The 57,671-nt window shown below is 48.9% G+C and carries 31 protein-coding genes; 14 read left to right on the forward strand and 17 right to left on the reverse strand.

What is annotated here, in order from left to right; translation table 11 throughout:
• Window positions 1-461 (reverse strand): hypothetical protein (locus tag AC2215_RS14705; RefSeq protein ID WP_486810766.1); only part of this gene is annotated, 461 nt, incomplete at its 3' end.
• A 192-nt stretch (window positions 462-653) separates the two neighbouring features.
• Here AC2215_RS14705 and AC2215_RS14710 point away from each other — a divergent pair.
• From AC2215_RS14710 to AC2215_RS14740, 7 genes are all read left to right on the forward strand, one after another.
• A complete protein-coding gene (locus AC2215_RS14710; RefSeq protein WP_486810767.1) occupies window positions 654-866 on the forward strand; it encodes a hypothetical protein in 213 nt (70 codons plus the stop codon).
• Between the two features lie 251 nt (window positions 867-1,117).
• Window positions 1,118-1,717, forward strand: coding sequence for a C39 family peptidase (locus tag AC2215_RS14715; protein ID WP_486810768.1), 600 nt, complete (start codon window positions 1,118-1,120; stop codon window positions 1,715-1,717).
• A gap of 323 nt (window positions 1,718-2,040) precedes the next feature.
• Window positions 2,041-3,474 carry a lipase/acyltransferase domain-containing protein gene (locus tag AC2215_RS14720; RefSeq protein ID WP_486810769.1) on the forward strand — a complete coding sequence of 478 codons (1,434 nt, stop codon included), beginning with the start codon at window positions 2,041-2,043 and terminating at the stop codon, window positions 3,472-3,474.
• 155 nt (window positions 3,475-3,629) lie between these two features.
• Window positions 3,630-8,153, forward strand: coding sequence for an nSTAND1 domain-containing NTPase (locus AC2215_RS14725; protein WP_486810770.1), 4,524 nt, complete (start codon window positions 3,630-3,632; stop codon window positions 8,151-8,153).
• A gap of 81 nt (window positions 8,154-8,234) precedes the next feature.
• Window positions 8,235-13,259, forward strand: coding sequence for an nSTAND1 domain-containing NTPase (locus AC2215_RS14730; RefSeq protein WP_486810771.1), 5,025 nt, complete (start codon window positions 8,235-8,237; stop codon window positions 13,257-13,259).
• Window positions 13,260-13,303: 44 nt separating this feature from the next.
• Window positions 13,304-15,433, forward strand: a complete 2,130-nt coding sequence (locus AC2215_RS14735; protein ID WP_486810772.1) for a caspase family protein — start codon at window positions 13,304-13,306, stop codon at window positions 15,431-15,433.
• A 221-nt stretch (window positions 15,434-15,654) separates the two neighbouring features.
• Window positions 15,655-19,530 (forward strand): WD40 repeat domain-containing protein, encoded by a 3,876-nt coding sequence (locus tag AC2215_RS14740; RefSeq protein ID WP_486810773.1) that lies wholly within the window; start codon window positions 15,655-15,657, stop codon window positions 19,528-19,530.
• Between the two features lie 58 nt (window positions 19,531-19,588).
• Here the strand turns inward: AC2215_RS14740 and AC2215_RS14745 are convergent, their stop codons facing one another.
• The gene (locus tag AC2215_RS14745; protein ID WP_486810774.1) at window positions 19,589-20,068 is read right to left on the reverse strand and encodes a hypothetical protein; all 480 of its coding nucleotides are present in this window, start codon (window positions 20,066-20,068) and stop codon (window positions 19,589-19,591) included.
• Window positions 20,069-20,781: 713 nt separating this feature from the next.
• Between AC2215_RS14745 and AC2215_RS14750 the strand changes: the two genes are divergently transcribed.
• From AC2215_RS14750 to AC2215_RS14760, 3 genes are all read left to right on the forward strand, one after another.
• A complete protein-coding gene (locus AC2215_RS14750; protein WP_486810775.1) occupies window positions 20,782-27,579 on the forward strand; it encodes a hypothetical protein in 6,798 nt (2,265 codons plus the stop codon).
• Between the two features lie 1,446 nt (window positions 27,580-29,025).
• Window positions 29,026-32,727 (forward strand): reprolysin-like metallopeptidase, encoded by a 3,702-nt coding sequence (locus AC2215_RS14755; RefSeq protein WP_486810776.1) that lies wholly within the window; start codon window positions 29,026-29,028, stop codon window positions 32,725-32,727.
• A gap of 179 nt (window positions 32,728-32,906) precedes the next feature.
• Window positions 32,907-33,578, forward strand: a complete 672-nt coding sequence (locus AC2215_RS14760) for a recombinase family protein (protein ID WP_486810777.1) — start codon at window positions 32,907-32,909, stop codon at window positions 33,576-33,578.
• 542 nt (window positions 33,579-34,120) lie between these two features.
• Here the strand turns inward: AC2215_RS14760 and AC2215_RS14765 are convergent.
• Window positions 34,121-35,095, reverse strand: a complete 975-nt coding sequence (locus AC2215_RS14765) for a tyrosine-type recombinase/integrase (RefSeq protein WP_486810778.1) — start codon at window positions 35,093-35,095, stop codon at window positions 34,121-34,123.
• A gap of 112 nt (window positions 35,096-35,207) precedes the next feature.
• Between AC2215_RS14765 and AC2215_RS14770 the strand changes: the two genes are divergently transcribed.
• Entirely contained in the window at window positions 35,208-35,633 is a 426-nt protein-coding gene (locus AC2215_RS14770; protein ID WP_486810779.1) for a hypothetical protein, read from the forward strand.
• A gap of 256 nt (window positions 35,634-35,889) precedes the next feature.
• On the opposite strand, the gene AC2215_RS14775 is transcribed toward AC2215_RS14770, so the two are convergent.
• The 14 genes from AC2215_RS14775 to AC2215_RS14840 all read right to left on the reverse strand — a co-directional run bounded on the left by AC2215_RS14775 (window position 35,890) and on the right by AC2215_RS14840 (window position 55,469).
• The gene (locus AC2215_RS14775) at window positions 35,890-36,261 is read right to left on the reverse strand and encodes a calcium-binding protein (RefSeq protein WP_486810780.1); all 372 of its coding nucleotides are present in this window, start codon (window positions 36,259-36,261) and stop codon (window positions 35,890-35,892) included.
• Window positions 36,262-36,569: 308 nt separating this feature from the next.
• Entirely contained in the window at window positions 36,570-38,201 is a 1,632-nt protein-coding gene (locus AC2215_RS14780) for an AAA family ATPase (protein WP_486810781.1), read from the reverse strand.
• Between the two features lie 18 nt (window positions 38,202-38,219).
• The gene (locus AC2215_RS14785; protein WP_486810782.1) at window positions 38,220-39,929 is read right to left on the reverse strand and encodes a hypothetical protein; all 1,710 of its coding nucleotides are present in this window, start codon (window positions 39,927-39,929) and stop codon (window positions 38,220-38,222) included.
• Window positions 39,930-39,946: 17 nt separating this feature from the next.
• Window positions 39,947-41,731, reverse strand: coding sequence for a type IV secretory system conjugative DNA transfer family protein (locus tag AC2215_RS14790; protein ID WP_486810783.1), 1,785 nt, complete (start codon window positions 41,729-41,731; stop codon window positions 39,947-39,949).
• A 489-nt stretch (window positions 41,732-42,220) separates the two neighbouring features.
• Window positions 42,221-42,763, reverse strand: a complete 543-nt coding sequence (locus tag AC2215_RS14795; RefSeq protein WP_486810784.1) for a hypothetical protein — start codon at window positions 42,761-42,763, stop codon at window positions 42,221-42,223.
• Between the two features lie 267 nt (window positions 42,764-43,030).
• Window positions 43,031-45,301: a hypothetical protein gene (locus AC2215_RS14800; RefSeq protein ID WP_486810785.1), complete on the reverse strand. Its 2,271-nt coding sequence runs from the start codon at window positions 45,299-45,301 to the stop codon at window positions 43,031-43,033.
• Window positions 45,302-45,570: 269 nt separating this feature from the next.
• A complete protein-coding gene (locus AC2215_RS14805) occupies window positions 45,571-46,263 on the reverse strand; it encodes a hypothetical protein (RefSeq protein ID WP_486810786.1) in 693 nt (230 codons plus the stop codon).
• A gap of 9 nt (window positions 46,264-46,272) precedes the next feature.
• The gene (locus tag AC2215_RS14810; RefSeq protein ID WP_486810787.1) at window positions 46,273-48,279 is read right to left on the reverse strand and encodes a hypothetical protein; all 2,007 of its coding nucleotides are present in this window, start codon (window positions 48,277-48,279) and stop codon (window positions 46,273-46,275) included.
• Window positions 48,276-49,070: a hypothetical protein gene (locus AC2215_RS14815; protein ID WP_486810788.1), complete on the reverse strand. Its 795-nt coding sequence runs from the start codon at window positions 49,068-49,070 to the stop codon at window positions 48,276-48,278. The genes AC2215_RS14810 and AC2215_RS14815 overlap by 4 nt, the downstream gene beginning before the upstream one ends.
• A gap of 27 nt (window positions 49,071-49,097) precedes the next feature.
• The gene (locus AC2215_RS14820) at window positions 49,098-50,264 is read right to left on the reverse strand and encodes a hypothetical protein (RefSeq protein ID WP_486810789.1); all 1,167 of its coding nucleotides are present in this window, start codon (window positions 50,262-50,264) and stop codon (window positions 49,098-49,100) included.
• Window positions 50,265-50,661: 397 nt separating this feature from the next.
• Complete coding sequence (locus AC2215_RS14825; protein ID WP_486810790.1) at window positions 50,662-51,408, reverse strand: hypothetical protein; 747 nt, start codon at window positions 51,406-51,408, stop codon at window positions 50,662-50,664.
• 375 nt (window positions 51,409-51,783) lie between these two features.
• Window positions 51,784-54,597, reverse strand: coding sequence for a hypothetical protein (locus tag AC2215_RS14830; protein ID WP_486810791.1), 2,814 nt, complete (start codon window positions 54,595-54,597; stop codon window positions 51,784-51,786).
• Window position 54,598: 1 nt separating this feature from the next.
• Window positions 54,599-54,895 carry a hypothetical protein gene (locus AC2215_RS14835; RefSeq protein ID WP_486810792.1) on the reverse strand — a complete coding sequence of 99 codons (297 nt, stop codon included), beginning with the start codon at window positions 54,893-54,895 and terminating at the stop codon, window positions 54,599-54,601.
• A 7-nt stretch (window positions 54,896-54,902) separates the two neighbouring features.
• Window positions 54,903-55,469: a hypothetical protein gene (locus AC2215_RS14840; RefSeq protein ID WP_486810793.1), complete on the reverse strand. Its 567-nt coding sequence runs from the start codon at window positions 55,467-55,469 to the stop codon at window positions 54,903-54,905.
• 335 nt (window positions 55,470-55,804) lie between these two features.
• Here AC2215_RS14840 and AC2215_RS14845 point away from each other — a divergent pair, with 335 nt between their 5' ends.
• The 3 genes from AC2215_RS14845 (at window position 55,805) to AC2215_RS14855 (ending at window position 57,655) form a co-directional block, all read left to right on the forward strand.
• Window positions 55,805-56,896, forward strand: coding sequence for a ParB/RepB/Spo0J family partition protein (locus tag AC2215_RS14845; protein WP_486810794.1), 1,092 nt, complete (start codon window positions 55,805-55,807; stop codon window positions 56,894-56,896).
• Between the two features lie 133 nt (window positions 56,897-57,029).
• Window positions 57,030-57,221: a hypothetical protein gene (locus AC2215_RS14850; protein ID WP_486810795.1), complete on the forward strand. Its 192-nt coding sequence runs from the start codon at window positions 57,030-57,032 to the stop codon at window positions 57,219-57,221.
• Window positions 57,222-57,409: 188 nt separating this feature from the next.
• Complete coding sequence (locus AC2215_RS14855) at window positions 57,410-57,655, forward strand: four helix bundle protein (RefSeq protein ID WP_486810796.1); 246 nt, start codon at window positions 57,410-57,412, stop codon at window positions 57,653-57,655.
• Window positions 57,656-57,671 lie beyond the last annotated feature (16 nt).

Consider the following 57,671-nt stretch of genomic DNA (forward strand, 5'->3'; position numbering starts at 1 on the left):
ATGGGGGTGCTGCTGAGTGCATCCAGGCTGTAGGCTTCGGCGAGGGTGTTGCCGGGGTCTTCTACGGTTGTCGGGGGTACGGTCGTTGCAGACAGATCTAGGGTGTAAACCGTGTTGTCATCGGAGTCGTAAGTCCATACATTCAACCAGTACGTACCCGCTCCCAGGGTTCGGATAATGCTACGGTCTGCTGTGGAGCTGGAACTATTCGAGATACCGTCGTCGGCAATCTCCTCACCGCTGTCCCATTCCCCGTCACCGTCGAAGTCGGCAATTAGAGAAAGCTGCGCTGCCTGTTCTAATCCCGACAGTCCTAGCGTTATGTGGTTAATTTCATCAAGAAAAAACGTGTAGTAATCATTACGGTCATCGGTTCCAACAAAATCAACAAACATTAAGCTATCGCTGCCTAAAGTCCCGAGCTCTAAGGCTGTTTCTAACGTATTGTTGTTGTCAGACATTGGGTTTATGGCTATTAACTATGAGGACTGAGAACAGATGCAACACGACATTGTATGCTCGAATTTAGATAAATTACCTATGCGTAACGAAATCTACCAAAATATATCTATATCCGTACAAGAGCACTATGATTTTGACAAAACGATCGTACTGCTCCAATCCCCGATGGCTGTATTCCGATCCAATGCTTGTTGCCATCTTTACAAAATCTTTATCGTTTCTTAAAAAAGAAAAAAAAGCGCGAGCAAACTTCTGCCAACCTCGCACGACGGCTGGGAGTGACCGCCGAAAGCCTCAAAGAAGCCCAAGGAAAAGGGGAAGACTATTTCAAAAACTGGACGAAACATCGCGACCCTGGTTCGAGAGCTTGGGTGGCGCGAGACGGACGTTTTCATCCCCTCTAAAATCACTTGAAACTCTACCGGTCGATCGCCCAACCCATTATGGATGCAAGACATTAAGGATTTTACCGATTTTAAGCGATCGACCCCTCGAAAAAACACCCGATTGAAAAAAGCTGTCACCCTTATCCGGAGAGGGTTTGAGCAGACTACTCAAAAAAAGGCTTAACTTCTTTCTAAACTTCCGCATTTTCGGTGGTGACTGAACTTTCAAATGCCCAGACTGGATGTAGTTGAATTTACATCACAGGACAATGATCGATCTCAACGTTCCCTACGAAAATCAGCGCAACAATTACCGCGATCCAGATGGAAGCTGCGGCGTGGCCTGCCCTTATATGCTATTGCTCTGGAATAAGATCTCTGTTCCAGGTCAGTACAAGCAGGGGTGTGATAATCTAGATGCTTATTTTTCTGCACGGGGTATCAGTCATCAAACTCCCGAGGGAATTAACCAAGCATTGAAAGATTTTGGGGTTGATGCAACTTACACCCGTAACGGAAAATTTGCCGATCTCAAAAAACACCTCGATCGCGAACAAGCTCTGATTGCACAAGGGCATTGGACGGCTCCCGGACATATCATTACAATCGCAGGATACAAGATCGTAAATGAAAAACTTTTCTACATCGTCAACGATCCCTGTGGTGAATGGTGGCCGGGCGGCAACTACGACTACAACAACACTTACTCAGAAGATACAAAGGGGCACGGTATCCTTTATTCCGATACATGCGTTCACGCTGCAATGGCTGCTTATAGCCTCGCACAAGCAACGGATTTTTATAAAAATCCCCACAAGCTCGCATGGGCAGATGGAACACTGTGGTTCAATGCTGTGAGTAAGAATTAGTAACTGGACTCTCACGCATTTTACTCGTTGCGTGTGGCCCGATCGAGTTTTGGTTGGTAACGGTCTGATGGGGGAGGGATATTTGAGAGGATTGCTCCTAACAATCTCTCCCTTTTTCCGATCGTCTTCTGAAAGCTGGAATCCGGTACTGGGTAAGATGTACGGTGACTGAACGACAGACCCGAAGCGGAGATCGAGCTAAAAATTTATCGAACAATTTGTTTAACTGTCCGGATTCCCAAGCTTTTCAATAGTATTGGGCGGATAGAATCCCGGCAAATCTTCTCAACAACAACAATAACCCACAATACAAGGAAATTGTCATGGCAAAAACTCGCATGGAAGATTTGGTAGTCATTCTTCCGGGTATTACCGGGAGCGTGCTGCAAAAGGACGGAAAAGATATTTGGGCCATCTCCGGACAGGCGGCGTGGCAGACGATAAGTACCTACGGGGAGTCGCTTCAATACTTAAAAGTCGAGCAAGATGACCCGGACGCAGAATACTTAGATGATGGCATCAGACCCGATCGCTTGGTTGCAGATGCCTCGCTCGTACCGGGATTGGTCAAAATCGACGGCTACACCACCCTGTCTCGGCTGATTACCAACAATTTTCAAGTCGTACCGGGTCAGATTCCCGATGACAAACCCGCCAACTTTTTCGAGTTTCCCTACGATTGGCGGCGCGACAACCGAGCGACAGCCAAAAGACTCAAGCGGTTCCTCGACGAGCGCCTCAAACGGTGGCGGGACTATACGGGACTCAAAGAGGCCAAAGTGATTCTCCTGGCTCACAGTATGGGGGGATTAGTCTCTCGCTACTACCTGGAAGTCTTAGAAGGTTGGCGAGATTGCAAGGCCTTGTTTACCTTTGGTACGCCCCACCGAGGGTCGGCGAATGCAGTCAATTTTGTGGCAAATGGGTACAAAAAGCTGTTTTTCGATTTGACGGAAGCGATGCGATCGATGAACTCGGTGTATCAACTGATGCCAATCTACAAGATGCTCGACGTAGGGGGCGAATATCGGCGAATTGCCGAAACCGACGGATTGCCCAATATCGTCAAAGCCAAGGCGGAAAAAGCCCTGGCATTCCATCGGGAAATTGAGAGTGCCGTCAAACGACACCAGAACGATGCCGACTATTTGAGGTCCTATAAAATCGTGCCGATGGTGGGGACGCAGCAACCGACGATGCAGTCGGCGAAGCTAGTCGATGGGGAGTTGAGGGTGAGTCGAGAACTCCCCCCATCGATCGATCCGCTTTTAGGCGATGGAGATGGAACGGTTCCTTATATTTCTGCTATTCCCATCGAGCTGTCGAACGAGTATCGAGAGACGTATATCGCCGAGCGCCACGGGTCGATTCAGAGCCACGCGCGGGTGTTGAAAGAGCTGCTCGGTCGCCTCAAAACGATGCAAGTGAAGGGCATGGCAGAGATTCGCGGCCCGGAGGTGAGTCCTAGAGGAGCAGCCATTAGTTTGAGCCTCGACGATCTGTATCTGGCGGACGAACCGGTAGAGATGCGCGCTCGATTGCTCAATACCCGCGATACTCTGGGGGGCTTGAAAGCTCAAATCCTACCAGTTGCTGGAGGACGGGCAATCGGAGTTGATTTTCGAGATGATGGTAGCGAATGGGTGCTGACGCTGCCAGACTTGGCTCCGGGTCTGTATCGGACGACGGTATGGGCTAGCAGTGGGGGAGTGCAGCCACCGAGTCCCGTCCGGGATTTGTTTGAAGTGGTAGGTTGAGTACCATTTAACGACTAATGCTTCGAGCTGTGCAGGTCAGAGCTCGAAGGCAAATGAGAATTTTTCGCTCGCCGTGTAGGTCCTGTTCGAGAATTGCCTTTCGATTTAGGGGTGCTTTTACAGAAATATCCATTGAAAGTAAAAACCTCATTGTAATGATTTCCAATAACAAAAACTTAGCGATTCTTGTTGGAATTAATGCCTATGGAAATGGGATTCCCTCTTTGAAAACACCGGTTAACGATGTGACCGGACTGGCGAAGGTTTTTCAAAGTTCGTACCAGTACGATGTCAAACTGCTCTTAGACTCTGAAGCCACCCTGGAAAGACTCAATACTTTACTTGACAATCTCAAAGATGGAATCTTGACCCTCTCAGATAATCGAGTAGTTCGGGTTGAGTCCTATAACCGAGTTCTGTTCTACTTTGCCGGACATGGTATTACTGAAGATGCCTTTGAAAATCAAGATGGTCCGACCGGTTATCTGATTCCTCAAGATGCGAAGAAGGATGATAAAAGAACCTTCTTACAAATGCAGCCGTTGCATGATGTGCTCGTCGAACTGAAGTGCCGTCATTTGTTAGTCATTTTAGACTGTTGCTTTGCTGGAGCTTTCCGGTTTTTGAGAAATTTAATTTCTGCTCAAAAACTGCTCTATCGGGAACAATATGACCGTTTCATGAAGGGAAAAGCTCAACAGATGATTGCCTCGGCTTCCTATGATGAGAAAGCATTGGATGTGGTTACTCGTTTTGGTCAGCGAGAAGGAGAAAATACGGGGAAAAACTCTCCTTTTGCAGAAGTCCTGCTTAAGGCTCTACAAATTGAGGTAGAGGAGACACATAATGGTGGGGCTAAAGCTCCGGCTGACATTATACCAGATGGTGTGATTACCGCTTCAGAACTCTACATCTATCTAGAAAAAGAGCTAGCTGGGATAACAGACAGACAAACTCCCGGTCTTTATCCACTCAAATATCATGAGAAAGGTGAATATATCTTTCAGGTTCCCAGTTTTGTCCCCGATCGTTTAGAGAAAGCTCCTCCGCTGAATAAAAAGAGCAATCCCTATCGAGGTTTGGAGTCTTTCAACGAGGAACACAAGAACTTATTCTTCGGCAGAGAGAGAGTTATTGATGAACTATATTTTCGCTTGCATGAGACTCGAATAAAGCAGCCATCACTGAAGATCGTGACGGGGGCTTCAGGTACGGGTAAATCTAGTTTAGTCAAGGCTGGATTGCTTCCCAGGTTACGAGAGGATGGATGGTATATTATTAATCCTTTACGTCCCGGTAAATCTCCTTTTAGTGCTTTGGCAGGAGCTATTTTCTTGACTATAGTAGCTAGAGAAGCAAGTCTGGTAAAAGCTAGTTTTTTTGAGAATATTAATAAAGCTAGTTATGGTTTTAATCTAGCCATACAAGCGTTTATGAAAATCGCGAATATTTTTGCTAAAATTGTAAGGAAATATAACAATCAAAGAATTATATATTCTCTAAGTATTTTTTTACAACAGAATCCCAAACTCTTAACTAAACTCGCCAGTTCGGGAAATAGTGATACTTCAGTTAAGTTATTATTGGTTATCGACCAATTTGAAGAATTAGTTACGGAGTGCCATGAAGAAGAAAAAGATAAATTTCTAGCATTTTTAGAGAAAGTTTTAAGAGAAAATTGTGACAATTTGCGAGTTATTATCACATTACGATCGGACTTTAAAGCGCAATTTTCCGATCGACTATTAGATGCAAAGCAATGGGGTATCGCACAATTCACCGTACCGATGATGACTCAGGATGAGTTTCGGGAAATCATAGAAAAACCAGCAACAGAAAAGGTGTTATATTTCGAGCCATCGGGATTAGTGGATGAGTTAATTAATGAAGTCGTGCAGATGCCGGGGGCGCTGCCTTTGTTATCGTTTACTTTGAGTCAGTTGTATTTTCGGTGTTGCGATCGCTGGCAGAGTGGAGAGAAAAATCGAGCGATGACTCTCGAAGATTACCAAGCATTAGGTGGAGTCATGGGTGCGCTGAAGAAAACAGCAACAGATGTTTTTGAGAAGTTAGTTCAGGAGAAACAAGTCACCGAACAAATGATTCGTCATGTGATGTTGCGAATGGTAGCAGTGAGTGGGGATGAGTTAGCACGCAGGCGAGTCCCACGATCGGAGTTGGAGTATCCAGAACCTCAGAATGGAGAGGTTGAGGAAATTATTAATGCTTTTATCGATGCTCGTTTGTTGGTGACGGGAACTTCTTCTGATGGAGAAGCTTATGTGGAACCTGCCCACGATGCCTTAGTAAATGGGTGGGATAGGATATTGGTTTGGAAAAATCAACAGCAGGATAGTTTGTTATTACAGAGGCGGTTGACTCCGGCGGCGATGGAGTGGAAGCAGAAGCGACAGGGGCGGTTTTTGTGGAATGCTAATCCTTATTTAGATGTGTTGAGGCAAGTGCTGAAGTCGAACGATCGTTGGTTTAATCAGCTAGAAACAGAATTTGTCAAAAGGAGTATTCGAGCAAGACAAATTAGCCGAGCAAAAGTGTTTGGAGGAATTTTTGCTTTTATTGCGATCGTCATGACCTTTGCCGGAGTGCAGTACGCTCAGAGGGTAGATGCCGAAATCCAATCGGAGATTGCGTCTTCTAATGCTCTACTCGCATCAAATTCTAGATTTGATGCCTTATTGGAGGCTATTAGGGCAGGGATAAAACAGAAAAAGGCGATTTGGAGCAGTGCGAATACTAAAACTCAAGTGGTACTGGCACTGCAACAAGCTATTTACGCAGTAAGAGAGCAAAACCGATTAGAAAAACATACGAAACCCGTCAATAGTGTTAGCATTAGCCCCGATGGCGAGACGATCGCTTCTGCTAGCGATGATGGAACGATTAAACTCTGGAGCCGTAAAGGCAGAGATATTGCCAGTTTTGAGGCTCATCGCTTGGGAGTTCAGAGTATTGAATTTGCTCCCAACGGTCAACTCCTGGTTGCTGCTAACGGTGATGGCACGATCGCGATTTGGAATCTGAAGGGTCAAAAAATTAGGAGTTTTGAGATAAAGGAACATTCCGCAGCTAAGGTGAGTTTTAGTCCTGACGGTAAACTGTTGGTATCTGCTGGAGGGGATGGAACTGTTAAACTCTGGAATTTGGAGGGTAAGGAACTAAAAACCTTCAAACATAGTTCTGATGGGGATTTCGTGTTTGATGTCAGTTTTAGCCCCGACGGACAAGTTATTGCTTCTGGAAGCGACGAAAGCGTTAAACTCTGGAGTCTCGACGGAGCGTTACTTCAAACCTTAGAACCTAGTATCATAACTGCGAGTGATATCAGTTTCAGTCCTGACGGCAAATTGCTTGCTGCTGTTGATGAAGGTAGCGGAGTCTTCATTTGGAGGGTTGAAGATGGCAAGCAACTTGATGAGATTGAGCACTTTGACATTGATTGTGCCATTTTTAGTCCTGATGGTAATACAATCGCATTGGCAGGCTGGGATGAGACGATCGAACTTTGGGATATACGATATAAAGAAATAACGCAAACTTTTGTGGGACATAGCTCTGCTATTTTCGATATGAGCTTCAGTCCGGATGGTAAAACTTTAGTTTCGGCGAGTAACGATAGCAATCTTAAAATATGGAGTCTTGACGGCATTAAGCCTGTAATTCTGGATAAAGTAAGGAATAGTTTTCCCATCAAAGACATCAGTTTCAGTCCGAATGGAAAAACGATCGCGACTGCTCATCCTGACAAAAGCATTAGATTTTGGAATGTTGATGACGGAACCCTCGAACGAATATTCAGCGATCTCGCGAGTTCTGTTCGAAAGATTGGCATTAGTTCTAATGGTCAAATGCTCGCCTATGCGAGCGGGCGAAATGTCCATCTCTTGAATGATAGTGGGGAGCTATTGGAATCTTTTGAGATGCCAGCTATTAAAGTGCATGGCAGAGAAATGCCTTATTTTGTCAAAGACTTTAGTTTAAGTCCAGATGATAACAAAGTAGCAGCTGTGGGTAGTGCTCCTATTGGAAATGATAGCATTGTTGTCGTTTGGAATATAGAAGACAATGAAAAATTGGCTACTTTTAAGGTAAGCTCTCCCGTTGTTAGTTTTAGTCCCGACAGTAAGATTCTTGCCTACTCTGGTAGCGATCGCCATGTCACGCTCTGGAGAGAAGATACCAACAAAACAGAGTCTCTCGCCAGCTCCAGTACTCTGATTAGCAGCATCAGTTTCAGTCAAGATAGTCGGGCTGTTGCGGCTGGCAACGGAAATGGAGATATTATTTTATGGCAGCTTAATAGTAAACAATCTAAACTCTTTAAAGGACATATAAAATCAATTACCAGTTTGAGTTTCCACCCAGATCGAAATATTCCGATAATTGCTTCTGGCAGCCGTGACAGTACTGTTAAAGTTTGGAGCTTGGATGGGAGCGAACTTCAAACTATTAAAACTAATAGCTCTACCATTACTGACGTTAGTTTTAGCCCGGATGGCAAGCTCCTTGCTGGGGTTGATGGCAATGTAGTCATGCTTTGGAATTTCGATCTTAATAATTTACTGGCGCAAGGTTGTGACTGGCTTCGTGGCTATCTCAACTATAATCCTAATCTTGATAAAAGCGATCGCTTCCTTTGCGACGATATCACGTTGCATTAATCAGAAGTTAAATAGGACGTTTTTCGAGTCAAGGGTGTTTTTACGGAGAGATACATTAATAGCAAAAGGGAGAGACCTTTTATGATTGCTAACAATCATAAAAACTTAGCGATTCTTGTTGGAATTAATGCCTATGGAAATGGGATTCCTTCTTTGAAAACACCCGTTAATGATGTGACCGGACTGGCGAAGGTTCTTCAAAGTTCGTATCAGTACGATGTCAAACTGCTATTAGACTCTGAAGCCACTTTGGAAGGAATCAATACTTTACTCGACAATCTCAAAGATGGAAGCTTGACACTCTCAGATAATCGAGTAGTTCGGGTTGAGTCCTATAACCGAGTTCTGTTTTACTTTGCCGGACATGGTATTACTGAAGACGCTTTTGAAAATCAAGATGGTCCGATCGGTTATCTGATTCCTCAAGATGCGAAGAAGGATGATAAAAGAACCTTCTTACCAATGCAGCCGTTGCATGATGTACTCGTCGAACTTGAGTGCCGTCATTTGTTAGTGATTTTAGACTGTTGCTTTGCTGGAGCTTTTCGTTTTTTGAGACATTTACTTCCCCCTCAAAAACTGCTCTATCGGGAACAATATGACCGTTTCATGAAGGGGAAGGCTCAACAGATGATTGCGTCGGCTTCCTATGATGAGAAAGCTTTGGATGTGGTCACTCGTTTTGGTCAGCGAGAAGGAGAAAATACAGGAAAAAACTCTCCTTTTGCAGAAGTCTTGCTTAAGGCTCTACAAATTGAGGTAGAGGAGGCACCTAATGGTGGGGCTAAAGCTCCGGCCGATATTATACCAGATGGTGTTATTACAGCATCAGAACTCTACATCTATCTGGAAAAAGAGCTAGCTGGGATAACAGATAGACAAACTCCCGGTCTTTATCCACTCAAACATCATGAGAAAGGCGAGTATGTCTTTCAGGTTCCCGGTTTTGTACCCGATCGTTTAGAGAAAGCTCCGCCACTGGATAAAAGTACGAATCCTTATCGGGGTTTAAAACCCTACGAAGCAGAAAATAGCGAACTATTTTTTGGTCGAGAACAAGTCATTCAGGATTTAGCCAAGCAGGTTTCCGATCCTAGCAAGCCACCCCTAACAGTTGTACTGGGTGTCTCGGGGAGTGGTAAGTCAAGTTTGGTGAAAGCGGGGTTGATTCCTCGCTTACTAAAGGAAGGATGGAAAATTTTTGAACCTATACGCCCAAAGGATTTTTTGGGAAAATCCATATTGCCTGAGAGTGAAGAGGTTAACGAACAGAATGAGGAAGTATTAAAAGTTAACCCGTCTTGGCTTCAGTCGTTAGAGAAAAACTTAAGTCGGGTTCCAGATGATTCTTCAGATAGTTCTAGCGGTGCTGCTTCAAAAAAGTTTTTGTTGGTAATTGACCAGTCCGAAGAGCTGGTTACTCAATCTTCTCAACAAGAGAAAGAGCAGTGTTTGCAATGGCTTCAGCAACTTTGGACTAACCGTTCAGAGAAAATACAGGTTGTTATTACCCTGCGCTCTGAGTTTGAGCTACAGTTTGCCAGTGAGCTTTTGAGTAGTGGCAAAGAAGTCGTCCTTGCTGCCATTCTTCTGATTGCTATCGAGAAGCTCTACAAATTTATACCCATCCTTTCTCAGATTTATCAAAATTGGGCGCAAAAGCAATGGATGGCAGCTCGATTTATGGTTCCGGCGATGACTCAGGATGAGTTTCGGCAAGTTATTGAGAAGCCAGCATTAGAGAAGGTGCTTTATTTTGAGCCTCCGGAGTTAGTCGATAAGTTGATTAATGAAGTTTTGGGGATGCCTGGTGCTTTGCCACTGTTGTCTTTTACTCTCAGTGAACTTTACCTAAAGTACTTAGATCGCCGCAGCGATAATCGTGCCATGACTCAGGAGGACTACGAGCTATTAGGTGGAGTGATGGGTTCTCTGAAAACAAGCGCCACACGAGTTTATGATGAACTCGTTCAAGAAGACAGTTCTTACGAGAAAACGATTCGCCATGTTATGTTGCGAATGGTAGCAGTAGGTGGAGGTCAATTAGCTCGTAGAGCAGTACCAGAATTTGAGTTGAAATATCCAGCTCCTGAAAAAAATGAGCGGGTAGAGAAGGTAGTTAATTGCTTTCGGGAAGCACGTCTGTTGGTGAGTGGAACAGATGCTCAAGGGAAGGTTTATTATGAGCCAGCTCATGATGCTTTGATACTGGGATGGGATAAGCTACTGGCATGGAAACAAGAAGAACAGGAAAACCTATTGCTACAAAGACGGCTAACACCTGCCGCCCAGGAGTGGAAAACGATAGAGCAATCCCCTAATAAAGCTGAACCTTTCATCAATTTACTAGATAAGGGAATTGACTTAATTTCTAATTCATTACACTTTATTACAATTCAGATCGATCGACTAGTGATACGGAAATCACAAAATCCGAAAAGTGATAAAAAATCCAAGTTTCTTTGGGATAGTAATCCTCGAATAAATTTATTAGAAAAAGTCCTGAAGTCTAGTGATAATTGGTTGAGTGATACGGAAGCTGATTTTGTTGAAAGTAGTATTAAGCAAAGTCGTAGGAATATAGCAAAAGTTCAGAGTATTACTTTTAGTGTAATTACAATCTTACTTGTGTTTTCTCTTATCGCTTTAATTGGTCAAAGAAATGCTTTGATTGGTCAGGTCAATGCTTTTAGAGATTCCTCAGAATCGTCTTGGACTTCAAATCAAGAATTAGAAGCATTAATAGCAGCTCTACAAGCAGTAAAAGGACTCAAGCACCCACTTTTAAAAGTCTTTAAACCAACAAATAAACTACAAATTAAAGTCAAAGAAAGTTTATACAAGGTTATTTATCAAACAAGTGAAGTTAATCGCTTAGAAGGACATGAACAATTAATTAATGAGGTAAAATTTAGTCCCAATGGTCAATATTTAGTTACTGCATCAGATGATAGGACAGCCCGCCTATGGGATTTAAAGGGTAAGCAACAAAAATCTAAGATAAACCATGAGTATCCAGTAAAATTGGTCAGAGTTAGCCCCGATGGTAAACTTCTTGCTACTGTCTCACAGATCCAGATCGTTCGTCTATGGGATTTACAGGGTAATGAGTTAGCAAAATTTCAGTCTCAGAGTGCTGTTTCTGATATTGAATTTCATCCCCAAGGGAAATTCCTTGCTATTGGTTCATACGAAGGCATTAGTCTATGGGATGTACAAAATGATTTGCAAGGTAAAAAAATAGTAAAACTACCGTATATAGGTAGTGATTTCTATAAAGAAGTAGAGTTTAGTCCAGATGGGAAATTTCTTGTTATTGACGATTGGGATAAAGGTATAGCTTTATGGGACTTACAGAATTCTCAAACACTAAAAATGATTGATGAAAAAAATGCAAGATTTAGTCCTAAAGAAAATCTCCTAGCTACTTCAAATGATAATATTGCTAGTCTATGGAATTTAAAGGGTAAAGAGTTAGCACAATTACCTCATAAAGAATTGGTTAAAGAAATAGAATTTAGCCATGATGGTGATTTTCTTGCCACAGTATCAGGTGATAGTTTGGTTGAATTATGGGATTTACGGGATCGAGGTAATTTAGCAACTCAAGAATCAACCCAATTACCTCATACCAGCGGGATTAACATGGCAGAGTTCAGCTCTAAAAGTCAACTTCTAGCTACTGTATCAAATGATGGGATAGTCCACTTGTGGAATTTACAAGGTGATAAATTAGGACAATTTGTACATCGAGATACTGTAGTGGACGTTGATTTTAGTCCGGATGATAAATTGCTTGCTACAGCTTTAGCTGATGGAACAGCACACCTATGGAATTTACAAGGTAAGGAATATAAGAAATTCGATCGTCAAGAGGGAAATGTAATATTTAGTCCTAAAATTAAGTATCTAGCTACTTGGAATTACGAGCGTTCGGCTCACCTGTGGAACTTGCAAAATGGAAAGTCAAAACCACTGAATCATTTAGATAAGGTAACTCAGGCAAAATTTAGTCCTAATGGAAATTTAATTGGCACAGTTTCAAATTATGAAGTAATTCACATTTGGAATTTGCAGGGTAACGAATTAGCTCAACTCAAGCATCAAGAAGGTGTTCAAAAGTTTAAATTTAGTCCTAATGAAAAGCTACTGGCTACTTCCTCATACGGGGAGAATATAGTTCGTGTATGGGATTTACAAGATAAGAACAGTTTAGAAAGTCAAAAGCCACTTCAATTAATCCATCCAGATAGTATTGATGATTTTAGTTTTAGCCCTAACAGCAAACTACTAGTTACTGCTTCAGAAGATCGAAAAATTCGAGTATGGAATTTACAAGAAGATCGGTCATTAAAATTAGAACTAGAGCATCAAAATGAGATATCGGAAATAAGATTTAGTCCTAATAGTCAGTTCATTGCTACAATGAGTGGTCTACCAGACAATGGAACAGCTCACCTGTGGGATTTGCAGAGTCAAGAAAAGAAGAAAGATTTATTAAATTTACATCTGGATTTTGTTGCATGGCTATATCCTAGGTTTAGTCCAGATTCTCAATTTTTAGCTATTGTTTCGAGTAACTCAAATGATGGTTATGTTCATTTATTTGATTTACGAGAACAAAAACTTTTACCGCAACCACTTAAACAATCTTTTGATGCAATTAAAGATGTTATATTTAGCCCTAAAGGAAATTCATTAGCTATGCTTAGTACTGGCAATGCTGCTCATTTATGGAATTTAGAAGGCAATAAACAAGCACATTTTCCCCATTCAGCTCTTATCAGAGATGCACAGTTTAGTCCAGATGGCGATTTTTTAGTTACTGCCTCAGAAGATGGTATAGTTCGCCTATGGAATTTACAGGGTCAGGAAATAACCAAACTAAAACATCAGACAGCAGTTGAACAACTAAGATTTAGCCAAAATGGGCAGTTTTTATTTACCGTTTCAGATGATGCTGTTTGGCAATGGCAAATGGGGGATGTAGATCAACTGCTGACTATAGGTTGTAAGCGAATAAGGGATTATCTGAAAAATAACATTAGAGTGAAAAATGGCGATCGTCATCTCTGCAAGAATTTTGAAAATGTTACTGAGCCATAACGCCAGGACTTAAACATAAACCCATCTCTAAAAGTAAGAAAAAAATGGCTGATCGAACCAATCCAAAACCAAACCTATACGCCCTACTAATAGGAATAGACTGCTACCTCCCCAACCAACTCCCCGACGGAAGCTCCTACTCAAACCTCAGTGGATGTGTCCGCGATATCAACCACGTCGCCGACTTCCTCAAACTAAAACTCAAAGTACCAGACGATCGAATCTTCACCCTCACAGCCTCCAACATCGGTCAACCCCAACCATCAGAACCACCAGAGAAGTGGCCAACCTATGAAAATATGGTTGCCATGTTCGCTCGTCTAACGGACATTGCCCAACCCGGCGACCAACTCTACATCCATTATTCCGGTCATGGAGGTCGTGCCAAAACCAACTACCCCCAACTTAAGGGAGAATACGGTATCGATGAAACCCTCGTTCCCACCGATATTGGCAACTCTACCGCACGCTATCTCCGGGACATTGAATTAGCCAAACTTCTCGAAAGAATGGTGGATAAAGGATTAATTGTTACCCTCGTCCTTGATAGTTGTCATTCCGGGGGAGCCACCCGAGGAGATGACTGCGATATTCGGGGATTAGACACCATCGATACCACAGTCAAACCGACAGAAAGCCTGGTTGCAACTGAGGCAGAATTAATCCAAACCTGGGAAGCTCTAACCACACCAGACACTCGCAATCTCACTCTCGGAAGTGGCTGGCTGCCTCAACCCAAAGGCTACGTTCTCTTAGCTGCCTGTCGCCCAAATGAGTCTGCCTATGAATATGCTTTCAACGGTCAAGAGAAAAATGGCGCTCTCACCTATTGGTTACTCGATGCCCTCTACTCCCTTGAACCTGGACTCACCTACAAAGTCCTCCACGATCGCATCTTTGCAAAGATAAATAGCCAGTTTGAAAGGCAAACTCCCCAACTGCAAGGAGAAGGCGATCGTATTGTCTTTGAAAGCGATATCACCTCTATTGAGTATACCGTCAATATTATTGAAATCGAAGCCGATCGAAAGCTTTTACTCAATGCCGGCCAAGCTCAAGGTCTTCGCCAAGGCGCGCAGTTTGCGATTTATCCTCATGGCACGACAGATTTTACCTCAGTTAAACAGCGATTGGCTTTAGCTGAAATCACCGAACTCGGAGCGACCCAATCTTGGTCCGAACTCAGAGAAATCTTTCGCAATGAACCCATCGAACAAGGCGATCGAGCACTCTTAATCAATCCTCGCTCTCTCAAATTAGTTCAAAAAATACGTCTATTTTCCCAAACCGAACAAGAATTACCACCAGACATTTATAAAATTCAGTCTCAAGCATTGGAAATCCTCTCGGAAGTAATGAGAACTTCTCAAGGTTGGCTCGAATTCGCCTCTGAAGATGAAGCTGCCAATTACCAAATTAGTTTGAACGCAAAAGGTGAGTACGAGATTGGCGACCCGAGCGGCACACCCATTAAAAACTTACGACCCGCTCTCAAGTTTAGTGACGTAGATGCGGCTGCGAGCGTCATGATGCGCTTAGTTCATTTGGCAAAATATCGTGCCGTCCAACAGCTTGACAATTACTATCACAAATCAAATTCACCCGGAGAAAAACTCGCTTTTACCGTAGAGTTAGCCGGAACGCAAACAGACTACGACCTCGTTGAAGCGCCAGAACCCCAACCATTTACCGACCCCGGCAATACACCAACCCTCAATGTGGGTGATTGGGTATTCGTGCGTATCCGCAATGATTCCTTTCAACCCCTCAATGTCACGATACTCGCCATACAACCCGATTGGAGTATCGAGCAAGTCTATCCCTATGGCGGAGGAAACTTTATCACCTTTGACCCAGGACAAGAAGAATTGCTACCCCTGCAAGCCAATTTACCGAATGGATACCAAGAAGGGCAAGACATCATTAAGGTATTTGCGACCGTGGGGGCAACTGATTTCCATTGGCTAGAATTACCATCCCTCGATCGACCGATTATCTTCAGTAGCCAGAAGGGACCAGAGAACCCCCTTGAAGAACTCCTAGGGGCGATCGCCGCAGAGCAACCCCCCACGAAAAACTTGGAACCGGCTAGATATGCAGCGGCCGAGTGGATTACAGAACAGGTCGCAGTCAGAACCCAACTCTGTGCGGTCAATGTTCGAGCTCGAAGCTAAATTCCGAAGCGCTTATCAGCTCGGCTCCGGGTAATTAACCATGACATGTAAATTCCACGAGTCACTTTCTCCCTAGTGCTTCCTCAGCTCCCCTCCTGGTACTCCCGACCCTGAATTATGGTGATTTAACCGGATTCGATCTCATTCGTGCTGTCGAGCGCTGGTTTCCATTAGAACTGACCTCCTTCTAGAATCAAGAGGAAAGTTCTCAATGCACGTCTATGGCATCTTCTCCCGGTCGGCGAAAACGAGGCGTTGTCCTCACCCCTCAAGGACAGGAAAAACTGCGAGAGGCGATCGCGCGAGTGGAAGAAGACGAAAACGACGGACAAAAACTATCGATCGAAACCCTGAGTTTTCGCACCGGACTCGATAAAGGAACCGTCACCAAAGTTCTCGAAGCCCAACATCGCGTAGACCGACGCACCCTCGACTATATTTTCCAGGCTTTCGACCTGGTTCTCGACAAGAAAGACTACAGCCGGGTGGAGAACCCGCAGAACAGTTCCCCCAAAATCCGCCCCAAAGTGCAAATCAATTGGGGAGAAGTCCCCGATGTCTTCAGTTTCTACGGTCGCACCCCAGAACTCGATACCCTGGAACGGTGGGTTTCGAGCGATGGCTGTCGTCTGGTGGCGTTCATCGGCATGGGGGGCATTGGCAAAACCACTCTAGCCGCCAAACTCGTCGATCGGATCGTGGAAAAACCCATCGTTGGAGAAAACCATCGGACGACCGCAGAAGCTACTGGGAAGTTGACCCAAGAATCCACCCCCTTACCTCACACCAGCGAGTTTGAATGCGTGGCGTGGCGTTCCCTGCGAAACGCGCCCCCCGTCGAAGACATTCTGACCGGGTTGATTCGTTCCCTCTCCCATCCCCAACCCCCCAATTTGCCGACCTCGTTAGAGGATTTAATCTCAACCCTGATTCAACATTTAACCCAAACTCGCGGCCTCATCGTCTTAGATAACGTCGAAACCATTTTGCAACCCCAAGCCGTAGGCGGACATTACCGAGACGGGTTTGCCGGATATGGGGCACTCTTCCAAGCCATCGGCGAGTTGCGCCATCGCAGTTGCCTGATTCTCACCAGTCGGGAAAAACCCCAAGAAATGACTCGCCTCGAAGGACGCGATCGACCCGTGAGGTCGCTGCAAATCACCGGACTCCCCACTGAAGAAGGTCTGAAAATCTTGCAAGCCGAGGGCATCTGCGATAGTGCGCCCACCCGATCGCTTCTCGATCGATACGGCGGTAATCCCTTAGCCTTAAAGCTAGTCGCCCATGGCATCGAATCCCTATTCCTCGGGGATGTCTCCCGCTTCCTAACCCAGGGGGCGGCCGTGTTTGGAGATATTCGCGATTTGCTCGACGGGCAATTCGAGCGTCTCTCCACCCTAGAACGAGATGTGGCAACTTGGCTAGCGATTTGGCGAGAACCCACCACCGTCGGAGAATTGCACGAAGCCATCGTGCCGACTGCAACAATTCCCACACTCCTGGGGGCGATCGAAGCCTTGGTGCGTCGCTCGATCGTCGAACGGGGACCGGCAGGATTCACCCTGCAAAACGTGGTAATGGAATACGCCATCGATCGCCTGGTGAAAGATACGATCTCCGAGTTGCGATCGGGAACCTTCCACCTATTCGATCGCTATCCCTTCATTCAAGCAACGGCGAGGGACTACGTGCGAGACGCGCAAACAAACCTAATTCTCAAGCCCATCTCCGACGGGGCAACCCTCTCAGACCAACAGTGGAAAACCGCCCTGCAAACCTGGCGCGGACAACCCCACCTCACCTCTGGCTACGCGGCGGGAAATTTGTTAAACCTGTTATGCGATCGGCATCAAACCGTCGAGGGATACGACTTTTCCGGCTTGACGATCCGACAGGCCTATCTCAAAGGGGTAACGCTGCATCGGGTGAATTTTGCCGGGGCGCATTTCGTCAACCCCACCTTTATCCAACGCTTTGCCGATGTCTTGTCGATCGCCTTGAGTCCCGATGGCACTGGGTTAGCCACCGGAGACAGCCACGGGGATATCCATCTGTGGCGAGTCGCCGACCGGCAACATATGGTCAGCTATCGCGGTCACACCAATTGGGTGCGCTCTTTGGCGTTCGGTCCCGATGGACGCACCCTGGTTAGTGGCAGTCTCGATCGAACCCTGCGCCTGTGGGATGTTGAAACCGGTCAATGCCGCCACTGTTGCCAAGGGCATCGAGACGAGGTTTGGTCGGTGGCTGTCTCTCCCGATGGGGACATTGCTGCCAGTGGTAGTGCCGATGGAAACATTCGCCTGTGGGATGTGGATGCGGGTCAATGCGTGCGGGAGTTGACCGGCCATACCGACCAAGTGCTATCGGTGGCATTTCGTCCCGTTAAGTCGCGCGACCTGGAAAACTTTTGTTCTGTTGAGTCGGGCGACCTGGAAAATGTTCGTCCTGTTGAGTCGCGCGACCTGGAAGATGGGAAATCCTCCCCAACAAACGTTCTCGCCAGCGGTAGTGCCGATGGAACTATTCGCCTGTGGGATGTTGAAACCGGACAATGCTTGCAGGTCTGGTCCGCACACGAGGGCTGGGTTTATTCGGTGACCTTTAGCCCCGATGGGAATACCCTCGCCAGCGGCAGTTTAGATCGTACCGTCCGCCTGTGGTCGATCGATTCGATCGACTTCGAGAGCGAAGATGTTGGGAAGAGTGAAGATGTCAGGGAGAACGAAAATGTCGCGGAGAGCGAAGATGTCGGGAAGAGCAAAAAGATCGGGAAGAGCGAGGATGTCGGGGAGAACGAAAATGTCGGGAACTGTTTGCAGGTATGTACCGGACACACCCATTGGGTTCAAGCCCTCGCCTTCAGCCCCGATGGAACGGTTCTTGCAAGTGGCAGTGCCGATCGCACCGTTCGCTTGTGGGAGGTGGCAACGGGAGAATGCCTGCATCTGTGTACCGGACATACTCATTGGGTTCAAGCCCTCGCGTTCCTACCGCAGCCAGATGGGAGTTCCCAGGAAGAATGTATCTTCGCAAGTGGCAGTTTAGATCGAACGATTCGCTTTTGGCAGGGGGAAACGGGGGACTGTTTGCAAGTGTGGCAGGGACACGTCCATCGAGTCTGGTCTGTGGCTTTCAGTCCCAGCGGCCGAACCCTCGCCAGCGGTCACGATGACCAAACCGTTCGTCTGTGGGACGCAGACACCGGGCAATGCCGACAGGAGTTGACCGGGCATTCTCATTGGGTGTTTGCCGTCGCCTTCGGTGGGGATGAAACCCAGCTTGCTAGTGGCAGCGACGATCGCACCGTGCGTCTTTGGCAGACCGAAACCGGGCAATGCCGACAAATTTTGCGCGGACATACCAATCAAGTCTGGGATGTGACCTTCAACCGGGACGGACGCACCCTCGCCAGTGGCGGCGAAGACTGCACGATTCGCCTTTGGGAAGTGGAGACGGGGAAATGCCAACAGGAGTTGGCGGGGCATACCAAACGGGTTTTTTCGTTATCCTTCAGCCCCGACGGAGGCACCTTAGCTAGTGGTAGTGGCGATAGTACGCTGCGGCTTTGGGACGTGGAGACGGGGAAATGCCGACAGGCGTTATCCGGGCATACCCGTTGGGTCTTTTCAGTATCTTTTAGCCCGGATGGAATCCTCTTTGCCAGTGGCAGCGACGATCGCACCGTGCGTTTGTGGCAGGTGGAAACGGGGGAGTGCGTTGGGGTTTGGGAGCAACCCGATCGGGTTTTTGGCGTGGCATTTAGTCCCGATGGCAAGATAGTCGCAGGTGGATGTGCCGACAATCGGGTTCGCCTTTGGGATGTGGCAACGGGGAAATGCTTGCAGGTGTTGACCGGACATACGGCTGGGGTGTTTTCGGTGGCATTTAGCCCGCAAGGAGGGACACTCGCCACTGGTAGTTTGGATGGAACGATTCGGGTTTGGTACCTGGAGAATGGGATGTGTACGGCAACATTGAGAGTTCCCAGACCCTATGAGGGGGTAAATCTTGCTGGTGCGACGGGGTTAACTGAGGCTCAGCGATCGTCGTTGCGGGAGTTGGGGGCGGTTTCCCTCGATGATGACCGCTGAGGTTTCACTCAGTTTGAGAGTTTTTGTGGCTGTAGACCCGTGCGAAAAGGAAGTGATTTTAGAGGGGATGAAAACGTCCATCTCGCGCCACCCAAGCTCTCGAACCGGGGTCGCGGTGTTTCGTCCAGTTTTTGAAATGCTCCTCCCCTTTCCCCAAGGCTTCTTTGAGACTTTCGGCGGTCACTCCCAGCCGTCGGGCGAGGTTGGCTGAAGTTTGCGAGCGTAGGGTAGGAGCCGGACGTGTCGATGCAGAATTTCGGGATTGAGAGTAACTTCTCGATCGTCCTTGAGTCGCCAGTGCTGCTTCGAGAACTCCCAGGCGCTGCTGCATCTGAGTCATTTCTTCTCTGAGGGATGCCAGTTCGCGCTCCAAGCGAGATTCCGAGTCGTCCGATGGAGCATCCGGCTCGAAAAACTGCTTGACGATGCGGACGAGGGCGGCACTTTCGCTGAGATCGTGAGTTTGGGTGTACTCGCGTAATTTCTGGTGGAAAGGGGGCGGTAAGTAACCGACGATGCGGATATTTTTAGTGACCATCAAGGGTAGGCTGCCAGTATGCTGCTCTGTGCTACCTATTCAGATTACTAGGTGTGGGGTGAGTTGGCCAAGAGTGTGCTGGAGTAGCACACGGTCGCCCGGCGAGAATTTCTGGCCGGGCGATCTTTTTAACCATCCGAAAATCACTTGAATACCGGACGGTCGAAAATCAGGTTGCTGGCTGCTGCATCTAGCATGAGCAGGTTGACTGACAAAAGTCAGAAACCGGCTTGAACCCCATATCGATGAGATCGAGCTTCATAGCAAAGATTAACAAAAGTTCAAACTTGTTGGCTTGCGAATTCTCAGTAAATGTACGGAATTGAATGAGCCAAGCCAAAGCGGATTCAGTGGAATTTCCGATTTAAATTGGTAATTTCTATTTCCCTTCATCATTTTTTAATAAAGCAATACTGATTGTTTATCTATTTTTTTAAAATCGATTAAACAAAAGCGTATGACTACGAGAGTATTTTCTTCAAAAAACTACGAACTTTACATAAAATAAATAAATAAAAAATTTATATTTTCTTTTAGTAAAGTTTACGGAAAAAGACTATTTAGATGGGATAAAGCGTGCGAATATTTCCTGAAATTCTCCGATTCATTAACCCCTTTTTAACCCAATTGGGAAAAGTTTGGTAAGAACGAAAAGTCCCAAGGGGTTGTAACAACCGGAATTCAAAGTATCTGTTATTTCAGGAGACCGCGCCATGCAAACTCATCAGATTTTCAATTCTAGCTCTAACTTCCTCTCCGCCTCTATTCTTGATACCGCAGTTTTGAAGGCACAGCAGCTTTTGACAGCATTTGCGGTTGATGAAGAGTTTGCAAGCAAAATGACACTGGCTTTTGGTGAGGGATTGAATGCCGAACGATTAGAAGAGTTGCGTCAGCAGTGGTGGGTAGGAGATTTTGCGGCGTTTCCACCGATTGAAGTTCGTTCTTCAGCAGAGTTGAATGGGGCAAATGGGGCATTTGCTGCGGCGACGAATACGATTTATTTGTCTGCGGAGTATTTGGAGGAGAATCAAGGAAATTTAGGGGCGATCGTAGATGTTTTTTTAGAAGAATATGGTCATTTTGTGGATGCTCAAGTTAATGAATTAGATGCACCTGGGGATGAAGGAGCAATTTTTTCAGCAGTAGTGAGTGGTGTAGGGTTACACGTAGGGGCAATTCAGAGGTTGAGGGGTGAGGATGATAGAACAACGATTACTTTGAATGGTCAAGTTATTCAGATCGAGAAAGCAGATATAATAGGAAATATTTATTGGACTGATAGTAAAAATAAAAAGCATCCTGTTAGGGGAGCAAGTGTTACGGCTGTTAATAAGAATGATTTGAAAACGATTGGTTCTGATTATACTGACTCTAAAGGAAAATACTCTATCCCTTCTTTAGGAAATCAACCATTTTTTATAGAGATCAAGGCTAATAGCAAATTACATCAGATAAGCCATGGATCTTTTTTTAATGATGATGATGCCGTTCCTCCATTGTTGGAATATCGTGGTCCAAATAATTTCAAGACTTTTACTATACCTCGTACTGAGGATGAACTAGCATTTTCAATTCATGATGCCCTCTACACGGCTGAACAGTATGCAGAAACAGAAAGTGTTCGAGGAACACCACCAGTTCCTAAGAAGCATCCTAAGTTGCGAGTGTTCTTTCCATTTGACAAAGAAGAAGTATCGTTTTATCAGTTTGGTGGAGCAGAAAGGATAGCTATCACTTCTAATGACCCAGATAATTGGGATTTGATTCATCATGAGTATGGTCATTTTTTAGCAGAGATAGATGGATTAATTAGCCACCCTACTGGAGAGTTCAATCACAATCCTGGAGAAAGCAATATCACCAAATATAGTAATAAGGATGTTGGCGCTCGCTTGGCATGGTCTGAAGGACTTGCTAGCTATTTAGGACAGGCTATTCAGCGTGTTACGGCTGAGGAGAGGAAGTTACCCAATGTTCCAGGAGTCAATGACTTAGTCGATACACAGGCAATAAATCGTCGGGTCAATATAGAAACGCATGAAGGTTCTGCCAACCTTGGTGAAGGTGATGAAACATCTGTACTACGGATTTTGTGGGATTTGGCAGATCCTGCAAATGAGCTACACGACCGCATCGCAATAAGTCATGAGAAATTATATCAAATTCTCAACAACAAGATTTCCTCTCTAGATCGACTCGATGATGTGTGGGATTACTTCTATAACAACCCTCATGAAATTGAGATCCCTGAATTCCCTATAACTACAAATGGCTCGGATAACGCTAGGCGAGCAAAATTAGGGTCTATTTTCGAGGAATATGGTGTTTCGCCACACTTAAAAAACATTGTTTTTAACAATCAAACTATTGCTCCAGACAAAAATAAGCAGTTAATAAACTTTCTGCCGAATGATAGTAGTAGCCCGCCAATTTTTACTTGGGAAAAAGGTAATGATAATGCCAACGAGGCTTTTCAAGTTCTTGTATTCAATAGTGATTTCTCTCAGTTTTTACGACAACTTCAACTGAGTAATGTTACACAGTGGCAACCAGACCAAGCGACCTGGAACAGTATTTTAAGCCAACCAGGAGAATATCACATCGTTATTGCTGGTGATGATTTTAGCCCTGCTGTTAACGATCAGTCCCAAGATACAGGTTCATACTGGAGTGGAGCTTACACCTTTACCGTAGCGAATGAGCCTCCAAAACAGACAATAGGTCTCAACACACTACAGAATATAAACAAACTAGCCGATTTCCAGTCGAAAACCAACCCAATTTTTGCCAAAATACCCTTTGTCAATTTACTTCAATCGAGTAGTGCTGCTAGTCCCACCCTTCAGGCAAGTCAAGCACTGACAGTTAATGAAGTTAGCGAAGCGAATGCAGTTGCTGAACTTCAATCGAGTAGTGCTGCTAGTCCCACTCTTCAGGCAAGTCAAGCACTGGCAGTTAATGAAGTTAGCGAAGCGAATGCAGTTGCTGAAGGTGGTGGGTTGCAATTCCTCGGAAATTTAAGCACTAAACTCAGCGAAACATTCGCGCAACTTGGAAATGGTACAGAAGCCACGGTTGATGAAATCCAGACTGCTCTGTTTGAATTACTGAGTCGTGAAGGAATACTCCAAGATTCCGATGATGCTGGAACTGATGTCTCGAAGGAGGATATCGCAATCCTCATAGATGGTTCTGTCGTTCAGTTTAACTTAACGCTAGGCAGTCAGACGGAACTCTTCAACATCCCGTGGCTCCCTGACATCGGTCTTCCCGGACTCGGACTTAACTTTAGCGACCCAACAGCATCAATTGACTTTGGCTATACCTTTAATTTGGGTTTTGGCGTTGACACTGCTGCGAATGAGTTTTTCTTTGATACCTCACCCACAGAAGACCTTAGCATCTCGCTGATTCCATCTTTTCCCCAAGCAACAGCAAATCTGGGACCTCTACAGCTTCAGGCAACAAATCAAGACAGCAAAATTGAATTCTCTGTTGATTTAGATGACGGAGAAGATGGAGATAATCAGTTAACACTAGATGAATTGAGTAATCTGCGCTTCACCCCCGATGGCTCCGCCGATCTAAACTTACATTTAGTGACTAGTATTGAGGGTTCTACCAAACTTCCCTCGATCGAATCAGATTTTAATGTGTCTTGGTCTTTTCTGGAAAGTGGCAGCACTCCAGATGTTTCATTTAACGATGTCGAACTCAATCTTGGCTCGTTTTTTAGCGATTTTGCCAAACCGATTCTAGGAAATGTTCAACAAATTACCCAACCCATTGAAAAGATAGCGAACTTCCTGAACAAAGAGATCGATCTAAAAGTTAAAAAATTTACACCAAAAGATATTCTTGAGGGTTTAGGTGTAATCGATGATGACGATAAAAAGTTCATTGAATCAGTCGGGCAGATTAGCAGCCTCATCAACGATATTCCTAAAAATAGCAGCTTGCCACCCATCAAATTCGGCAGCTTCGATCTGGGAGGCGAAAATATTCTCGACTCCAACTTGAAGCTGAGTAGTGTAACCCCAAACGTTACGGCAACAGCTCCTTCTGTTGAAGAGCAACTTCCAGATAATAGCAAGGAAGAAACATTTATTACGACAATTCCTGGAAAAGGATTGCAATTTCCTATTTTAACTGAACCCACAGCAGCTTTTGACTTTCTTTTAGGAAAAGATGTTAATCTTTTGACCTATGAAACACCAGGTTTATCGATCAACTTTGGGGGTGATGAAGAGGAAGAAAAACTTACATTGTTAAAATTTCCAATCATTCCACCTTTCTTATTTGGCGGACTCAAAGGAAAATTTGATGCAACAATTCAGCCCTTCGAGTTTGGATACGATACCTTTGGAATCCAGAACAACAATCTGGCTCAAGGTTTTTTCATCACCGATAAACCAGAGGACGAAGTTTCACTATCATTGGGTCTCGAAGCCTTCGGTGAGTTAGATGCAGTTCTTGCTAAAGCTAAGGTCGGTGGTGATATTACCGGAACGATTGGCTTCGACCTGAATGGTGGCGACGATAACAAAGTTCGTTTGAACGACTTCAACAATTTGGGCAGTGTTTTCGACATTTCAGGTCAGATAACCGCAGGTCTAAACGCTTCAGTCAAAGTGGGTTTAGGCTGGTTTTCTAAAACTTACCGCACTAGCAGTCCCAGAGTCACGCTGTTGTCGTTTGGTGGTGATGGTGATGGTGGCGATGATCTAGTACCACAGCCCATTTTAGCAACCGATGGTACTGGTGTCATCGAACTCTATATGGGTTCACTAGCCCATCTGCGCGAAAATGCAGGCAACACAGAAGATGGCGCGGAAATCTTTACTGTCCAGCAAAAGCCTGATTTGGAAGGTAATGAAATCTTTTCCATCTCTGCTTTTGGTGTTACCCAAGAAAAACAGAACGTTACCAAGATTATTGCTAAGGGAGGTCTCGAAGATGATGTTATCGACCTCAACCCCCTCGAAGTCGATGCCAATAACAATCCCTTACCCATCGCGGTTCTCGTCCCCGCAGACCTCTCAGGCGGTGCGGGAGATGATTTCCTTCGTGCTGGTAATGGTAACGACGTTGTAGATGGCGGTATTGGCGACGATCTATTAGAAGCCACTAACGGTAACGATCTCCTGAATGGCGGGACTGGCGAAGATCGACTTGATGGAGGTGACGGTGAGGACACGCTGAATGGCGGTGAAGATGACGATCTGCTAATTGGTGGATCTGGAGCGGATCTGCTGGAGGGAGGAGATGGTGTTGACGTTGCCAGCTACGAAACCGCATTAGCATCGGTTTCCATCAATTTGGAAACTGGCGTATTCACCGGCGATGCTGCTGGAGACACCCTCAACTCGATCGAACAAATAGACGGTTCCAACCACGACGACAGTATCGTTGGTAATGCTCAAGATGACGTTTTAGGGGGTCTCCAAGGTCGAGACACACTTCGAGGTGGTAGTGGTGAGGATCTATTAGTCGGCGGTGCAGATGCCGATCTATTAGACGGAGGAGAGGATAGTGATGCTGCGTCCTACGCCACATCGCCGGAAGGTGTATCGGTCAATCTGGAGCAAAATACAGCATCTGGAGGCGATGCAGAAGGCGATGTATTCCTGTCCATTGAAAACGTGGAAGGATCTCAAGATGCAGATATCCTCATCGGTGATGCGGCTAACAATATCCTTAGCGGTTTGAAAGGAGATGATCGACTTGACGGTCGTGCGGGTGACGATACCCTAGGAGGTGGGATTGGAACCAATACGCTACAAGGCGGTTCGGGTCGCGACACCGCATCCTATCGCAACTACGCAAAAATCCAACCTTCAGACGATACCAATACTGGTGAAATCACTAATCCCACAGAGGGGATAGGTGTATTTGCCAGTTTGACCGAAGGAATCGGTCGTGCGGGTGAAGATACAGACGATATCGTTTTTGTTTCAGGCAATGACACCGTTTCAGGCAATGACACCATCATCTTCTCTGATGACCTTGCAGATACCTTCGAGTCCATTGAAGACCTAGAAGGCTCGATTTACGATGACACGTTAATTGGCGATGCAGGCGATAACGTCCTCAGCGGGTTAGCTGGAGGAGACCTATTAGATGGTCGGGAGGGTCGCGATACGGCATCTTATCTAGAGTCTGAAGAAGCCGTATTGATCGATCTCGAACGGCAGATTGCCTCCGGTGGAGATGCAGAAGGCGACGTACTGCAAAATATCGAAAACTTAATCGGTTCCCAACAAACAGATACCCTTGTTGGGAATGGTGCGGATAACGTGCTCACAGGCGCAAATGGTAGTGACACGCTTGAGGGTGCTGCCGGAAACGACACCCTCAACGGCGATGCCGGAGACGACCTCCTCATCGGCGGTTCCGGCAACGGGTGGCCGGCGGACTTCCTCAACGGAGGGGACGGCAACGACACCGCCTCCTACTTCAATGCCCCATCCGGCGTATCTGCCAGCCTTCTCCAGAAAAATGGTTGGGCAGGAGATGCCACCGGCGACCAGTTCGACTCCATCGAAAACCTCGAAGGTTCCAACTTCAACGACTTCCTCGTCGGCGACAACGGCAACAACAGTCTACGCGGTTTGGCTGGAAAAGACGAACTCGACGGCGGATTGGGCGACGACACACTCAAAGGCGACGACGGCAACGATGTCCTCTGGGGGAACGACGGAAACGATCAACTCTTCGGCGATGCAGGCAACGACATCCTCCGAGGGGGTGAGGGTAACGATGTCCTCGATGGCGCAGAAGAAGACAATACCCTCGAAGGTGGCTTAGGAGATGACACCCTCACCGCAGGAGACGGAACCAATCGCCTGGATGCCGGAGAAGGCAACAATACTGTCACCGCAGGCAATGGAAACAATACCGTTTACGCCGGACCCGGAAACGATGCCATTACCCTGGGTAACGGCAATAACGAAATCTATGCCGGAGAAGGCGAAAACACCGTCGCCGCCGGACAGGGAGATAACCTCATCTACGGGGGTTCAAAAGCGGATATCATCACCGTCGGCGATGGCGACAACCAAATCTTTGCCGCAGAGGGCAATAACATCATCACTACAGGAACAGGAAACAACAGTATCAATACCCTCCACGGAAATGACACGATCTATGGTGGGGCAGCGAGCGATCGCATTGAAACCAACGGTGGAGACGATCTAATCTACGCCGCAGAAGGCGATAACTACATCGATGCGGGTTCCGGTAACAATACCGTTTATAGCGGCAGTGGCAGCGATCGATTTGTCCTGAATCCCGGCGACGGCGTAACGGTTATTGCCCAATTCGATGTGGGTAAAGATTTACTGGGATTGAAAAATGGTCTCACCTTCGATCGACTGTCCGTCACTCAAGGAAACAATGGGAACGAATTCTTTACCCAAATTAGCATGGTGGGTAGTGATGACCTTCTCGCAACACTGAAGTGGGTAAAAGCCGAAAACATTACTAGCGCAAACTTTACGGCTGTTTAGAAGAAGAAGGGATCGGCATTTATTGACTTTGTTGAACCCCTTGAGGTGTTGAACTGAACACTACACGAACGAGCAAATGCTTCGCCAATGATTCGTTCCCGAGGAAATAATTCACGACGAAAATGTCAGCTTTAAGCGAAGGAAAAACCTTTCATTTGAGCGACCTTTGTAAAAAACTGAAGTTTAGGTTAAGTACCGGAATGCTTGTGTACGCACTGTAAATCAGTTTATCCAAGCTTCTGGTCGCACTGACTTGTATATGAAAAGAGAATATTTGTCAATCATAAAATTCTCAGTAAATGTACGGAATACGTGCCAGCGAACAAAAGGGAATGTCCATATGATTCTTGAGAAAATATCGGAAGTTGAAGAGTGCTTTACAAAAATACGATAGAGCTTTACTGATTCTCGATCATGTTGGCTTTTTTATTCGGAAAAATACTGATAGAACTCAAGCTTGGGCGGGATAAATTTTCGAAAACTTTACAATTTATTCACACCCAGATGGGTTCTGTATTTGTTTGAAGAACTTAGTGTAAAGTCTCTAGCGGATTGCTATCTCTTATGTAATTATTTATTCTCATATCCGGCAGAAAAATCCCCTTTAAACTAAATTCTATATCTGGCTTTCGAGTTGTATTAGCCTCGGAAATTATACGCTTTCCCTAAAAGTGTCGGGGTAAGTCTCCTGAAGCTTCAATCTTGTTTGATTTGTAAGTCTCAAAAATATACCCAGAAAATGTAGCCTAATGGGTACGACCGTTGAGAACGAAGTTTCAAGCGTTTGAGGGGTCTGATTTTCGTAAAGTTTATACCGATTCTGCGTGAAGCTGTATTACATATAGCCATATTCAGCCACATTAGGACAATTAGTGCAAGCATCTTGCTCGCCGGAAAAAAAGTGGCAGCAGTGAAATGTCCTGAAAAAAATGAATACAGCGACAAATGCGATCGAGTCTCGATCGGGTAAGGGACGATTTCGCACGGCTTCCGAGGAAAAAGGTAGGAACGAATAGCCTCGCTGGAATCCCCAGCGCGTACCAATCCAGACGATTGCGATTCAAACCCTGTATCGATCGCCAAAATCAGTAAATTCAACGGAGGAGGCACTCCGATTTCGTCAACAATGCTTATTCAAGGCATTGGGGATTTGCAGAACATTCTCACTTTTTCAATGACAAATATTTGAACGAACTCGTCGATTCGTCCGTAGGTTTTGGGTGGGGAAATAGCGGGATTTAGCTGCTTCGAGACACATTATTTCAAGAGAAAATCACGATGAAAATACAAGAGCATCAGGAATTGAACTCTCCAGAAGGACTTTGGCAAGCGCTAGATGGAGTTTCACAAGCCAGAGGAGAAGCACAAAACTTCATCCAAGATCACCAATTTGAAGCGTTCGCATTAGATGCAGACTTACTTCAATCCACGCTGGCAACTGCGCCTATGGAGTTTACGACCCATGCTACTCAAGCACCTTTAGAAATCAGTTTGCCCATGCCGGATGGGACGTTCTCTAGTTTCGAGATTGTAGAGTCTCCCATTATGGAAGCGGCTCTCGCTGAGAAATTCCCCAACATCAAAACCTATAGCGGTCAGGGAATTGACGATCCAGCAGCCACGGTGCGTTTTGATTTTACCCCAGCAGGTTTTCATGCTCAGGTGCTATCACCTTCAGGTAGCTTCTACATCGATCCCTTTTCCGATCTGAATGATGACCTCTATATTAGTCACTCTCAAGAAGATTTAGCACTGCCTCTAGATTTTTCTCTTCCAGACAGCTCCATCGATTCAAACTTTCTGTTTAACGATATAGAGGAGTCCATTTCCTCTAATGCTCCTGATGTAGCACAACTTGCATCTAATCTATCCTTGTCCCAGTCTTCGGGCACTGAGCTGTATACCTATCAACTAGCAGTTGCCGCTACGGCAGAGTATACCCAGAATAACGGCGGTACTGTTGAATCGGCTCAGGCGGCGATCGTTAAAGCTATTAACTTTATCAACGGAATCTACGAACCTGAACTCGCAATTCGCTTGCAATTAGTGGGCGACAATGACAAGCTTATATACACCGATCCGAACACCGATCCTTATTCAGAAGAGACTAAGGACAAGGTAATCCTAGTCAACGAAAATCAAGAAAATATCGATAAAGTTATTGGTGATTCTAACTACGATATCGGGCATCTATTTTCTAGCAATGGATTCGGTGGTAGGGCTTCTGGAAAAGTTGGCGTATCCGGCAAAAAAGCTAAAGGAGTGACCGGATTCATTGAGAACGAGTCATTTAACTTGCGTCGTTTAACTACCCTTGCCCACGAACTCGGTCATCAATTTGGAGCTGACCATACCTGGAATGGGGCAGGTTGTAATCCAAAGCAGTACCGTCCCGAAGCAGCATATGAGCCTGGGAGTGGTTCGACTATCATGGCTTATAGGAGTTGTGGTGATGACAACTTACAAGGAGGGCGTAATTTATATTTTCATTCTGCCAGTTTTGACCAAATTCGTGAAACGATTACCACGGGAGTGGGTAAGGACGCGGCAACAATTACTCCCACTGGCAATGCAATCCCAATTGTTAACGGCGGAGCCGACTACACCATTCCAGCACGCACACCTTTCAGACTCACGGCTACAGGCTCCGATCCAGATGGCGATTTGCTGACCTATACCTGGGAACAGCGCGACTTGGGTTCCGACAGGAAGCAACAAGCTCTATCCGCTCCAGACAACGGTTCTAGTCCTCTGTTTCGAGCATTTACCCCCACCCCCGACCCAACGCGCACTTTCCCTCAGCTTTCCGACATACTCAATAACACCACCACCAAAGGGGAAAAACTCCCCACCACCAATCGCGAGTTGAACTTCCGCGTCATCGCGCGAGATAACCGAAGCGGTGGCGGCGGAGTCAATACAGACGATGTAAAACTGACGGTGATCGATACGGGAACACCATTCCAAGTCACCAGTAATAATACAGCGGAAACCTGGACGGGGGGGGCGACGGAGACTGTAACGTGGGATGTTGCTGGAACAGCCGGAGGTTCAATTAATGCGGCTAATGTTAACATCCTCTTGTCTACGGATGGAGGCAACACGTTCCCTACGGTACTGGCTACTAACACCCCTAATGATGGCTCCGCGAGTATAACGGTTCCGCTCCTGAACACTAGCAATGCTCGCATTAAGGTCGAAGCAGCCGACAACATCTTTTTCGACATCTCAGATGTCAACTTTACCATTGACACCAATACCGTCGTTACAAATACCAATGACAGCGGAGTTGGATCGTTACGTCAAGCCATTTTAAATGCCAATGCCTTGCCCGGTCTGAATACTATTACCTTTGAGAGTTCAGTTTTTACAGATGCCACACCAGATTCGATTACCTTGACTTCAGGCGAACTGGCAATCACCGATGACCTAAGAATTGAGGGTTTGGGTGCTAATCAACTGACTGTTAGTGGCGACAATGCCTCCGGTGTCTTCAAAGTTGACGACGGAGATAGTGACAACCTAATCGAGGTTGAAATTGAAGGATTAACCATTACTGATGGAGATGCTGGAGGGGGCGGTGGTATATCGAACAATGAAAACCTGACGGTGAATCACAGCACTCTCACCGGAAACCAAGCAATCATTGGTGGTGCCATTGAGAACCAATTGGGTAGCACGCTAATCTTAAACAACAGCATCATCGAAAATAATCTGGTTAGTGCAAGCGGCGGTGGCATTGAAAACTACGGTGACTTGACAGTCAACAACAGTATCATTAGCAATAACCAGGCAACATTCTCTGGTGGTGGAATTGATAACTCCATTGATGGCAACGTAACAGTCAACAACAGTACCATCAGTAGCAATCAAGCCAACTTTGGTGGTGGCATTGAAAACTACGGCAACTTAACAGTCAATAACAGTACCATCAACAATAACCAGGCAAATAAAGCCGGTGGTGGAATTGATAACGAGGGTAATGGGATTGTCAGTAGCAGCACGATTAGCAATAATTCTGCCGCTGAGTTTGATGGCGGTGGCATCGATAACGGCTTTAACGATACCCTGACAATAACCAACAGTACGATTAGTGGTAACATCGCCAACCGATTTGGTGGTGGCATCTTCAATGATGGTACTCTGACGGTGAACAGTAGCACCATTACTGCTAACACCGCTAATAATAACGGTGGTGGCATTGACAACAGGTTTTCCGGTGTTGTTAGTGTCAATAACACGATTATTGCTGAAAACACCGACAACAGTAGTTTTGGAACCATCCACCCCGACGTTTCTGGAAATTTCCAGACTACCCGCTACAATTTCATCGGCGACGGTACAGGCAGTACCGGCTTCACCTTCGGTGACAACAATATTGTCGGAACCAGTAATGCTCCTATCGATCCCCAACTCGGTCCCCTGCAATACAACAGCGGTCCCACAAAAACTCACGCTCTCCATTTAGACAGTCCGGCAATCGATGCCGCCAATCCCTTTGCGGGTGTCACCATCGACCAACGAGGTATCACTCGTCCAGAAGGCACTGAATCCGACATTGGAGCGTTCGAGCGTCAACTTTTGGCTTCCGAGAACCTGATTACAGGCAATTTCTCTGGAACCGCTGTTAACGACTTTATCAATGCCTTGGGCGGAGACGATACGGTTGATGCTGGTTCCGGTAGCGATGTCGTCAATGGTGGTTTTGGTAACGATCTCTTGAGAGGACGCAGTGGAAAAGATCATCTCATTGGTCATGTGGGAGATGATAGGCTAGTCGGTCAAGCTGGAAATGACATCCTCTTAGGCGGAGATGGAAACGATCGACTCTGGGGAGAAGCTGGCGACGATTTGCTAATTGGTGGCAATGGTGATGATTTCCTTCTCGGTTGGGAAGGAAATGATTTTGTTTCCGGTGGTGCGGGACAAGATACCTTCGTCCTCGCCAAGAACCATGGCACAGACATCATTTCTGACTTCACAGTTGGGGAGGATCGCATTGGTTTGAAGGGGGGGGTGAGCATCAGGAAACTGTCCGTGACTCCGGTGAATAATAGCGACACCCAGATTGCTTTGGGCAACGAAATCCTAGCGATTTTGGAAGACGTGACCGTTTCGCGCAGCGAAATCGATTTCGTCCGGGTCTAAACCTTAATTGCTTTTCTTGACCCTCTCTGACCTCCATCCTCATTGGGTGGAGGTTTGGGTGTAGCGGTAGTGACTCAAACTCCCGCCAGCTTGTTGAAGTGGTTGGGTTGAAAGAAGCCGCAGCTTTGTTGTTTGATTGAGAGGTGTGCGAGAACCATGTCCAATTCGACACCTCCTCAATGAAGGTTGACCCCGAACGGAAAACCCGGCTTTCCGACGACCGTTACCGTCCGAATATCAATGTCGGATTATTCGATAGTATGAAAATACGAGCATTGGGGTTTTCGGACATGCTGATTGGATATATGCGGGTATCGAGTGACAACGACCGACAAACGACTGACTTGCAGCGCGATGCATTGCTCGCAGCCGGGATCGACGAGCGTCATTTGTATGAAGATCGAGCCAGCGGCGCAAAGGACAATCGTCCTGGATTGAAAGCAGCACTCGACGATACCAAGCCGGGTGATTGTTTAGTGGTGTGGAAGCTCGATCGATTGGGACGATCGCTGCCCCATTTGCTCGAGATTGTCACCAAACTGCAAAAACGAGGCGTTGCGTTTCGATCGCTCACCGAACAGATGGATACCACGACACCTCACGGCGAACTCCTCTTCAATATCTTTGGCTCGCTGGCACAATACGAACGAGCGCTGACCCGCGAGCGGATTCTAGCCGGGTTGGAAGCAGCCAAACGGCGGGGTAAAAAATGCGGTCGCCCGCGAGCGATTAGTGACGAGCAACTTGCCGCAATCGAACAAGCACTCGACAGTGGCACTTCAAAAGCTGCGGTTTGTCGTACTTTTGGGGTGAAACGCTCTACTCTTTACGATGCTCTCAAGCGCCTGTAGAACTCTCCAAGGGATCTAATCCGTCGCTAGTGTGCTGTCAATATGCTGCAACGTGCACTTCTTTGGGTAAATCGATAAGTTTCACGAGTCTGGCTCCCCAGCTAAATTGGTATTGAATGAAGGTAGTCGGGTCGTCGTGCGGGCGACAAGTAGCAGTTCGCGAGGCGTATCGTTACAAGTTCTGTTGACCCGGAAATGAGGAATGGGAAATGGAAAATGCCTGTTTTCGATGGTGTGACTGCACGGCTCGCAAAGCGCTATAACAGCTTTAGGGGTGATGGAGATTTCAGCCCTTCCACATCTAACCTAATTTACAATTTCCCACACCCGATCGCGCTACACCACGCACCTAAATCTCGATCTGACTGTTTCACGGTTCAACGACTGCGATCGCGCTTTTGAACTCACGCAAAATTTCAAGGGGTGCTCTCCCCCCACTCCCCGAGCAACACCCTACACCATTCCCCATTTCCCATTCCCCGTTCCCGACTTATTACTTATCACTTATCACTTATTACTTATACATTCCCCCTTCCCAAAATTCAAAACTCTTCCCATCCCCCCGTCTGAGTCGGAGGCTCTTCCCCAATCGCCGAATAAAACGCCCGTTCGGCCGCCGCACTCAGCGCCCGCTTGGCATAGCGCTTGAAAGAAGCCTCCGACTTGTGACGGGTCAGGGTGCGCGCGTGCAAGCTATCCATCCCCTTCAGGAGTAATTTCGTCGCGTAGGTATGCCGCAACCGATGGGGGGTCAGACCCTCAATTCCCGCCCGAACTCCCAAATCTCGAATCGTATAGTAAATCCCCTGATACCCCAACCGCCCACCCGGATTGACGGGATTGTGGGACAAAAATAGCGGTTGGTTGGGATTAAAGCGCTCCCCCTGCTGCCGCCGCCACGCCAAATAGGCGTTCAGGTGGGTGCGAGCCAGGCCGGTGAGGGGAACGGTGCCGCTGCTATCGTCTTTACCTTGACGCACCGTCAAGCGAATGCCATCGTAGTCTGCCAAATTCAAAGCCACGACTTCACCCGCCCGCAGTCCGTGGGCGAGCACCCCCAGCAGAGCTGCATCTCGCCGCTGGGTAGAAGTTGGGGCGGCAACCGCCTGCCACAGAGCTGCCACGGTCTCGTCGGTCAAATCCCGAGCCGGGGGCAATGGCAGCTTTTGCAGAGAGATGGTCTCGACGGGGTTGGTCGGCAACCCATCGGGATAAGCCCTCGACAGCCACGAGAAAAAACTTTTAAGAGCGCAAAGTGCCCGATTGACCGAACTCGCCGCAAGCGACGAGCGCAGGTGGTCTTTGTAGCGGGCGAAAACCCGAGGGGTCATCGCGCTCCAAGGCTCGTCGGTCCACTCCAAGAATCGCTTGAGTTCGCGACGGTAGGCTTTTTGGGTGTTCGCCGAAAAACTGCGCGCCTTAAAAAACTCCTCGACGCGCGCTAAGCGCAAATCGAACGCCGGAGAAACCGATGGGTGTCGGTCGGGTTTGGGGTATCGGTTGGGTTGAGGCGACATCGACCCGCGCGGTGATTGACTCGATGCTTCATTGTCCCACGATCGCGATCGGCCCATCGGCCATTCGATTCGCCTCGGTACCGATCTCGGTACGGGCAGTCGGGTAAAATAAGTGAATATTATCTTACTCGATGACCCCAAACCTCTCTGGGGCTGTCACTTTTCGAGAACGACCCGCATTCACCCACTGACCTTTCCCATGGCCGAATTCCCCGAATACAACTCGCACCTCCTGCAAACCGATCGCGAGTCCCTCATCTGGACCGCAAGGGACTCGCGCCTCGAGAACCGAACATACCCCACCCCCGAAAAACTCGGATTTGAGGAAGGCGCGAGCTATTACAACGGCCAACTTATCCGCCAACCCCGCCAGCGTTGGACGCGAGAAGAAAAACTGTGGCTGCTCGACAACCACCCGATGTTTACCGGGCGGTGTCCGACGTGCGACTACCAGTGGGCAAGGGATGACTATCCGACCGTCGAGTGGCAGTGTCCGGCTTGTGGAGCGGGGGATGATGGGTCGATGGGTCGTCAATAAAGCGAACCAGCGTAACCGAAACGTTGGCTGGTGTTGGTAAGAACCCTCCACTTCTTCGGCCCGCACTGTACTCGCAGAGTCAGTGTCGGGAGTATGTCACGAACTCTACCGATCGTTTTCACCCTCAATTGTCCGACGCTCCCAAGCTTGTTGCCCGATCGCGGGAGGTGGATTGACTGGCAGTTCGAGCCAACGCTCGCCGTCAGAGTCGTGAAGTCGTTATCTTAAGCTAGGTCAGACAATCGAACCCTAAAATCTACCCAAATTCATAACCCCGCACGACCCAATAATGCCAGTCTGCGATCGCCTCTTCGGTTTCTTCATCTGCCTCTGAAGCCTCTAGCTGCATCAACGGTACCGCCAGCAGATCTTCCTCCCAGGCAATCTCCACAAACATTTCCCGTTCGCACTCCTCTTCGGGAGCCATGCCTACAACATCTACAGTCGTGCCTTCTTTCACGGGAGAACTGCGCCGCTTGCTGATACACGTCGCTGTGAATGGAAACTGCATCGTATCTTGCAAGTAGTAGTACCAGCCCATTGCCTGTTCTTGAGCTCCATAGGCATCTACCACAATTTCCATGGTGATGCGCTCTTCGCGCTGTGCATCTCGTTCCGCTTTTGCCATAACGCACCCTCAACTTACTCTTAAATGGTACATCCAGGAAAAACATCAGCGCCCTTCCCCAACACGATCGAAAGTTCGGCAGGCTATTAAACAACGTCAGTGCGCGGATAAACACTGTTTCAGGTGAGGGTGGGGAGTACTTTCCTCCCCAGCAACCAGATGACGAGCGTGTTGTCGCCTCACTTTCGAGCGGCTGACCGACCGCCCGAACGTCACCGGTCGTCTGCATCCAGACCAGACGACCGCATCAAAACTGACGTTCCTTTAGGTAATTCCTCTACAACAGAGCAAAGCTCTAAGAATGTCGGTCAACAAATCTCTTCCACCACCGGATGGGCAAACGGCGAGGTATCCGGAGCCGAGGCGGGGAGTCCGACTTGGCGAGCGTGGCGGCGCATAGCCGCAATTTTATCCGCCTCCCGCAGTGCCAAAGGATTGACCGTTTCCCGTTCGGCGAGCAAGTCGGCAATTTCAATGCGTCCGGGACGACCCTCGCAGAAGGCCCGCATCGCCGCTTTGGCAACAATAGTTGCCACCTCCGCGTTAGAACATTTGTGAGTTCGTTTGATAATGCTCTGCCACTGCTCGAAGCTAAACGGATCTCCGTTTGCAAAGCGCCGATCGAATCGTTGCAAATGAGAGTGCATCACTTCTTTACGCTCTCCGGGTTGAGGCAGATCCACGTAGTAAATATAGTCGAAGCGTCCGGGTCGGGTCAGTTCGGGGGGCAGCCATTGAAGGCGATTGACGCTAGCTAGAACCAGAACCGGAGCCGTCCGATCTTGCATCCAAGTCAGTAGTTTTCCCGTCAGCCTTCGAGCGATACCGCCATCGGCATTGGATTCGGCGACCGCCAACCCTTTATCCATATCGTCGAAGTACAACACCACCGGAGCGGTGGCTTCAGCCAGATACAGCAAGCGGCGCAGGTTGGCTTCCGATGCGGCGGGAGTCGCCCCCATTAACGCCCCCCAATCGGCAAGAATCAAACTCACCCCCATCATCTGAGCGCACCGCTTGGCACAGAAACTTTTTCCCGTTCCCGGCGGTCCGGCAAGGATTACCCCCTTGGGAATTTGCAAGCCGTGACGCAGGGCCTCGGGTTCGAGGAGGCGAGCGAACTTGGCAAAATCCTCTTGAATCAGCTTCAACCCACCAATTTGGACGTTAGGTTCCGGGACGAACTCAATGTTGAGTCGGGCGAACTGGGAAATCTTGTAATCTCTCATCCACCGGGGGCTATTCTCATCCAACCCCCCGTGTCGTTCGGCAATCAGGTTCAGTCCCGCGTCAACTTGAGCCAACGTCAACCCCGCCGCCGCTCGCGCCAATCCCTGGAGAGCGCTCTGGGATAGCTCGACTCGATCGCGCGCTCGGCCCCGTACCAATTGCGATTCTAGGTGTGCCGAAACATCCAATAGAGTTGGCGGTGGCATCGCCACTTGTGGGAGTACCGCTTCGAGGTGAGGCGATAAAGTCACTCGAGGCCCGAGGAGCAACAAATGCCGATTTCCCTTCTCCCCAAAAGATGCTGCTAGATTGAGAATCCTGGAGCTGAAGTATTCCCCTAAAAAGACCCGGCGCGTATCGGCGCGATCGCCGTCGAGCCAGGGAAACAGGTTTTCCACGATGAAAATCCCCGGTTCGGGAAAATCCTGCAAGAATTCCAAAATCGAGAAATGCTCTTCAATAGAAGCACTCCTCGAAGGTGGCTCGTATCCGGCGACGGGTTCGCGAGTCCATCCTTTCGATTCGCACCATTGCAGTTGAAGAATGCGGCGCACTCCCAAATTCCACAAGTAGCAATTGGAGGCATGGGGAAGGCGGCATTGCGCCCAAACAAACTGGAAAAAATTCTCCTTCTCCTGAAGGGGCACTTCACAGGCAACGGCGGTTTCGCCAGCTCGAAGTAGGGTGGGTAAATCTTTGAGTTCTAACACGATCTGTTGCTTATCCTCCTAGAGTTCGACCTGTCGATCGCTGGGTGGCTCGGATTGCGATGCTTCTGGAGCGGGTGTCAAATCCACAGAAATTTGAGCCTCTGGGTTGGCAGCCAAACGAACCCGCTCGGTCTTTTTCTCGGTCAGATAGGTATTGAGAGCTTCTGGGGTCGGCAGAAGAACTCCCTTGGTTTCTAAAAATTCCCGATGGTTTTGGCACAGTTCGTAAGCCTGTATCTGTTGGGGTTCGGTGAGTTGACCGTCCTGGGCTTCCATTTGCAATCGCAACTGCCGCGCGGGAGCATCGCTCGCGAAAATCGTCGCGCGACCGCCTTCTTCAGGTTCGCCTTCGACATGAGGCAACTCCGCTGGCTCGAAATATTCCAAGGCTTTAGCAATGACCGGGTGAACCTCAATCGGCCAAGCAGTCATGAGTATCGCTTCAGGCGCTTCTGAGGGTTGGGTAATCGGGGAGATCGTTTCCGCAGACTGGATTGGGTTTCTCTGGAATCGAGTACTCCGAATGGAAACATCCTCGGGTTGGGCATCTCGAACGGAGACATCCTCGGGTTGGGTATTTGAAATAGAAACTCCCTCAGATTGAGTATCTCGAACGGAGACATCCTCGGTTTGGGTATTTGAAATAGAAACTCCCTCAGATTGAGTATCTCGAATTGAAGTAGCCGCTAAATATTGGGAATTCTCAGCAATCTCGCGCAGCCGCAGGAGATCGTCTCGATCGAGGCGAATGGCATCGAGTTCCACAGAAATTCCATCCTCCGTCCTCCTGGCCGTATAAGAAAGCAGTTCCCCTCGATCGTCATTAGATTCAATACTCACCGTTGTGGATTCCTCGCCGCGCTCTCGTTTGAGGCGATAACCGCCCACTTTGACTTCAACCCTCGATTCGGATGACTCGACCCCTAGTTGGTTGATGGTGTGGTTGACGAACCCGAACGCTTTCATCCCTTTGAGATCGTCGAGAACCTTTTTCGACCCTCGGGGAGCTAAAGCCCCTAAAGTGGCCACGGTTTTAGATAAGTCTCCTTCCTCGAGATCGAGGGGTTCCCTCCGGGTCTTCCGGTGGCGGTAAACGCTTTTGAACTCTTCTTTGTGGAGTTGAGAAAGCCGATTATCTCCCCAGACAACCGGTCCGCTCGCACTCAAGTAAAACTGCATTTGCGCGTCTTGTCCTTGAGAGTCTTCGATCGAATAAACCTCACCCGATTGACGCAAGGTAAATCCATCGGCACGGTAAACCCGTTCTCGGTTGCCGGTATCGGGGTTTTCCTCAATAACCCCGCGCTCGTCGAGCAGCGTCGCTGCCACCAGTGCCACAGTCTTATCCTCAGTCGGGACGAATCGAGCCGAGAATTCATCGATGAGTTCATCAACGGTACTTTCGCCTTCCCCGTCGGAACCCCCTAGCCCGAACTCGGCTTCTCTGGGAAACGGACCGGGCAGAGGTTGTCCCGATGGTGGGGGAGATAGGGGTTGAGAAGGTGAGGTTTCGGCTTCGTTGCCAAGATTTCCGTTGAAAATATTAACTTGGTTGAGCTCGACGTTAGCCCCTCCAGGAGTCGGTATTGTCCGTTCCGTCCCAAGTTCGGCTTCTTCCTCAAACAAGGTAGCTAATCCGTGCAGCATATACCCCGTCGCTTCGGCACTCATCCGCAGCAGCGCCAGGTAATCTTCGGAAATTTGTTTGTATTCTCCAGAAGTTGTCATCAGTATCTCCCAAAAAACTAACTCGTTTTGCGATCGAATAAATTGGAATAAGTACCGATGGGAGAAGCCTTCGGGTCATCATCCGAGGATGGAATGGGAAAGAGGCGATCGACGGCAGCTTTTCGCCTTTGCATATCTTCATCGCTCGGGAGAATTTGAGGGCTGCGCGCACTCAGCCAGCTCACCAATTTCGGCCAGTTCCTCTCATTGTCCGCTTCGATTTCTTGCTGGTCTTTCGAGAGTTTAAATTGCTTTTTAATCGGGACGTAGGACTCATCTTTGTTACCGTAGGCCGGACTGATGAAAACGCACGCTCCGGGTGGTAGCTTGTTGAATTGCGAGGCTTCCATCAAACGGCGGGTTCGCTCTTGGTCGGAGACGGACTTGGTGGTTTTGCCCTGGGTCTGGCTCTGAGATTTTTGTTGGAATTGAACCTCTTCATCTCCGAGGAAATCGCTGAAACTTCTCGCCGTTTCGTATTCCCCCAAATTAAACAAGATTTTCGTGTTCGTCCCGGTGGTAATGGTTTTAGCATTCTCCTTACCGTAGTTTTGCTCGATCTGGGATAGTCCTTGCGCCCCGAGGATGCCGCAAAATCCCTCAGAGCGAGATTCGTTGAGCCACTTGCCGATATCGGGTAAGTAGAGGGTGGGAAATTCATCCAAGCACACCACCAGGGGGTCTTGGCGGCGTTTGGCAATGTTGCGAGCAATCAGCATGTGCATCACACTACACAACAGGGGGCCGCAGACGGCTCGTCGCTCCCGATCCATGCCAAAAATCGCTAACTGCTTGCCTTTGAGATCGAGGGGTAGGGTGGTCTGACCCACAAAGCAGCCGAGGGTATTGCGTTTCATAAACCGGGTGAACATAATGCTCGCACTCCCAGCAATTCCAGCCACGGTTTTTTCGGAGCTGGCTGAGGAAAATAATTGACCGAAGGACTGACGAATCCAGGGATTCATATCCGCAGCCATGAGTCGCTGCACCATTTTTTCGGAGCTGAGAATTTGCGCGGCCATCATAATATCCGGGTATGGGGTGCTTTTGGTCAGCATCAGAATCGCTTCGACGAGTTGATCGCCGGCCGGACCGAAGAAAGCATCTTCTTGCCCTTGGGAAATCTGCTTGAAATTTTTGTTAATCACCGTGCCGATTTGACGGGCATTTTCCCCGTCGTTGGCATCCCGCAGAAAGTCAATGGGGTTGCACACTTCGCTTTCGGGAAAACCCGGAGCGAAGATGCGAACGTCGTAGCCATGCCGCTTGGCAAATACGGCCACTTTGCTCTGGGATGGATATTTGAAGTCGTACAAGATAATGGGCAGACCTCGATCGACTGCCGAAAATAGCATGGGGTTAATCGCCGAAACGGTTTTCCCAGAACCCGGAGCGCCCAAAACTAAGGTTCCCCGTTGCACGTCGGGAACGTAGAAAATACCCCGTCCCGGATTTTTTGGGGAAGGAGGAATGGCAAAGTGAGAAGCTTTTTCTTCCTTGGCTTTTTTCTTGGGTTTGACTCGCCCGATATATAATGCCACCCGATCGCATTTTGGGTCGGCAATCTGCTCGAGGGCTTTTTTCTTCGCTCGTGCCATTTCTTTTTGGCTGCCGAAGTATCCAGTGGCTAATTTCCCATGCTTTTTCTTTCCCCCGGAGAATCGAGCGAGCAGAATCATACCGAGAATACAGGCGAGAATAAATCCGCCTTGCGGAGTAATAAGCTGCTCTTTAAATTTCTCTCCAATTTGACTAAACTGCTGAGATTCTATTTTTCCGATAACGATATTTGATGTTTTCACAACTCACCCATTTTTTTGATGAATTTTTCAGAATTTGACTGGAGTAGAAGTAGCTAGTACAAGGCGGCGGGAGTTTAACTACCATTTCTCTAATCGAGTGTCCCGCTTGTGGTGTATCCGTCAGAACTAATGGTGGGTGAATTCCCGCCCTCGTGCACTAGTACTCTGCCAAGGCAAAAATGACTGGTGAAGACTGACGCACTACGGTGAAATAGAGATGCGGAGAATATTAACACCGGGCAAAGTTAGCTTGGTGGAGTACTAGTGCCGCTACGCGGAATTAAAAATGCGCGCATTAAAAATTTAAAATACCTAATACATAGCTTTCAGCGGTTTAGAGCTGGTCAGTTATTTCTGCCGCGCCTGTAGTGGCGACTGCTATAACTAGCCATTCCTCAATCTTTAAAAGCTATGTATAGTCAAAATTTTTCATTTTTAATGACCTGTAGCGTCACTAGCTTTTGAGTGCGGTGATCGGGCGCGAATTTCTTACTTTGAACTAGGAGAAAAGTTAATTTCAGTTCCTTGGAACTCATTCAAAACTAGAACTAAAGAACTTCCATTAAAACAATAAGTTCTAAGGTTTCGAGCAGTGCCATGAGGCACTGTCAACTTCAAACACGGAAATCCGTTTTGCGAGCGCTCTCGATCGAGGGTTAAATCGAACTCCGAACCCGATTTAGGAACGAGCAGGTTCGAGACGAGCTCGTACTGCTTATCTTCGCGAATATATGCAGACATCAAACAGCCCATTCGACCGCAAAGCTTCGGAGTATTGAAGTCAACGATCCATAGCGGAGAACGCCCCAAGCGCTGGGGTTCGATCCGGGCAATTTTCCAGTTCGAGTTTTCCACCGTGGGATCGAGAAAAGTCGCTTCAATTTCAGACCGTTCGAGTCGTCCGTTTTCCCAACGCACCTCTCGAAAACTCCTAGACCAAACCGACGCGATCGACATCATCCCGAGCGCTCCAAGAGCCAGGGTTCCCAAGCCGAATTGAATGTATCCTTTAGACCAATAAGTTTTGAACATTTTCTTCCTCACTGCTTCTCCCTTTCATCTGTGAGATAGTTTTTCGGTAAGCATTGGGCGCTCGACTTTCACCAATGGCGTCAGGCTGACGGCTGACGCGCGATCGTGCTTACGTTTTTCGAGTCAGATCGAGTTCGGATAACTCGTTTAATTCGCGCGCGATTGCCGAATCTCGTCACGGAAATTCTCTCCCCCAGCTCAAGACCGATCGAGACTGCTCGCTTCACGATGAATCAGAAGTATTCAACCGAACTTGAGATCGATCCCTCAACCTCGATAAAGTGCCAGGGTACTCTCGACCGCATCGCCCAAAGTTCCCGAGAGAAGAGAAATCTCACCTTCAACGGGAATCGCCTCGCCGCCAAAAAACATTCGCGCCACTCGTTCGATTAATCGAGTGCCTTCAAAGGGTTGCTCGGTTTCGGGGTCGATTTGCGTCCGAGCCACTTCAATCAGTTGAGAGACATGAGTTTCAAAAAGTCGATCTTGGCGCTCTGGAGGAAGAACGTGTTCGATTTCTTCTCGAGTGAGTTGGATGCGAGCATCTAAGCGATGCAGAGCGCTCGAGCCACCTTCGCGCTCTCGAATCGCAGCTCGTACTCCTTCATCTTGACTGGAGAGATGGTAACGTCCCAATAAAACTTCGCAAGGCTCGTTGTTTCTACCCAAGCAGTTCGATTGCATCCAACCGTAATCGCCGTTGGCTCCCAGTTGACCTTCAACATTGACAAGAGCTTCAGAAAGTTTTTGGGCATCGATCTGTTGAACTTCTGTCGTCGTTGGTATTTGAGCTGTATTTTCGTTTGGGGAGGGCGATTTAGACCCAAATAGTCCGGCTATAGCCTCTTGGGGAAGTTGGGAAATCTGCTCTAAAACCTCGGTTGAGAGTTGCGCCACTTCCTCTAACACCCCTTGGGGGAGTTGGGAAAGCGACACGACAAGTGCGTCTGAAACGCTAGCAAGTTGATTCGAGACTTCTTGGGGCAACTGCGAAATGGTATTTAAGGTCTCTTGAGGCAACTGCGAGATTGTATTTAAGGTCTCTTGAGGCAACTGCGAGATTGTATTTAAGGTCTCTTGAGGCAACTGCGAGATTGTATCTAAGGTCTCTTGAGGTAGCTGCGAGATTGTATCTAAGGTCTCTTGAGGTAGCTGCGAGATTGTATCTAAGGTCTCTTGAGGCAACTGCGAGATTGTATCTAAGGTCTCTTGAGGCAACTGCGAAATGGTATCGAGAATATCTCCGGGTAAGTTGGACGTATCATCTAGATTCGTAAGCTCGGGGATAGCTGACAGGTCGGGTCCACCCAAAAACATCCACTCCTCTTCGAGAAACTCCCAAAATGGAATCGGTCCGATGTTATAACCCGTACAACCGGTTAAGGCTGCGCAAATTTGGAAATAAAGGTTTTGGCGAACCGTTCCAGAGGCTTCGTGAGTTTCGAGAACGACTTTAAAACCCGACCCGAACGGATGGCGACCGGCAGGTTCTTTATCGTCGTACATCGCTCCTAAAAGCCCAAACCCCCCTCGAACTTGATGGTCTCCGGTCATCCAGCGTTTTCCTTCGAGCGGGGCGGGTGCGTCGAATTCGACATGAGGGCACTCTCCTTGACAGTTGACTTCAAATCCGTCTGAATACCCCCCACTTATCGATCGCTCTCCTTCTCGTTCGGCTTCCTCGAAAGCAATACCGACTTTGCCAACAAGCGTTCCATGGGGAATCGGTGGGGTGGGAAACTCGCTCAAGGGAACCTCGAGCAGTCCGGGAATATCTTGAAGGAGAGCATCTTGCCAGTTCTTAAATTCCGCCAGTGGTGCGAGTTCGATACCGGGAATATCGAGTAAGTTGTAGTCTCCTAAATTGGGCAGTAAATCCAGGCTGAGAAATTCAACCTGGGGAAAGTTGGCGATCGCATCCGAAAGCGGTCGATTTGACTCGACCTGGGGAACGAACTGGGCGAGCAGGTCGGCAACGGGAGGAATATCGATCGGGGCGAGGGCTTCGAGAGTGGGAATCGCCGCCACTAAATCCCCAATGGTTTGGGAAGCAACCGGGGCAAATTTTTCTAAGCTAACCCGATCGAGAGCGGTTCCGGTTATTGCCGCAATCGATTGCAGGTCGAATTGCCCGAGACCGAATGCGTCCTCGAACCCGCCGAGGGTGAGAACCTCACCAGGAAGCTGTCCGGCTTGCCAGCTCATCACCGTCCCATCGGAGAGTTCAACCCATCCATCGGATTCTAGAGGGGGTAAACTGCCAAAAGAAATCCGCTCGAAATCGGGAATTGGCGCACCTCGATAGTCCGCTGCTGGTAGTGCGTTCCCCTCAACTGCATCATCAAGGGTAGCCGCCACCGCCGGTTTGCCGAAGGTAAGAAGACCCATCTTCCCAGGCCAGTGAGATAAGACACCGTGGAGAAACAATCCACCCAGCAATCCAACTGCCAGCCAAAGTTGCGGCTGAAATCCAATGGCTTTGGGTGGGTTCGGTGTGTTCGTTTCTACAACTCGATTCGGTTCGTTCGTGGTTTTCATGGTTTTCCTCCTGAAATTGAAGGGGTGTAGGGAAGAGGGTTGGGGGGAATGCTGACAAGGGTAGGTTTTTTACAAAGGTGTGGATTTGAGCTGGCAATCGCGGTGGAAGCTGGCAATCGCGCTCGGAAGCTGGCGTTGCTGGGGGAAAAAGATGTGCTTTGTGAATTCGGGCTATCCTAACCTAACTGAATACAGCTATATAAAAAAAACAGTCTCAAAGACCTGTCACCACAGAGGTTTCGAGGACTTTTCATCTTGTCAGAACTGATTCAATCGCCTAGCTCGGCTAAGCGTTCTAGAAGTGGCAACGTCACTCGTGCTTCAGTGGCAGCAGCTTCCATTGACAATCCGTCTTCTTCAATCAGAGTTAGTACTCGCTCGATACGCTGCCATAGGTCGTCCGCACGATCGATCTGTCGGGCAACTGCGGCTCGCTCTCTTCCCCGACGAATTCGATCGAGTTCGAGGTCGAGCGTCAGGGGCAGCGGATCGGTGGTGAGAGCGACGGTGTTGTAATCGACCCTTCCTTGCCCCGGCACCACCTCAAAGGTATAAATCCGACGCTGCGATCGCTCGTCTCGAGTCACAACCGTCAGCAACGTTCCGGTTTTGGGGGAAGCCTCGATAACTCCGGGAAAGTCGAGGCGCTCGATCTGTTTCAAATGCAGCATTGTCGGCATGGAGTCTCCCGGTTCGCAATCGTTGGAGACGATCGAACATCCATCGGTATCGAGGACGAATCGAGACGGATCGTCGAGCCAAACCCGCTCGATGGTTTCACCCACTTCGATAAAACTCAAGTTCAGACCCCGACCGCGCCCGACTTCGAGCCGCACGGTTTGGGCGGTGGCCCCAGAAGCGACGCTGCGGGATATCGAGCGAGTGGTTTGCGCTCGAACCGACGCGGGCATTAACCCGAGCCAGACCAGCCCTAGAGCCAGCAACAGTTTCGATCGGTTCATCGTTCCCCCTCAGCGCTCCCACTCGAAAGAATAGTTAACGGCAATTTCTAATTTCGTTCCGGCATCAAGTCCCCAGATGGTGACGGGTCTCGGATTTGTTGGAGTTCGAGACCCCATTGCATCTCCTAACTCCTCGAAGGAACCGTTGAGAAACGCACCCACTGGATTTCGATCGCCAAATGTATTTGATGTAGACGAGCCATCGATCGAATTGCGCTGGGTTTGACGCTCCGGCCGGGTAAGTTCTTCCCCCACCCGAGACAATCCCCCAAACAGTGCTCCAAGTAACAGCTCGCCGGTTGCATTTGCTTCTCCTAAAGCTTCAGCCACCAAGGGTTCGCCACCTTCAGCCAAAATTGAGAACGCCCCCTGGGGCAGTGGAACCTCTCGACCGTCGAAAGCAATTGCGATCGCCTCTAATCGAACTAAAGCTGGGGCATTGCTCGTCTGCACCAGCAGCAATCGCGCACCAGTCGGGATAGCAACATCTCCTCGAGCGTCGAGAATTGCCTCTTCTAAAACGGCCAGAAAAGTCGGCAGTTCGAGGTCTTCTCCCTCAACCCAAGCCACGGGAGTTTCGAGTTGGGCGCGGACTCGCCCTCCCATGGCGATTTTTATCGGGCTGGGTGGAGGCTCGTCGGACAAGATACGAGCTTCAGCTTCGAGATTGTAGTTGTAGGTTTGAGCGATTTGGAGCGGCTGTTTCTCAATCCCCTCACCCATGGCCGTCGAAGAAGATGATATCCCTTGATTTCGAGCCACCAAAGGCGGTGGTTCGAGCGCTGAAACGGGAATGGAATTGAATCGAGTCTCTTCTGGGAACCCCTCACCCATGGCCGTCGAAGAAGATGGAATCCGTTGACTTCGAGTACCCAATGGAATCCGTTGATTTCGAGTCCCCAAAGGCGGTGGTTCGAGCGCTGAAACGGGAATGGAATTGAATCGAGTCTCTTCTGGGAACCCCTCACCCATGGCGGTTGAAGAAGATGATATCCCTTGATTTCGAGTCCCCAAACGTGACGGTTCTAGCCCTGAGCTCGGAATTGAAGCCAACCGCATCGGGTCCGGGAACCCCGAACCGATGGCTGTCAAAGAAGATGGAATCTGTTGACTTCGAGAAACTGACACCGATGGTTTGTAGCTTCCCAATCGAGCTAAAATCGCCCACCGCTCGTAGGGATCGACTGGCTCGGGTTCGGAAAGTGGAGGCAGCGGTGCTCGAGATGGGAAAGATGGAGAAGTTGGAGGCAGTGGCGGGGGTGGCGGCGGTGAAATCGGTGGCGTAGTTCTAGCAGGTGGAGGGGGATCGGACGCTCGTACGGTTGGTGGTGGGTTGCTCCGGACTCTCGGGGATGGAGAACTTCGGGTGGGTGGAGGAGGTGGTGTCGAAGTTCGGGTCGTCGTCGGGTGAGGTGCATCGTCCGATTCATTGTCTCCTTTACCTTCAACGTCTTCTTTACCTTCAGCATCCGGGCGAATTTGATGGTTCTCCCGATTGTCCTCCTCCTCTTGGCGAGTCTGCCCCAACGCTTCAAGTTCGTCGTGCTGCCTTGCTAGAGCCACCTCAACTTTCATCGCTCCGTCCGGCTCGCGAAAAACCGCCTCAGATTCATCTTCGACGGTTTCATCTTCTGCAACGACTGGGGTAGATTCTCCCAAGGGTCGGCTGCTCAGAACGTACCAAACCCCTCCGGCTCCGAAAAACACAGCTCCGAGCGCCCCGGCCACGATCGCGATCCGACTCGCGGGTAAATCCGCTAGAGATCGGCGAGTTACGACCTCGGCCGGATCGAGATCTTCTTCCGGACGATCGAAATCGAGTTCGGGTTCGACTTCTGGGTTGAGGTTTTCTCGATTGCCATCTTCCTCCAGTCCGACTAAAGCTTCCACAGACCGGTTCTCGACTGCGGTGGGTCGGGAATCTTCCATCCTTTCGGCAGCATCCGAAACGCCGCCCTGAAGCGAAGATCGAGGTTCGTCGAAATTGAGTTCGTCTTCATTGTGAATTTGGCTCACTGTAAATCCTCCCGTTCGAGTTCGGTAATTGCCGTAATTTCGAGTCCCGCCCGCCGTCGTTGATAGGCTTGCTGGGTCAGTTCCGGTGCTTCGGGGGGTGGAAGTTGGGGCGAGGAGATCGAGTGCAAGTAAACCGTTTTGTTAAAACTCGTCGCGTTTCCTGCTAAATCCCCCTGTTGGAAGGTAACTAAATTGCCGATGAAATTGACCTTCCAGCGATTTTCACCAATTTTCTTCGGCGTCGAAAATTCTCTGGGAACGAGCACGACGCGCACCCGAGCGCCATCAAAAACCTTCTGAGGTGTGAGTCGGGCAAGTTCGCGCACGAACTCCTCTCGAAATCCCCCCTCTTCCGATAGTCCCCAAGCTCCGTACCAAGTTCCCGTCGTCACTCGTCCCAACCGTTTTCCGGTCTCATCTTGAATCTCAATCCCCGGATCGAGGGTTTGAGTGAGGGGATCGTCCGATAAAGCGGGCGGTAACAATCCGTCCCAGTTAAAGAGCAGTACGAGGGTTTCGGAAACGAATTGTTCGATGACTTGGGTGGTTCGCTCTCGTTCGCCGAGGGGAGCAACTCGCAGAACGTTCCCATCGGCAAGTTGCACCAATGTCGGTGTCTCTTTTCGGGCCACTTGAATTCCCGTGACCAGAGACGCGAAAGAGACAAATACTCCCATCAAACTTAAAGCGGTTCCGAGCAAAATCGCCCCCGCCAGCAGTGGCGGAACCGAGCCGCCAAAGGAGAGAAAACTCCCCGAATCTCGTCGTTTTTTCGTCTTGGTAAATGTCATATCGAAATTTTCATATCGAAATAAAAGTTACTTTCGCGCTCTCGAGCGGCGAAAGTCTTGCAAGTTGTTGTTGTAGTGTCGAGCTACAGTGTGGGAGAGTCCGCCAACAGAACCCAACCCCATTCCGGCTGCGGCATTAGCGACGCGGCTGAGGGCGGCAAAGGCACTCATCCCGCCCATCGCACCGATAACCGAAGCCAAAATCGGAGCGACGATTCCGATAAACAGCAAGAAAAACATGGGCTGGTTGGCTTGGGAATTGACGATGACCGTTGCTGCTAGTCCGAGGACGATATTGAAAGATAACTTGGTAATTCCGAGTCCGATAAAAGCACTTAACCAGCTATAAATCGGCTTAGATGCGGTTGGTAGTAGGGTGGCTCCCATTGCCATGGGCGCGCATAGAGATAGAATAATTCCCGAGACTTCAATCCCCCATTGGTAGGCAACGTTCAAACCCATCAGGAACATTCGGACTAAGGTTTCGACGTAACCGCCAATAGTGCCGCTAATTCCCCCAAAAATTTGCTCGACAACATTACCGCCCCCATTTTGAACCAGTGCCTGAGCAGTCGTTATCCGCTCTCCCATGCGATCGAACCAATTCGCCGTCGCGCTCCCTGGATTTAAAGAATTGCGCAGGGTATTGAGTTCGTCGGCCACCTGTTGCAAGCAGTCGAGTTGTTGTTGCAGCTCGAGTCCGGGGATTTCGCACTGTCGGAGCAGTTCTCCGGCCAGGAGTTGAGACGATCCGAGCTGGTTGACATCTTGGTAAGCATCCTGGATGCTGACCCCGGCTGCTGTAAATTGCAAAACGAAGGAGTTGATGTCGTTGATGTAGTCCCGCAGTGCCAGAATGAGCTGCACGAGCAGCGCTCCATCATTGACTAAAAAAGCACCGACAATGATGGGCATGATTAAATCGCTAACGGGAGTGTCTTGACCGTCAACCAGTTGGCGCGTCCATTGCACTATCCACCAAACCAAGGTCGCGACAGCAAACAGAATCCCAATTCGGGTAACGGCCGCGAACAAGCCGCCGTTGAGCACTTGATTCCAAAGGGCATCGAAACTTTGGGAAATTCCGAGCGCCGTGGCTTGGGCTTGCTCGAGAAACTCTCCAGGATCGCCGAGCATTCCCATGGGAACTTGAAATTGCCCCAATCTTAAATTTGGATAACCGATCGTACTCATAAAACTCCCACGTACGCTTTCTATCGCCGATGAAGGATATTCAACCGATCGCGGACTCGCCAATTCACGCAACGATCGCATCGACGGGGCGATGGCAGACTAATGGAGCAAGCCCTAACTTTGAAATTCTTTGGATGCGATATATAGCTGTCGCCACGACCGCATTTGACACTTCTGGATTTTCTCCGGGGTCTTGCTCCCCCAGCGATTGCCTGCTCCCTCAGCTCAAGAGTGCTCATCCTCACGATGTCCGCGCTTGGTAGGCGCGGTTGCTATAGCTAGGCGCATAGTACTTAGGACAAATTTAGAATGCTAGAGGCGAGCGTATGGCAAGGTTTTAGCTGAGTGCCGATCGCTGCAGGCTATACGCTCGCCGATCGCATCAAATCACCTCAAGTTACTCGATGAAGTAGCTACCAGCACTCATCAGCTCGATCGCACTTCGAGTTGCGTTGGCTCGCTCCAAATCTTGGATAACCCGTTCGCCTTCGAGTTTTTCATCGATGTTGGCGAGTTGGGAGTTGGTCATCGCCCCGTCGATGCGACGCTGTTGCTCCCCTAGGGCGACTTGCCCCAAAACTTGGGCGATTTGGGCGTTCTGGTCGCCTAAATTTTTCAAGACTTCTTGGGAAGAAGTGGCACTTTTCACCTTTTCGGCAATGCGACTGGTCTGTTCGACAGCACTCTGGGTCGCTTCCATTTCGGCTCGGGTGCGTTGCTGCCCTTCTTTGCTCAGTACGGTATTGGCGCTGCTGCGAGCGATTTCTCGAAATACGCGATCGTTAATTTCCTTGGCTCCTTGGGTGCCGACCTGAAGTCCCAACTCCTCAAGAACCAGTTCGGACAGTTCTTCGGGATCGGGCAATCCCAATTCACCAACGGTCGCGTTCAGGTCGCCTTCCAATTGACCGAGTTCGCCGATGCCTTCATCGGAAACAACAGCTAACACCTCATCGATTAATCCGTTGAAGTGTTCTTCCAAGGAAGAGAAAAATCCTTCAAATTCGCTGACAAATCGATCGATGCCCAAAAATGATGCAATATCGTCTTCAATACCGGCCCGAGCTGGTGCTCCCGCTCCGATGGAAAGGGAAAGCACCAGCAGGGGAACGATAACTTTCTGAGGTATTTTGAATGGTTTCATGACAAACTCCTATGTTGATTCATGGGGAACGGACAAGGGAGACAAGGAGGACAAGGGAGACAAGGAGGACAAGGGAGAAGAATTTTTCCTACACCCCAACCCCACACCCCGTTCCCCATTCCTTACAAGGGAAGGCTTTTCGCAATTTATGCGTTCGCGAAGCGTCTCATGCAGGAGAATCGAGCATTGGAATGGAACGAGATACAAACGGCTTATAGCTGTACTGGCGTTAGGGCGCGGACAGCCCGAGTCCCGAGTTCACAAAGCGTATCTTTCTCCCCCAGCTCCCTCAGCTCAAGACTGCTCGCTCTGCCTCCTCTGCTTCCCCAGCTCACCAACAAAGCGTGTCCGCGCTTAACATGGCGACTGTTATATTCAGGAACTGCGAATTTTCTCGATGTAGGCTTGGCTGAACTCAACCATCGCTGCGAGGCGATTATTGGGATATTTCTGGAGAAATCGAGTTCGCATTTCCTGCTCGTCGGTGTTGTTGGCAACCGCAGCGAGCTGAACGTATCCGGGATAAAACCGACATCGGGTAAAGCGTCCGTTGTAATCCAACATCCACTGGCTGTAGAGTCCTTCTTTTTTGGGAAAAAATGCCTCTGTTGCGTTCGCCCCAATAATTTCGCGAGGGTAGTGGAAAATCTTCTCAAAACTCGGAACCGCACTCGGTTGGATGCGTCCGACCAATCGAACGGTCATATTGGCAAAAATCTTGGCTGCGGATTGGCTCTGGGCGATACTGTCGGGTTCCTGAGCCGAAAGAATCACCCGCACCCCCGATTTCGCACCGTTGGCACAGAGCCTCGCCACCAAACTAGCGATCGATTCGTACTGAAATAAAATCGGCGATTCGTCGATAAAGAAGATGCTCGCCCGAGAAGAAAGCGATCGCCGCAAAGCGGCCGAATACGCCCCCAAACTCAGAATGGCCGCATCGGCATCGTTGCTGAGATTGCGCAGGGCAAAAACCAGCAGGGGAGCTTCCGCTCGAAAGGTCGAGGGACGAGAAATGGCTCGACCCACTCGACTACTGGTGATCCAGTAGCGCAGGCGAATCTGGATTTGCTCCAAAGCCGTCATGGCATCAATACCACTACCGCCACTTCCACCAGTCATCGCATCGAGATCGAGAAATCCGGGGGAACAGAATTGGTAAAAGTCCTGCAATGTGGGGGTACTATCCCACTCGGGAGTCCCGAACCCAGCTTCGCGCGACTGTTGGTAGCGCAAGCGAATATCGGGATCGTTAAAAAAGGTTTCCAGGGCAAAACCGAGAACGGCTCGGACGCTATCGACTAAGAGGGGATTGACACCTTCCAAATTCGTGCCGAGCACCATCGTAAATAGAGCCGTACTCAGAAAATCCTTGTAATCGGCAAAGCGCTCCCGTCGCACCTTCACATCTTCGAGGGTGCGAGTGTCGGGCAACTCGAAGAGGTTCGAGGCTTCCGAACCGATGTCGAAGTAGCTGCCGAAATTATCCCCGAGAAATTTGGTGTAGTCGGTGAAGGTGCTCGTGCCGTCGGGCTTGGGATAGTCCATGGCCACCACGGGCATTCCCGCCGCGAGAGCTTGGGTCAAAATCGCAGAAATCAAAACTGACTTCCCACCTCGGGTGGTGGAAAATACCCCCAGATTTTTGTGTCCTCGATAAAAATCCAAATGAATCGGGGTTCCCCCTTCATCTGCAATTAACTCGAATCCGGAGCCGTCAACCGGGGCGGTGCGAACCCAGCTCATAAATCCTGGTGCTTCCCCAGAAAAATAGGCCAAGCGACGGTTAAAGGGTTTTCCGAGCAAACTTTCGAGTACCAGTCCTGTCGTTTGCAGCCAGATTTTCCAGGCATACTCTTTTTCCCGCAGCACCACCGCCGGACGGCGAAAGCAACTGCTGATATACCGACAGGCTTCGTCGAGCGATCGCCGGTTCGAGCGATAAACCAGGAAGACACAGGCTACGTTCAGGGGAACGGCTCCTTCGAGCATCTGTCGTTGGGCGTCGATGGCTTTATCGGCTTTGAGCTGCGCCCCAACATCCACGCTCGACTTATCCGCAGCGATTTCGGAACTGACGATCGATTGTTTGGTCACCCGCTGCACGGCAGTTTTGGCCATCGATTCGTTGGCGCGGGTCACCTGGCAAACGATTTCGGTATCGTAGACTCGATCGCGAGCCAGAATTTCCCACAGATATCGCAACTCGGCATACTCATCGGTCCATCCGGCAGGCTTTTCGTCAAAGGTCATCACGCCGACGTACTTCTGTTGGTGGTGGACCCACGAGCGATCGAAAAATGGAGTCGCGTTTTCCCCTTCGAGCAAGCACGATGAAATGTTGTATTCGCTGGCGACGGTTTCCCTGAGTCCCGAATCGGTCAAGGTCAATAAATGGGGAATCCGATGGGGTTCGGAGGCGTTAAACTGCCGCCACAGAATGCCCCACAACTCCGTCGCCCGAAGGGGGCGAATCGATAGATCCATTTTGGTGGCGAGCAACTGCTCCCACAATTGAAAGCCGTCGGTGAAGCTCCTCTCGAGTAAATCTTGCAGCTTCTGATGCTCGGTGGCGTGGATTTGTCCGGTAATTTTCTGCCACATTCGCTCCACCCGAATCAGAGCTTTGCCCAAAGCATCCTGGGAATTCGCCCGCGCGTCACCGGTGACGGTATAGGTGCAGAAGATTCGCAGGATTTTGGGTTGGCGAATTCCCAAGTCGGTCAGTTCTCGAACCCTCGCCCGTTCGCTACAAACTAACAGCTCTAATTCCCGATTGGCGCAGGAGCTTTGTAGGGCTTTAAGCTGAGACTGCCGTCGATCGTCGGTGGTGAAAGAAGAAGTTCGCAACGTCAAACTCTCACCATCGGGGAGGTCTTTCAATCCCGATTCGATTGCCTCAAAAATCGGTAAGACTTGCGCCAAGGGTAAAGTGGGATGAACGCCGCCACACTCAAACCCGAACTTCAGTTGAATGTCTTCTCCTTTGGTGAGGCAGTAGGCACCGACATCAGACCCTTGCAGCTTGTAGCGAATTATCGCTCTCAAATCTACAAAATCCTCAAATGCTCTCACGCGCTTTGCCCCTGAGGGCGGCGCGTATCCCAAATTCCGCACGCCCATTTTTTGCTCTGACCCCGGCTTTTTGGGCTTCGAGTTTGACGTTTTAATTTTAGATGCGACACTCATCTCAAATTTCCTTGCGACTCAACAAAATCAACCGTTTGTAACCCCTCACCACTCGCGGAACCCCTACAAATTTCGATAAAAATTTCCAACCCTTAGAACCCGTCAGCACCCACCAGGTCGAACAACCCCAGGTCATGAAAATTCCCATCCACACCCAGTCCCAGTGGAAAATTTGCTTGATGAAATATCCCAGAAGGGCAACAACTGACCAAGGAACGATTTGGTCGGCGGGAAAGGGACCGAGCCTCGGTTGGGTTCCCAAAATTTGATTGACCGTGCGAAATCCCCTTCCTGACATGACACGTTTAGCCCGTAATAAAGGTCGTCAAGATATCGGCAATCACCACCGCAATCAAAATAATCAGGGGCGTTCTGGCCAGGGTTTGCCAGTCTTCGTCGTTTCGAGCCGACTGAACGACCCGAATTAGGGACACTCCCAAATAAATCAGCATCAACGCTCTCAAAACGTTGAAAACCAACGCGATGACATCTTCAGCTCCTGGAGCGTTGGCGGCTAAAGCGCCGGAAATAAAATCTTCCGCCCCTTGAAAAAATTGAGCGCTGGCGGGAGCCGAACTCAAGTCGAGAAAAAATACGGTCCCGAGCAGGCAGAAAACCACCGCCGCTAGATTGACTTTGTACTTTCGCTGCCAGACTTGATAGTGATTCAAAGCCCCGCCAAAAAACTGAGGGGCGCATAGAAATACCGCAGCTCCGTAGATGAAAGAGACCAGAACGACTCGATGCAGGGAAATTTCGGTCACGAGTAGTGCCGATGCTCCCAAAAATAAACCCGGTACGCTCAACCGATCGATCGGGGAAGGACGGTGGTTGGGAGTCGGGTAAAATGACGTTAGACGATATTGATTCACAATTGTCTCCTAAAAATCTCAAGTGGTTTTCGCGCTTTTGCTTTCAAGTGTCTAAACCCTACAAAGATTTTTGAAGACTGACTATCCGTCAACTGGCTATTGTTGACCCGTAAGCATTCTTCCCTCAGCAAGAGCGCGATACGACCTTGGCGCAGCCGCCCCCAAAGAGCTAGGTGTCGCGCGCGCGAAACGGCTTTAGACGAAAATGCCGCAAGCATTCGTTGAATCTAAGTATCTCGACGGGAATAAAATTTATCGTCTCGATCTGCGAGTCCATTGAAATTTCTGCTTTTGGAGCCTGCAACAAGCGCTCTGGCCCACGGCGAGCGAGCTGAATGCTTACGTTGAACCGAGGGCGTTTAAATCGATTTAAACGCCAGCACGAACGACCGTGCCGGGATGACAAGCCACTCGGAGCCGTCGATAATAAAAAGGCAATCTCGAACCTGACTTTCGTGCCTCGCCAACGACCACCGTTCTACCTCGCGTCCCAACCGCAGTTGGAACTCAAAGAAGGAATGCCCGCGCAAGTGACCTTTGAGTCCATCGTTCTACCCCAAAAGCAAGTTCGGCGGTATTTCGATCCCGAAAAACTCGCTCAACTGACCCTCTCGATTGAAGAATACGGACTCATCGAACCCCTCATCGTCCGACCGCTTCCCCACGAGCGATACGAACTCATCGCTGGAGAGCGACGTTATCGAGCCATCGGACAACTGCGCCAAAAGTACGAGATTGACACCATCCCGGCGATCGTGCGCTCCGTTGACGATTGGGGGGCAGCGGAACTAGCTCTGGTGGAAAACCTTCAACGGGAAGACCTCAATCCCATTGAGGAAACTTACGGCATTTTAGAATTGCTGTGCCTGCACCTGGGCGGTGCAGATCTCAGTGAAAGCATCGCCACTCTCAAATTCCTTTACGCTCGCCAGCAAAAAATTCGTCGGGACGTGCGATCGTCCCCCAAAACACCTTCTCAAACAGGAGATAATGGATTTTCCGCAACGACCTTCAGACTGGTAGAAAAGCTATTTCAGTCTCTGGGAACGATAAGCTGGGAATCGTTCGTGACCACCCGGCTGCCGTTACTCGAGTTACCCGCTCATTTAATCGATGCCATCTGCGAAGGAAAGCTCGAATACTCTAAAGTTCTTCTGATTGCTAGAGTCAAAGATGAGTGCGCCCAACAGCAACTACTCGCTGAGGCGATCGCTTCCCATCTCAGTCAAGCTCAAATTCGCCAGCGGATTAAGGAACTTCAAGCACCTTCACCCTCACCGATTCAGAAGCGCCTCGAACGGCTTTCACTCCGAGCGAGCCGCAAGCGAGCACTTGAGAAACTTGAAGGTCATCCAGACAAACTGCAACAGTTAGAGTCCTTAGTCGCACGCATTGAAGCACTGCTCGATGAGGTCGCACGAGAGTGAGGATGGGGACAAGGGGGACAAGGAGACAAGGGGGACAAGGGAGACAAGGGGGACAAGGGAGATAAGGGAGATAAGGGAGACAAGGGAGACAAGGGAGATAAGGGAGATAAGGGAGAGGGGGACCTGACAGGGAATGGTTTTTTACAATCTGGCAATTGCCGGTGGTGACGCCAACGAGAATTCAAGGGTTCGGCGATTGCCCGCTCCCCAGCTTCCCCAGCTCAAATCCATCCAAATCTTAAAAACCTACACTTGTGAGGACTCCGGCGACAAGGGCGACAAGGGAGAATGGGTAGAGAATCGATTAAAAGTCATGAAGATTTAGCAGTGTATCAAATGGCTTTTGATGCCGCCATGACAATCTTTTATAGCCGTCGCGCCTGGCGGGCGCGGACACTTGATTTCTCAAGCTCAAGGCTCGCTTTTTCTTCTCTCCCCCCGCTCAAGACTGCTTCCACCGCGATTGCCTGCTCACCTTCACGATGCCAAACACGGGTGTGGCGGTTGCTATAACTGTCGAAGAAGTTCCCCGTTGAAGAACGCTATTCTTTAACTGACCCAATCCGAAGGTCTTCGAGTTCGGTTTGTGCTAATCTAGCTGAAGCTTGGCGCAAAAGAAGGTATAGCTGTACTGGCGTTAGGGCGCGGACAGTCCGAGTCCCGAGTTCAAAAAGCGCATCTTTCTCCCACCGCGATTGCCAGCTCACTTTTACCTATGTCAAACACGCGATTGAATACGGCTATATGAAGCGGCTTTGATTTCCAAACTGAGCGA

It is taken from the genome of Zarconia sp. (assembly GCF_057467645.1).

Excerpts from the sequence above, each read along its gene's own strand:
- AC2215_RS14715 (WP_486810768.1), top strand. The coding sequence starts at position 1,118 with ATGATCGATCTCAACGTTCCCTACGAAAATCAGCGCAACAATTACCGC.
- AC2215_RS14720 (WP_486810769.1), top strand. The coding sequence starts at position 2,041 with ATGGCAAAAACTCGCATGGAAGATTTGGTAGTCATTCTTCCGGGTATT.
- AC2215_RS14725 (WP_486810770.1), top strand. The coding sequence starts at position 3,630 with ATGATTTCCAATAACAAAAACTTAGCGATTCTTGTTGGAATTAATGCC.
- AC2215_RS14730 (WP_486810771.1), top strand. The coding sequence starts at position 8,235 with ATGATTGCTAACAATCATAAAAACTTAGCGATTCTTGTTGGAATTAAT.
- AC2215_RS14735 (WP_486810772.1), top strand. The coding sequence starts at position 13,304 with ATGGCTGATCGAACCAATCCAAAACCAAACCTATACGCCCTACTAATA.
- AC2215_RS14740 (WP_486810773.1), top strand. The coding sequence starts at position 15,655 with ATGGCATCTTCTCCCGGTCGGCGAAAACGAGGCGTTGTCCTCACCCCT.
- AC2215_RS14745 (WP_486810774.1), bottom strand. The coding sequence starts at position 20,068 with ATGGTCACTAAAAATATCCGCATCGTCGGTTACTTACCGCCCCCTTTC.
- AC2215_RS14750 (WP_486810775.1), top strand. The coding sequence starts at position 20,782 with ATGCAAACTCATCAGATTTTCAATTCTAGCTCTAACTTCCTCTCCGCC.
- AC2215_RS14755 (WP_486810776.1), top strand. The coding sequence starts at position 29,026 with ATGGAGTTTACGACCCATGCTACTCAAGCACCTTTAGAAATCAGTTTG.
- AC2215_RS14760 (WP_486810777.1), top strand. The coding sequence starts at position 32,907 with ATGAAGGTTGACCCCGAACGGAAAACCCGGCTTTCCGACGACCGTTAC.
- AC2215_RS14765 (WP_486810778.1), bottom strand. The coding sequence starts at position 35,095 with ATGTCGCCTCAACCCAACCGATACCCCAAACCCGACCGACACCCATCG.
- AC2215_RS14775 (WP_486810780.1), bottom strand. The coding sequence starts at position 36,261 with ATGGCAAAAGCGGAACGAGATGCACAGCGCGAAGAGCGCATCACCATG.
- AC2215_RS14785 (WP_486810782.1), bottom strand. The coding sequence starts at position 39,929 with ATGACAACTTCTGGAGAATACAAACAAATTTCCGAAGATTACCTGGCG.
- AC2215_RS14795 (WP_486810784.1), bottom strand. The coding sequence starts at position 42,763 with ATGTTCAAAACTTATTGGTCTAAAGGATACATTCAATTCGGCTTGGGA.
- AC2215_RS14800 (WP_486810785.1), bottom strand. The coding sequence starts at position 45,301 with ATGAAAACCACGAACGAACCGAATCGAGTTGTAGAAACGAACACACCG.
- AC2215_RS14805 (WP_486810786.1), bottom strand. The coding sequence starts at position 46,263 with ATGAACCGATCGAAACTGTTGCTGGCTCTAGGGCTGGTCTGGCTCGGG.
- AC2215_RS14815 (WP_486810788.1), bottom strand. The coding sequence starts at position 49,070 with ATGACATTTACCAAGACGAAAAAACGACGAGATTCGGGGAGTTTTCTC.
- AC2215_RS14820 (WP_486810789.1), bottom strand. The coding sequence starts at position 50,264 with ATGAGTACGATCGGTTATCCAAATTTAAGATTGGGGCAATTTCAAGTT.
- AC2215_RS14825 (WP_486810790.1), bottom strand. The coding sequence starts at position 51,408 with ATGAAACCATTCAAAATACCTCAGAAAGTTATCGTTCCCCTGCTGGTG.
- AC2215_RS14830 (WP_486810791.1), bottom strand. The coding sequence starts at position 54,597 with ATGAGTGTCGCATCTAAAATTAAAACGTCAAACTCGAAGCCCAAAAAG.
- AC2215_RS14835 (WP_486810792.1), bottom strand. The coding sequence starts at position 54,895 with ATGTCAGGAAGGGGATTTCGCACGGTCAATCAAATTTTGGGAACCCAA.
- AC2215_RS14845 (WP_486810794.1), top strand. The coding sequence starts at position 55,805 with ATGCTTACGTTGAACCGAGGGCGTTTAAATCGATTTAAACGCCAGCAC.
- AC2215_RS14850 (WP_486810795.1), top strand. The coding sequence starts at position 57,030 with ATGGTTTTTTACAATCTGGCAATTGCCGGTGGTGACGCCAACGAGAAT.